This is a genomic window from Bradyrhizobium centrolobii (assembly GCF_001641635.1).
GTDB classification, from domain to species: Bacteria; Pseudomonadota; Alphaproteobacteria; order Rhizobiales; family Xanthobacteraceae; genus Bradyrhizobium; species Bradyrhizobium centrolobii.
This window is the reverse complement of sequence record NZ_LUUB01000078.1, coordinates 1-50,138: the sequence shown is the minus strand read 5'-3', so window position 1 is coordinate 50,138 and position 50,138 is coordinate 1. Positions and strand designations below refer to the sequence as shown.

Sequence of the window (50,138 nt, the reverse complement as noted above, 5' to 3'; positions counted from 1 at the left end):
AGCCTATGGCGAGATCGGCGCGCTCGGCTGCGTCAGCTTCCTGCTGTTGTTGCTGCGGCTGCCGGCCGGCTTGAAGGGCACGCCGGTTGACCTGAAGACCTGGAGCGCGGTCGGCCGCAGCCGGACGATCGTGCTGCTGCTTGCGATCACGATGCTGCAGATGTCCGGGCAGTTCGTGGTGTTCACCTTCATGGGGCCGCTGCTCAAGAAGCTGACCGAGGCAAGCCCGGATGCGATCGGCCTGGTCTTCGCGCTCTATGGCGTCTTTGGTTTCCTCGGCGTCGCCACGGCCACCCGGATCGTCGACACCTGGGGGCCTTATCGCACCTCGCTGTTGTTCACGTGCCTGCTGCTCGCGGGCATCACGGGATGGGCGCTGAGCGCCGGCACCTATGTGATGATGGCCACAGCCGTGGCGATCTGGGGACTGGGCTTTGCATCGACCAATTCGATGCAGCAGGTGCGGCTGGTTGCGGCGGCGCCGACGCTTGCGTCGGCGACCGTCGCGCTCAACACCTCGGTCCTCTATATCGGCCAGGCCGTCGGCTCAGCCGTCGGCGGACTCCTGTTTGCCCGCGGGCTCCTGCGCACGCTAGGTTTCGTGGCGGTCGGCTTCGTGGTCCTGGCCCTGATCCTGGTGGTGCTGACCCGGCCGCGGCCGGCTGCCGCCGCGCCGGCCTAGCCCTTGCGCTTCCGTGTGCGCAAGGCGCTTGGCAAACCGCGCGGGAGGGCGTTAGAAGGCGAGGCATGGGGACCAAAGAGAGATGACTGAGATGAGGATGATTTTGGCGGTTGCCGCGGTGCTCTATTCAGCCTCCGCGTTTGCGCAAACCGACAAGCCACCGATGGTCGGGGACAAGCCGCTGGTACAGGTCCAGTCCAAGGGGACCAAGCCGGCGGCGACCACCGCGGCGGCGGCGCCGAAGGGCAAGCCGCAATCGATTGCGGTGCGGCTCCAGGCCTGCCTCGACATCGACGACGCCACCAAGGACCGCCTCAACTGCTACGATGCGGTGATCCCCCCGGCGCCGAAGCCGAAGCCGCCGAAGGCCAAGGGCGTGGCTGATTGCCGCTTCCTCAAGGAGGAGGACGAACGGCTGGCCTGCTTCAACGGTTTTGCCGAGAGCATTCCGAAGCTGCCCAAGACCTGAAGAAGACCTGAGGAAGAGCCGGAGGAACTGAGCGCCGCGAGCGTCGCGCTCAGTCGCTGATCCGGCTTAGCATCGCCCGGAAGGCAACGCCCGGCAATTGCAGCGCGCTGCCTTCGAATTCGGCCATGCTACCTTCTTCCCGTCCGGTGAGCGTCAGTGTGATCCTGTCGGTCCCGAACAGCGGCCTGAAAGAGGGGTCGTCGTTGTAGCGCTCGGTCGAGATCTTGACCTTGATGCTCTCGCCTTCACCCGTATAGGTGCCGATGAAGGCGAAGGCGGAATTGCCGCCCCGTATCTTTCCGTCGATGACATAGACCACACCACAGCCGGTGCCGCGAACCGTGTGGAAGTCGACCTTGTACAACCCCTGACGCACCTTCGGTCCCGCGAAATTCCAATTTCAACGCGGCCGGCAAATTATGGCTGCCGCAGGCGGAAACAATCCGGTGACTCCCCGGGGAGCTCGATCATTAACATCACATTTTCATCAACGCGTGAGGGAATTGCAGGCAGAGCGGCCAAATACCGGCTCGCGCAATCAAGTCTAGCGGCTGGACGCGGAGGAACTGGTGGCCGCAACACGCGTCAGTGCCAGTGACGGTGTTGCCGACATCTTCACCAGCACGTCCTTGAGCGGATTCCGCGTCCACGCGCGGGTCACATAATCGCGGTGGGTGATGCCGTCGCCGGTTTCGACGAACATCACGCTGCCCGGATGCAACGGTCCATCCATGTCCTCGGAGACGCTGATGCCCTTCTGGCGCAGCATGCTCATCAGCTCGCGGTTGCGCCGGGCGGTATAGTGGGTGTAGGAGCTGACGAAGAAGCCGGAGCGATGGCTCTCGATCCAGGAGGCGAACTTGTCGAGCTCGCCATAGACGGCGTCGAGCAACACGACGCCGCGAACGCGGTCGCTGATGCCGCCGACCTCAAGGCCCCAGGCGGTCGGCAGGAAGCCGCCGCTGTAGCCGACGATGACAATCGGCATGTTGGCGAAGGCGCGTGCGCTGTTGGGATCGCCGGTGAGGCGGGCGAGGTGATCGGCCGATTCCGCCATGAAACGTTTGAGGCCGCCGGGCTGCCAGAACTTGCCGGCGCTGGAGTCGGCCGCATCGACGGCCATCTGCGGTGCGAGGAGCACGGCGTTGGCGCCGGAATCGGTGACCTGCTGTGGCACCAGCTGACGGTCGCGCACGTCGCGTTCCAGCGTCGCGCCATTGCCGTGGAAGAACACGACGATCACGCCCGGCTTGTGCACGTCGAAATGTTCGGGGACGTGCACTAGCACACGGCTGTCGCTGTAGGTCTCGTCCTGCCAGTAGACGCGTCCCGAATAGCTGCGATGGCCGCGGCGGTCGCCCTTGGCGATGTTGAGGAAGGGCGTGTCGGACGCCGGGTTGTTGCCGAAATAGGGGAAGGCCGATGATTTCATGCTGACGAGCGTCGTCAGGTCCTCGCGCTGCGGACGTTGGTAGGGAATCTGCGGCTCGATCGAGGCCACCTTGTAGGGCGCCTGCTCCGGTTGCTGTTGCACGGCGCGCTTGGGCGAGAAGTCCGACACCTGCCGTTGCAGCAGGCTCTCGCTTGCAGACGGGAAGCGATCCCTGAACTGCGGGGCAGGGAAGCGATCCTCGAACGTGTCGCCGCTTGCTACCTGCGGATTGGTCTTCGCGACGACTTGGGTATTGGCCTGCGAGTTCGCCGCGAGCGCTGTCGGGTTGGGCGCCCGGCCGCATTGAACCAGCGTCTGCGAAAATGGCACCAAGGCTGAGATCAGGCCGATCCGGAGCGCGCGAGCGCACGCACCGGACATCGTCCGGTGCGTACGCGTCTCAGCTCTCATTTTCGGAACGGCCCCGACCATCCACCCATGACCCCGATCCAGCGGCAATCTTTAGGCTAACTGAGCCGACTGGCGTTTAGGCGACGTTAAGTGTCCGGAGAAACTTCCCCACATCCGGAAGGCTCAAAGGGACCACGCAATCGTGTCGCGATTGTGGGAGGGGACTGCGGATTTCACGGGCCTGGGCAGGTTATCGGCCCAAAACGGGCGCAAGAGGTGATAAGATACCTCATTCCGCCGCCTCATTTAGCCCTTGTTAACCCTGCTTGAATTGACTGGACAAACTGCATGATGCTCCCCGTGAGGCGCGACGCCTGAGGTTAAGGACCCCGATGACGGCATCAGATGCGGGAACTGCGCCCTGGACTGGCCGGCTGACCGGAAGCGGGTCGGGGGTCTCCGTTCTGGTTGCGACCGCCATCGTGGTTGCCGACATGGTCGGGGTCGGCGTCTTCACGAGCCTCGGCTTCCAGGTCAAAGACATCCCGTCCGGCTTTTCGATCCTGCTGTTGTGGACCGTCGGCGGCATCGTCGCGTTGTGCGGCGTCTTCTCCTACAGCGAGCTCGGGGCGATGTTTCCGCGCTCGAGCGGCGAGTACAATTTCCTCGGCCGCGCCTATCATCCGGCGTTCGGCTTTCTCGCCGGCTGGGTCTCGGCGACGGTCGGGTTTGCAGCGCCGGTCGCGCTCGCTGCGATGGCCTTCGGCGAGTATGCCAAATCGGTCTTCCCCGATCTGCCGCCGATCCCGCTCGCCATCGGCGTGGTGTGGCTGGTCTCGATGGTGCAGCTGACCGGCGTCAGGCATTCTTCGACCTTTCAGCTGATCTCGACCATCCTGAAGGTCGTGCTGATCATCGCGTTCCTGGTCGCCGGCTTTGTCATCGGCACAAGGCAGCCGGTCGCCTTCACGCCGCAAGCGGGCGACCTTGCGCATATCGTCAGCGCGCCCTTCGCGATCGGACTGGTCTTCGTGATGTACTCGTTCTCGGGCTGGAATGCCGCGACCTACATCATCGGCGAGATGCGCACGCCGCAGCAGAGCCTGCCGCGCGCGCTGCTCGCGGGTACGCTGATCGTACTCGTCTTGTACGTTGGGCTCAATGCGGTGTTCCTCTATTCCACGCCGATCGATGCGCTCGCCGGCCAGCTCGACGTCGCGAGCGTCGCCGGCAGCGCCATCTTCGGCGGCATCGGCGGCCGGATCGTCGGCGCGATGATCTGTGTCGGCCTGGTTTCCTCGATCAGCGCGATGATGTGGATCGGCCCGCGCGTCATGATGACGATGGGCGAGGACATCCCGGCCTTGCGCGTCTTCTCGCGCCGGTCGGTAAGCGGCGCGCCGGCCTATGCGATCCTGTTTCAGCTCGCGGTCGCCAACCTCCTCCTGTTCACGCACAGCTTCGAGGCGGTGCTCGACTTCATCCAGTTCGCGTTGCTGTTCTGCTCGTTCTTCACCGTGCTGGGCGTTATCAAGCTGCGTATCACCGATCCCGATCTGCCGCGCCCCTATCGCGCCTGGGGATACCCGTTCACGCCGTTGGTTTTCCTACTCGTGACCGCGTTCATGATGTACTACCTGCTGATGGAGCGGCCGGTGCAGTCGCTCTCGGGGATGCTCGTCATGCTCGCAGGCCTGTTGATTTATGCCGTTTTCCGCAGGCGGCCGGTCGCCGCTGCCACTTCGTCACATCGCGAATAGACATGTTTCGACCTATGAGAATTGCAGCCGTCGCTCTTGCCTTGCTGTTTGCGGTCGCACCCTCCGCGCGCGCCGCCGAGGTGACTTTTGACGACGCCGCGCGCTTCCTCGCCGGCATGCAGCCTTCGGCGGACTCGCCCCTGGTGCCGTTGACCAGGGAGCCCAACTGGCAGCACCACGCAAAATTCTTCGATAGCGCCTTCGCCCAGCTCGAGCAGCGGCAATTGTCGCGGATCCGCAATTGGGCCGACGTCAATCTCGCCGCACCCAGGCCGACCATGTTCTACATGTTCAGCGGCCCGGACTTCCTCTACGCCGACGCCTTCTATTCCAAGGCCAGCACCTACGTGCTCGGCGCGCTCGAGCCGGTCGGCGCGGTGCCCGATTTGACCAGGGCGCCGCGCGGCGCGGTCGGTGCCGCGCTCTACAATGTCGAGCGCTCGCTCGGCTCGATCCTGAGCTTCTCCTTCTTCATCACCAAGCACATGAAAGTCGACCTGCACGCCAACCAGGTCCATGGCACCTTGCCGATCCTCTATGTGTTCCTTGCGCGCTCCGGCAAGACCATCCGCGACGTCGAAATGGTCGCGCTCGACAACAAGGGCGGGATGCACACGGGCAACGACAATCCGGGACCGAACGCCACCCGCGGCGTCCGCATCACCTTCGTTGGCAGCGACGGCGAGGTGCGCACGCTGTATTATTTCTCGACCGATCTCTCCAATCCCAGCGCGCGCGCCACGGGCTTCCTGAAATTCTGCGAGACGCTCGGGCCCGGCAACAGCCTGCTCAAGAGCGCGTCCTATCTTCTGCACAAGGGCGACTTCACGACTGTCCGCGACTGGCTGCTCGCCAACAGCGCGACGATCATCCAGGACGATTCCGGAATCCCGCTTGCGCACTACAATGCTCGGCAATGGCGGTTCTTCCCGTTCGGCCGCTATCTCGGGCCGATCGATGAATTCCCGGGCCGCTACCAGGAGCGCTACGCCGAATTGTTCACGCGCGCCCAGCCGATCGATTTCGGCATCGGCTATCGCTGGCGCACGAATGAATCGAACTTGCTGTTGTCGGTGAAGGTGCCGGGAGGCGAGACCGTTCCGGCGGCGGAGGCCACCTCATCGGCGGAGCCGCCGCCGAGGCCGCCGCGGCCGAAGCGGCTGCGTCCACCTGAGCCGATCCCGCCGCCACCCGGCCGCTTCTTCTGGTTCCGCTGACTACCAGTGCACGCTCTGGCTTGGAACGATGAACGCCGTCGTGCTCGGCGGTGTGGCGAAGCTCGTTGCCAGGTACCAGCCGGAGCCCAGGACGAGAGCCAGGAGTGCGATGATGGCGAGCAGATCGATGGTTCTGGAGTCGTGACCCCGCGGACTAATTCGAAGATGCGAACCAAGGTTGAAGTGCAAATGAGGGCTGATTTTCCAGCGCATTGTTGTTTCCTCCCGTGGGAGTATCAAAACAACGCGAGCGGAAAGTTCCGGTTCCAGTCAGGGCAGCGATGCGCAAAGCACCGCAGCAGGCTAGGACGCGTTGACGCCGCGCCAGCGGCCGTAGCGCCACGGCAGGTACCAGCGCGCGCCTTCAGGTGCTGTCAGCGGCACGCGATCGATGCCTGAGGTGCCGAAGGGATGACAGCGCAGCAGGCGCGCGAGCGTCATCCAGCCGCCGGCCCAAAGTCCGAAACGTTCGATCGCCTCGTCGCCATAGACCGAGCAGGTCGGCAGGTGCCGGCAATTGTAACCGACGAGCGGTGACAGCGTGTGCCGATAGAGCCAGATCAGCGCGCGGCCAAACCTGCGCGGCAGCCGCAGCAGCGAAGCAGCAATGGTAGAACCAAGCTCGGATGCTGAATGCTTCATGTGCGCTCTGGTCCAAACCTATACCTTGAATTGCGCGGTTCCTGCGCACGGAACAGCAGTCTGTTGCGCGCGCGCCATATTTTGCCTGTTTTTAGGGAGCAGTGCAGCAAGTCCATATGGACGGACTGTATTCCCCCGGATACCATTTTTGTGACACCCGTGGGATAGGAACATACGTCTGTATGATCGACTCATCGGGCGCGAAGCGGGGATAACTCGCGCAACATTGGGGCTTGGGGAAGGAACCAGTTTGAGACTCCTGAAGTCGCTTGACCTTCGTGGTTGGTTGCTGGTGGGAACCGCCGCCTGTTGCGTCGCGCTGACGGGCGCGGCCGCGACCTTCACCTCTTCTGCACAGGCCGGCGCTGCGCTCGAAGAGCGCAAGCTGCCGATGAAGTTCAGCTGGATCGGCTGCGAGCCGAACTGCCGCGGCTGGGTCAGCGCGGTCGGCATCATCACCACAGATACGCCCAAGGATTTCGAGGAATTCGTACGCGGGCGCCAGCTTGGCGGCGCGACGGTCGTGCTCGACTCCAGCGGCGGTTCCGTCAACGACGCGATCACGCTCGGCAGGCGCTTCCGCAACCTCGGCCTTTTGACCACGGTCGGGATCACGATGCAGAACCGCGGCGGGCAGGGGGCTCGTCCGGCGGTCGCGCCCGAAGCATATTGCGAATCCATGTGCGTGTTCCTGCTGCTGGCCGGCAAGAAGCGGTATGTGCCGGAGGCTGCGCATGTCCGGGTTCATCAGATCTGGATGGGCGACCGCGCGGATGACGCCAAGGCGGCGAGCTACAGCGCGCAGGACCTGATGATCGTCGAGCGCGACATCGGCCGGCTCGCCAAATACACCTTCGACATGGGCGGCGCCGGAGACTTGCTCTCGCTGGCGCTCAACGTGCCGCCATGGGAAGATTTGCATGAGTTGGATGCGTCCGAACTGAAGCTCACCAACCTCGTGACGACCGCGCTGGTGGCCGACGTACTTCCGAACGTCAACGTCTCGGCGCCGGCGATGGCCGACCTTGCGCCGAAGACGCAGGACAGGTTCGGCGAGGAACCGGAGCAACCGCATCCGGGCAGATCAACGAAGACGGCGGAAGCATCGGTGCCGACCGGCGCGGCGCCGGTGGCCGCGTCGCAGAAGTAGATCTAACAACAGTTCTCGTCATTCCGCGCGCGTCAGCGCGAACCACAATGCGCAATTGCGCATTGGGGAATCTCGCTCCACAACATCTGGATTCCGGGTTCGCCGCTTCGCGGCGCCCTGGAATGGCGGGGTGAAAGCTCAGCCCTGCGCTGCCGCCGGCTGCTTGGCCTTGGCCTCGATCTGGCCGATGGCGTCGACCACGGCGTCGAAGGTCAGCAGCGTCGAAGCGTGGCGCGCCTTGTAGTCGCGGACCGGCTCGAGGAACTTGATCTCAGCCCATTTTCCGTCCGGTGGCGCGCCGTTCTCCTTGAGCATCTTGCGAACGGTTTCACGTAACTCACGGAGTTCGCTGGCAGTCGAGCCGACGACGTGACTTGCCATGATGGATGAAGAGGCCTGGCCGAGTGCGCACGCCTTCACGTCGTGGGCGAAATCGGTGACGGTGTCGCCATCCATCTTGAGGTCGACCTTCACGGTCGAACCGCACAGCTTTGAGTGGGCGGTGGCGGTGGCATCGGGGTCCGAAAGCCGTCCGAGGCGCGGAATATTCCCGGCCAGCTCGATGATCCGCTTGTTATAAATGTCGTTCAGCATGTGATGGAGTCCAGCACTTCCTCACCGGATCGGCCTTGGCGGGCGCCGTCCACGGTCCTATATAGGGGCGGAACTGGCGGAAAAACAGTCCAGCGGTCCTGTGGCCGGTGATCGAGAACCACGCGGCCGGGGTTGGAGCGGAGGATATTTTTTGCGCCGGGATCGGTTGTTCTCTTCAGGCGTCCGGCGGTTCTGCCGCCCCGTCTGCCGGTGACACTCCGGCCGCAAGGCCGTCGAACGGAGTTGACATGGACGCTTTGATCAAATCCATCCGCCCCAACAAGCCTTCCGACAAGCAGCCCGAGAGCCGTCCGGCGGAGCTTGATCCTGCCGAATTTCTCGCGGCCGCCGTCCGCGCCGACCAGCCGCGCCCCGCGCGCGCCGAGGCCGAGCAGGCGGTGAAGACGCTGCTCGCCTATATCGGCGAGAACACCGCGCGCGAGGGGCTCCTGGACACGCCGCGCCGCGTGGTCGAGGCCTTCGACGAGCTCTACCAGGGCTACCACCAGTGCCCGGCCGAGGTGCTCGACCGCACCTTCGGCGAGACCGCGGGCTATGACGACTTCGTGTTGGTGCGCGATATCGAGTTCACCTCGCAGTGCGAGCATCATATGATGCCGTTCTACGGCAAGGCGCACATCGCCTACACGCCGGTGGAGCGCGTTGTCGGCCTGTCGAAGCTCGCGCGCCTCACCGACATCTTCGCCCGCCGGCTCCAGACCCAGGAGCACCTGACGGCGCAGATCGCGGCGGCCATCGACGAGATCCTGAAACCCCGCGGCGTCGCTGTGCTGGTCGAGGCCGAGCATACCTGCATGTCGGTGCGCGGCGTCGCCAAGCATGGCGCGACGACGTTCACCAGCCGCTTCACCGGCATGTTCCGCGACAATCCGGCGGAGCAGGGCCGCTTCCTGTCTCTGGTGCGAGGCACGCAGCGCTGACCTCGCAAAAAACTGGCGAGGGTTCTGTGTCCGCTCACTCCCATGAGATCGAGGAAGGGCTCTCCTTCCAACCCCGGTTCGACGCGGCCGGCCTCGTGACCTGCGTGGCGACGGACGCTGCCACGGGCGACCTGCTGATGGTCGCCCACATGAACGACGAGGCGCTCCGCAAGACGATTGCGACGGGCGAGGCCTGGTACTTCAGCCGCTCGCGTAATGCCTTATGGCGAAAAGGTGAGACGTCGGGTCAGACCCAGCGCGTGGTCGAGATGCGCACCGATTGCGACCAGGACGCGGTCTGGATTCGGGTCGAGCAGGTGGGTGCGGCCTGCCATACCGGTCGCAGGTCCTGCTTCTACCGCAAAGTCGAGGCGGACGGCGGGGGCGCGAAACTCGCCTTCGTCGACGCCGAGCGGCTGTTCGATCCGGGTGCGGTGTACAAGAAATAGCTGTCCGTCATTCCGGGGCGCGTAAAGCGCGAACCCGGAATCCATCGCCAGGCACTACGCGGCTTAATGGATTCCGGGTTCGCACCTTTGGTGCGCCCCGGAATGACCGGGAGAGGCATCTTAACCCCGCATTAACCATACCTGTCCCACGGTGGGACGACAGGGCGCCGAATTGCCGGCGCCGCTCAACGCCGCGCGGGGCGGGCACTCCATCATGTCGGTCGACAACTCCAGTGCCACGCAGACGGCCGCTACGGACCAGTCGCGAGCGCGCGTTGCCGGCGCGATCAAGCAGGCCTCCAATCTCTCCGGCGTCAGCTTCGAATACATGCTGACCACCGCCAAGATGGAATCGGATTTCGATCCGACTGCGGGCGCCACCACGTCGTCTGCGCACGGGCTCTATCAGTTCATCGATCAGACCTGGCTCGGCACGGTGAAGGAGGCGGGGGCCCAGCTCGGCTATGGCAGCTATGCCGACGCCATCACCAAAACCTCGTCCGGCAGCTACACCGTCGAAGATCCCGTCATGAAGCGGTCGATCATGAAGCTGCGCGACGATCCACAGGCCGCGTCCGACATGGCTGCGGCGCTGACGCAGTCGAACAGCTTCAAGCTCACTGGCCTGCTCGGCCGCAGGCCGTCCGACAGCGAACTCTACATGGCGCATTTCATGGGCGTGGGCGGCGCGGCCAAGCTGATCGCCAATGCCGAGGACAATCCGCAAGCCGTCGGGGCGCGCCTGTTTCCCAATGCGGCCGCCTCCAACCGCTCGATTTTCTACGCCCAGGACGGCCGCGCGCGCAGCGTGTCGGAAGTCTATTCGGTGCTGTCGTCGCGCTATGCGGGCGCCGCGAGTTCGAAAGCGACCCGCAGCGCGATGGCGATGTATGGCGACGCGCCGTCGACGACCCAGGTCGCGAGCGCAAACGGCGTGCAGCCGACGCCTCTGATCGACAACGCCGCCTATCTCCAGACCTTCCCGGATACGCGTGCTGTGACGCCGGTCGGCGCGACGTCGGCAACGACCCTCGCCGACAATTCGCCGAGCACACCGGCGTTTCGCTCGATCTATCAGCCGGGCGATGCGACGCAGCCGGTCTCGACGACGGTGCAGAAATTGTGGGGCAACAACGCCTCGCTCACTTCGGCCACGCCTGAAGTTCAGCCGCCGCAGCCGCTCGACCTCTTCAGCGATCGCAGCGGCACGTTCTCGAGCTAACAGCCATTTCTCGTGTCCCGGACGCGCTGCTGCGCAGAGCCGGCACCTAGCATGTACGCGGAGAGGGATGGGGCCTTGGCAGCGCATCACTTCATGCTGCGCTGCACGGGGGCACGCGCGTATGCGGTCTTTGTTCCCTTAACAAAACGTCAATAAAACCAGTCGGTTATGGTGAACGCTTTGTTAAGCGTCGTGGTGTATTTTCGGTTGCAAGTGACAAGCCGTCACCGTTTTCGTTGGGTTGCGTAAGCCGGAAGGACCATGATCGTTCGGCAGTTTATCAGTTGGATCAGGACGGCGCCCGCCGGCGAGCGGGCCGAGGCAACGCGGGCATTGGCGCGCGCCTGGCTGATCTCAGACCTTTCCCATGACGACCGCGTGGCCGCCGAAGGCGCGCTGTTGATGCTGCTCGACGATCCGTCGCCCCTGGTGCGACAGGCGATGGCGGAGGCCTTTGCGTGGAGCGCCGAGGCGCCGGCGGCGATCGTGCGGGCGCTGTCGGCGGACCAGCCCACCGTCGCGCTGCCCGTGCTCGAACATTCCCCGCTTCTGATCGATGCCGATCTCGTCGACATCGTCGCGACCGGCAATGACGAGGTGCAGTGCGCGATCGCGCGCCGCATCGCGCTGGCGACCTCGGTCTGCGCCGCGATCGCCGAAGTCGGCTGTGCCGCCGCAGCCCTCGAATTGATCGAAAATCCCTACGCCGAACTCGCACCGTTCTCATGGGACCGCATCGTCGAGCGCCACGGCCATCTCGCCGCGATCCGCGAGGCGATGCTGGTGCTGGAGGATTTGCCGGCGGCCACGCGCGCGGCCCTGGTTGCGAAACTGTCCGAGACGCTGGCGCAGTTCGTCGTGGCGCGGAATTGGCTGAGCGCCGACCGCGCCGGCCGCATGGCGACCGAGGCGCGCGACCGCTCCACCATGAACATCGCCGCGCGGTCGCGCGGCGATGACATGCAGGGCCTGGTGCGGCACCTGCGCGTCACGGGTCAGCTCACCGCGGGCCTGATCCTGCGCGCGCTGTTGTCGAACAATCTCGAACTGTTCGACGCGGCGCTCGCCGAACTATCCGATCTGCCGCTGGCGCGCGTGTCCGCGCTGCTGCACGATCGTCGCGGCAGCAGCCTGCACGCGCTGCTCCGCCGCGCCGGTCTGCCGGAGGGCACCTTTGCGGCCTTCCAGGTCGCGCTCGAGGCCTGCCACGAGAACGGCTTCGTCGATACCGACGAGGGCGCTGCGCGGTTGCGCCGGCGCATGGTCGAGCGCGTGCTCACCCATTGTGAGACCGATCGCGGCGCCACCGAACCGCTCTTGATCCTGCTGCGCCGTTTCGCGACCGAGTCGGCGCGCGAAGAGGCGCGGCTGTTCTGCGACGAACTGGTCGCGGACGAGGCGATCGTCCCGGTTTACGATGATCTGATCGCGGCCTGATGAAGGGCACCGGACGATGGGCAAAGGCGCCTTAGCGCCGTGCCCACCATCCAACCGCGCAAGCCGAGTGAATCGGTGGGCACGCTTCGCTTTGCCCACCCTACAATTCCCGAGCGCGGCGTAGAACGAAGCAGCAATAGGGCACGGCGGGAAACACAAGCTCCGTCATTGCAAGCGCAGCGAAGCAATCCAGAATCCCTCGGCGGGGACAGTCTGGATTGCTTCGCTGCGCTCGCAACGACGAGAAGAAATAGCCGAGCGCTACTCCCCCGGCACGATGCTCGGCGCCAGGATCGCTTCGAGATGCTCGGGGCGGTCGCGGTTGACGTGGGCGAGATATTCGTCGGCGACCTTGCGTAGACGGCGGCTCAGTTCGCTGGAGACGCTGAGGCTGTCGAGCCTCGTGTTCTCGTGCACGATCGCCGTGATGGCGTTGATGTGGTGCGAGAACAGTTCGGCCGGCACCCTGGCGAGATCGGGCGCATGCTCGATGACCCGGCACAGGCTTTCGGCGATCACAGCCGCTGATGGAAAGCCGAACGTGGCCGCATCGCCCTTGATGTCGTGAGCGGCGCGGAACAGCTCACCGCGCCGTGCGTCGTCGAAGCCATCTTTCTGGATGGCGGCCCAGGCGGCGGACAGCCGGTCGACCTCGGTCGCCATCCAGTCCTTGAACTCGCCGGAGAGGCCGGCAAGCGCCTGCTCGGCGCGTCCGACCGGGTCGTCCATGTCCTTGGCCTCGACCCGGCGCAGCACCTTGCGCAGCGGATTGGGCTGCGTAATCACGTGATGGGTGGCGAAGGCCTTGACCTCGATGTCCCTTGCGCTGTTCTTCGCCATGATGCCTGCCTCGCTTCAGACGTTGCGCTAGATGGACGAGCGGGCCTTGTCGAGCAGCGAGGGCTGCTGGAGCACCTCGTGCTTCTCACCGACGCGGCGCTCGGGGCCCATATAGGCGGAGTTCATGTTGCGGCGTCGGTCGGGCCCGAAATAGGTCTTGGTCTTGATGAAGGGCCGGGGGTTGGCGACCACGTTGAGGATGCGCTGGTAGAGGCCCTTGGCCGAGATCGGCTTGGCCAGGAATTCGGTGACGCCGGCATCGCGCGCGATCGTGACCCTGCGCTTCTCCGAATGTCCCGTCAGCATGATGATCGGCGCGTAGGGGTTGCCCTTGGATTCCGGCTGCCGGATCATCTGCGCGAGTTCGAGCCCGTCGAAGATCGGCATCGCCCAGTCGGTGATGACGATGTCGGGCACGTAGTGGCTGTACATTTCAAGCGCGGTCGCGCCGTCCTCGGCTTCATAGACCTCACGCGCGCCGAAGGAGTGCAGCAGCGTCCGCAGGATGCGGCGCATGTGCGGATTGTCGTCGCAGACGAGGAAGCGCAGCTTGTTGAAGTCGATGCGGAACATGACGCCCGGGCCAAAGCGGTCAACCTTCGTTAACCATATCGTGCCGGGAGTTAACGAAGCGTTGCGACCGGGGCTCCAGTGGGCTGCGAGGCAGCCGGCTCAGTAGCCGAACTGCTCCCGCAAAATGCGCTCTTCCAGGCTGTGACCGGGATCGAACAGCATGCGCATCGAGATGGTCCTGTCGGCGAGCACCTCGACGCGGCGGACGTCGCGCACCTCGTCGTGGTCGGCCACGGCGGCGACGGGACGCTTCTCGCCTTCCAGCACCTCGATCACGACATAGGCCGTGTTGGGCAGGAGGGCCCCGCGCCACCGGCGCGGGCGGAAGGCGCTGATCGGGGTCAGTGCCAGCAGCGCGGCGTTGATCGGCAGGATCGGTCCCTGCGCGGACAGATTGTAGGCGGTCGAGCCGGCCGGGGTCGCCACCATGATGCCGTCGGCGATCAGCTCGGGCATGCGCTCGCGCTCGTCGATTACGATGCGCAAGCGCGCCGCCTGGTAGGTCTGTCGGAACAGGGCGACTTCGTTGATGGCATGATGGAGGTGCACGCGGTCGTGCACGTCGGTTGCGCGCATCAGGAGCGGATTGATCTCGGATTCATGCGCCGCCTCGAGTCGCGTGCGCAAATCGTGGGTCGAGTACTCGTTCATCAGGAAGCCGACCGTGCCGCGGTGCATGCCGTAGATCGGCTTTCCCGTGTGCATGTTCTGGTGCAGCGTCTGGAGCATCAGCCCATCGCCGCCGAGCGCGACTACGACGTCGGCATCCTTCGGATCGCAATTGCCGTAGCGTTCGGTGAGCTGGTTGAAGGCGGACTGTGCCTCGATGCTCGGGCTGGCGACGAAGGCGATCCGGTCGTAGGACTTGGTCATGGGCTTCCGGGCAGGTGCCGCTGGCTCGAGGAGGTTGCGCCGGGGTCGTCTATACGACCTGGGCCTCCATTGTCGAGGATGACCGCCTCTCAAAGCAAGCGGAGGGTGGCCGGGACGGCCGCCCGTCCCGATTCAGGGTAAAGCTGGGTCGATTTGCGCCCGATCAGCACCGGTATGAATATTTCACGACAACTGCCCCGGGGCGTGAAGCGATAGTTCGGGCCGACTTTGGCCTAGAACGCGGGGCGCTGCCGGACCGGTGATCCCCCAAACCGTCGCAATTCCTCGCTAGTTTTTCGACTGTCACCGGCTCGCAACCGACAACGGGCGACCACAGCCGGGCAGGGAGAATGATCATGGTCATGGGTTTGCCGGCACTGCGCCACGCGGGGCTGGTACTGGCTGTGTCCGCTTTCGCGTTCGCAGGATTCGCGCATGCGGACGATCCGCCGCAGCCGCGCCCCGAGGCGACTGCGCCTACGGGGCAGAAGGGTGGACGTGGCGGCAGTTCGCAGACTGCGGCGCAGGCTTCGCCCTCGGCCGCCGAACAGCATGGTCTCCCTGCGGATGCGACGACGAATCAGATGCTCGACCTGCCGGGGCGAACGCTCGCCTTCACCGCGATAGCCGGCTCGATCCGGCTGTTCGACGACAAGCGCGAGCCGCAGGCCGATATCGCCTACACCTCCTATGAGCTCGACGGCACCGACCACGCCACGCGCCCCGTCACCTTCCTGTTCAATGGCGGGCCCGGCGCATCCTCGGCATGGCTCCAGTTCGGCAGTGCCGGGCCGTGGCGGCTGCCTCTCGATGGCGAAGCCCTCTCGCCATCGGCGTCGCCCGAGGTGAAGCCGAACGCGGAGACCTGGCTCGACTTCACCGATCTCGTCTTCATCGATCCCGTCGGCACCGGCTACAGCCGTTTCGTCGCGAGCGGCGAAGACGTGCGCAAGCGGTTCTATTCGATCGATGGCGACGTCAGCTCGATCGCGCTCGTGATCCGCCGCTGGCTCGAGAAGCACGGCCGGCTGCTCTCGCCGAAATATGTCGCCGGCGAGAGCTATGGTGGCATTCGCGGGCCAAAGGTCGTGCGACAGTTGCAGATCCAATACGGCGTCGGCGTCAGAGGATTGATCCTGCTGTCGCCGCTGTTCGACTTCCGCGAGTTCACAGGCACCAGCCTCCTGCAATATGTTGCGACCCTGCCGAGCTATGCGGCGGTCGCGCGCGAAGCGAAGGGGCCGGTGACGCGCGCCGATCTCGCCGACGTCGAGGCCTATGCGCGCGGTGAATTCCTGGCTGATCTCGTCAAGGGCCAAGCCGACAAGGAGGCCACCAATCGTCTCGCCGACAAGGTCGCAGCCCTGACCGGCATCGACCAGGCCGTGAGCCGCAGGCTCGCCGGCCGTTTCGATGTCGGCGAATTCCGTCGCGAGTTCGACCGCAAGAACGGCAAGGTCACCGGCCGATATGACGCTTCCGTGCGAGGCTTCGATCCCTATCCGGATTCGAGCAGCTCCCGTTTCGGCGATCCCTCCGGCGATGCGCTTCAGGCGCCGCTAACCAGCGCTGCGGTCGATGTCCTGACACGCAAGCTCAACTGGCGGCCCGACGGCTCCTATGAAGTGCTGAATGGTGCCGTCGAACGCGCCTGGGATTTCGGCCACGGCATCACCCCGCCGCAGTCGGTGTCGGAGCTGCGCCAGATCCTTGCGACCGATCCGAAGCTCAACGTGCTGGTCGGGCACGGGCTGTTCGATCTTGCCACGCCCTATTTCGGGTCGCAGAGGGTGCTCGACCAGCTGCCGGCCTTCGCGACGCCGCGGATCAAGTTCGTCGTCTATCCCGGCGGCCACATGTTCTATTCGCACGACGGCTCGCGGCAGGCGTTTCGCGGCGAGGTCGAGGCGCTGGTCAAACGGTAGAGCATGATCCGGAAAAATGTGCAGCGGATTTCCGGGAAGATCATGCTCCAGCTAAAAACCTGGAGCGCGATGATGCTTCAGCGTGAAGTCAGTGCGCTCCAGGCCGGCGCTTGCGCGGCGGATATCTGCGCGCGATCTCGCGCGCGACGACGGCCTGCGGCTTGACGTTGGCACCGGCGAGCCAGATGTCGCTGACCTTGCAGCGCTTGTCGCGAACGCGACGCACCGGCTCGCCATGGCTGGAATAGCCGGCGGCGAAGGCGAACCTGCCGGTGTCGCGGCCGGTCACTTCGATCTCGGCGGCATCCATGAACGGGTTGTTGAACTGCGGATTGGCCACGAGTACGCGGTTGCCCATCGGCACCAGATCGGTCGCGCCCCAGATCGTCCACCAGCGGCCGGTCCAGTCGCGCACGCGCCGGTGAGGCGCGCCACGCGTCTGGAAGGCGCGCAGGATCTGCATCGCACCATCCATCCAGATCGGCGCCGCGCCGTCGATGGAATTGCTCAAGATGCTGATCGCGACCTCGCAGCCTGGAATGGAGCAGGTTCGGGAGATATAGCCCTGGAAGCCGCCGCCATGGCCGAACCAGTCCCAGCCGTCGGTTCTGCCGGCGTTGACGCCGAGGCCGTAATAGCCCTCGAGGCTTTGTGGGATGCGCCAATGCTGCCGAGTCATCTCGCGGCGGCTCGCAACTGACAGAACGCTCTTCTTCGCGTTGGGCGCGAGCTGCGCGAAGAAGCGCGCCGTGTCGGCGGCGGTGGCGACAAAGCCCGCGGCAGACGCCAACGCGTCGGCCGGGTTGTCGCCAGGGATCACGCAGCGCTCGCCGAGCGGCAGCTTTCGCGTGTGACCGCGCGCGAACGGCGCGCCTTTGGGAATCGGCGCGTTCGGTTCGGTCTCGCGCAGGCCCGCGGCCTCGATGATCTCTCGCTTGATCCAGACAGGATAGGGCTCCTTCGTCACCGCTTCGATCACGAGCCCGATCAGTCCAAAACCGTGATTGGAATATTTGAAGCGCGTGCCGGCCTCGATCGCAGTCGGCAGCTCCAACTCCGCGCGCAGCTCCTTCTCGTTCAGGTAGGGTCGGCTGTCGATGAACTGGCCGGAGTCGGCGCCATCACGCGTCAGTCCTGCGCTATGCGAGAGAATCTGCGCGAGCGTCGTCTCCGCGACGCGCGGATGCAGGCCGGTGACATATTGGCCGACGGGATCGTCGAGCCGCAACCGTCGCTGCTCGCGCAGCTTCAGGATGCCGGCTGAGGTGAAACTCTTCGAATGCGAGGCGATGCGGAAGCGGTGGCGCGGCGTGAGCTTCTCGCCGGTGTCGAGATCGGCGCAGCCGAAGGCATGCTCGGCGACGACCTCTCCGCGATATGTGATCGCGATCATGACGCCTGGCTGTTGCGATCCGACGAGCTGAAATTCGACCCAGGAGCCGATGTAGTCGATCGCGGATCGTAACCACGTGTCCATTGCGCACCGATTTGCGAGGGGGATGACGGAGCGAAGGCTAGCCGAGAAAGCAGAACCGGCACAACCCCGAGGGTTGTGCCGGTTCGTTTGTCTTCCGAAGTTGGGGATACCTCAGTAGACGAGCGTCGCACCGGTCGGCTTGTCCAGCGCGGCCGCAAGCGAGCGATACTCCGCGCTATCGGTGCCGGCGAGCGAGGCGATCTTGTTCAGATGATACTGCGCCTGTTCGCGGTTGCCCTGCTCGAGCTGCCAGAGCCCATAATACTGCCAGGTGCGGACGTGGTTCGGATCGTCCTTCAACGCCAGCTCGTAATAGGTCTTCGACTGCTGATAGTCGCCGAGCTTGCGGTAGGAATAGCCGATCAGGTTGGCGACATCGGCGACGTCGTCGCGCTCGAGCGACTTCAGCTGGTCGATCGCGCTCGTGTAGTCGTGGCGGTCGTAGATCGTGGTGTAGGCCGTGCGATAGGCGGCGAGGAATTTGGGATCGCTGACAGAGGAGCTCTTCTTCTTCGATTTCTTGCCCGAAGAGTCCGACTTCGGCGGTGACGAGGGCTCGTCGCTGCCCGCGGCATAGGCACTGGTCAGCACCGGCGCGGCCGCTAGCGCCATCGAGACGAGTCCCGGTACCAGAAGCATTGAAAGTCTGCGCATCTCTTTCTCCCGTATGGAACGAGGCGATCCTACACGATTGCCTTCTGACGGGAACACCCGGCGCGCAAAAACATTCCCGGCCGCCCGGCTCATTCCCTACGCCGAGGAGATGACAAACTTGTCATGCAGATGAACGGAAGCTTGCGATGCGCTTCAGGATGGGTTCAGCGCGTTCCACCTAGGCTGTCTCCTACGATCGAAGGGTCGGCGAGAGGGCGCCGCCTCAAGATCCTTCCAAGAGGAGACCACCATGTTGAAGACCATTTCTGCAGCCTTGCTCGCAGCTTCCGTGATCGCAGCTCCGGCCTTCGCCGCCGAAGCAGGCAAGACCACGACCTCCGCACCTGTGATCAAGGCGGATCAGTCCCAGACAAAGGTGTCGAACACCGCCGCGAAGCCCGACGCCGGCGTCAAGGCCGACACGAAAGCCGCCGATGTCAAATCGGACTCCAAGGCGAAGGCGATGAACGCCAACGCCGCGATCTCGCCGGCAGAGCACAAGTCCGTGCGCACGCACCGCCATCATCACAAGCAGGTGTCGGCCAAGAAGTCGCTGAAGACGCAGCCGGACGTCACCAAGCCCGTGAGCACCGAGAAGCGTAGCTAACGGCTGATCCCGCGAGGCGGCATCCCCCGCATTGCCCCGCCGCCTCGCGCGGAGTTCAGGCCGGCCCGTTTCGTCATGGCGTGCACGCGAAAGCGTGAACGTCGGGCGGCGGGCCGGTGTTGCCGTTCTGGCCAGCCGGCAGGCCTTGCGAATTCCCTTGGGGCAACCTTGGCGCTAGAACATCTCCGAGTCGGATTTGGTCGGAGACGTGGTCTGTGGGGCGATTGGCGAAACGTGCGGCGGTTCTCGTGCTGCCGCTGGCGCTTGCGGCGTGTTTTGGCAGCGAAGGTGACCGTCCGTCCCTGATGGATGCGGGGCCGCAGCCGTTTCCCGACAATTTCCGCAGCGACACGCTGGCGCTCATGCGCGCCTATCTGAACAACCCGGTCGGCGTACGCGACGCCAGCATGGCCGAGCCGGTGCTGCGGCAAGTTGGCGGCCGGCCGTTCTATGTGAGTTGCCTGCACTTCACGCCGCGCGAAGCCGACGGCAGCTATAAGACGATGCGCGAGCGGGCCGTCGTCTACGTCAACGGACGGGCGGATCGCGTGATCGAGCGGGCAAACGAGCTTTGCGCCGGTGCGGTTTACGCACCCTTTCCAGAACTGGAAAAGATGGCGCGGTAGCGCAAAGCGAGCCTTCATCGCCCGGTGGTAGACGAGAGCCGCCGGAGCCGATGGATCACATTTTGGCGAGCTTTGAACGAGCGGTTTGACCTTGCGACAAATTGTTACGGCAGTCCGTGCGCGATCGGCAGAATCTGTCGGCGCACAGTCGAGAACGATCACCGTTCCGGCATCGCCGCAAGGCAACCAAATTCGCGCCACGTTGTTTCCTGAGGGTCGAATTTGAAAGAACGGGGATGATCATGAAGACGATTTTGCTCGGCGCGGCGGCTTTGCTTGCGCTGGCAGCGCCAGCCGCGGCAGCCGACATGCCGGCGCGCACCTACACGAAGGCGCCGGTCACGGCGCCGCAGGTGATTTATAACTGGACCGGTTTCTACATTGGTGGCCATGTCGGCGGTGCGTTCGCCGGAGACAACACTTTCCAGTCGAGCGACGCCCGCTTCCTGGGCGGTGTGCAGGGCGGCTTCGACTACCAGTTCGCGCCCAACTGGGTCGTGGGTGCCGAAGCGCAGTATTCCTGGCTGCCGACCAACAACAACGCCGTTGGATTCCCGCTCGGCACACAGGTAACCTCCAACACCGACCAGATCGGCTCTGTGACCGGTCGCATCGGCTACACCTGGGGTCCGACGCTGCTGTATGCCAAGGGTGGCTACGCCTGGCGCAACAACAACCTGACCGTCACCTCCGCCGGCGCGCCGGTCGGCTTTACCACCAGCGGCAACAACAAGAACGGTTATACCGTCGGCGCCGGCCTGGAATACATGTTCGCGCCGAACTGGTCGGCCAAGGCCGAGTACCAGTACTACAATTTCGGCAGCACCACCTTCACCTCCGGCCCGGCCGACATCGCCGGCGTTCGGGGCCGGGACGACGAGCATACCGTCAAGGTCGGTGTGAACTACCGCTTCGGCTGGGGCGGCCCGGCGGCCTCGCGCTACTGATCCGCCTAGGGCGACTACGTCTCACAAAGGCCGGCTTTGCCGGCCTTTGCTTTGAGGGGCGGCCTTTCTGGCCTGCCCCTTGCAGGCGACCCTTCAACCAAAAACCAAAGCGACCTTTCGACGCGCGCCTTCTCACGCGCGTCATGGGGCAGCGGTAAAGCAAAAATAATTTTTGCGACTTACGGAACTCGCGCTCCGGAACGCGTTAATATGAAAATTCCCGGGCTGGTGGGACAACGAACATGCGTATCTTGGCGTCGGTGGTGATCACGTTCCTCGTCGCGCTGCCGTGCTCTGCACAGACGATCCTCAAATCCGAACCTTTGATGCTGGCGCCCTACGAGGTGGCCTTTGTCCGGGATATCTCTTGTCCGTCCGGCAAGGTGCTGAAGGTGACCGGCGCGATCCGCGGGCTGCATCGCAGGAAGGCCTGCGTGGCCCTCTCGGGCGAGCAGGCATCCCTGGCCACCGCGACGCCCTGAGCCGGATCAGTCCGCCGTCGGATCTTACGAATTGAACTGAAGCTCCCGTCGGGATTGTCGCTCGGCGTCTGCCTTGTTCTTGGCCGGGTCTTCCCCCTGGGCAGCCCGGCAAGGCTTGATTTCGTAGTCGTTGTCGAGCACCCGGCGCGGCCCCGGCCGCTCATTGTCGTTGGCAACGTCCACGACCAGCCCGCTCTGCTGCGCGAGCTTCCAGACGTCGGCCTCGGCCGGATAGGCCTTGCTGATTTGGGCATCCTTGCAGAACAGGGCGTAGGGCATGCTTCCCGCTCCCACAAAGCCCCTTAACGGCCGGGCGGGGCGAGGGGTTCCGAAGGGTGGCGTCGATCACGGGGCCGTGAACGAGGACTGCGGGGCCTGAGTCGTAAACGAGTCCTGAATCCCCGGAAAAAGAATCCTTGGGACTCTTCCGCCGGAATCAGCGGATGCTCCGGGCCATGACGACCGGCCTGAAGACCTCCTGTGAGCACATGCTCCTGCCGCTGACCCTGGCGCTGTTGGGCGCCTCTGCGGCCAATCTCTTCCTGGTATGGTCGTGGTTGTGACCGGGCGGTGGCCGGTACGTCTCACTTTCCGGATGGCGGACGGGGCGAGACGTCGCGGATAGCCGCGCGGAGCTTGGTCAGTGTTGCGGTACAATACTCCTCGCGTTCGCGCTCAAACCGCTCCTGATGTCTGCGGAAATTCGCGATACGGTCCTGCATCTCGCTACGGAGGTCGCCGCCCGTCCGCGGCGATGCAACCTGGAAGGGCTGAGGCGGCGGGATGGCCGGCGGCGCCTCGACCTCGGACGCAATCTCGATCGGGCGGACCGAGGTGGTCTCGGCCGAGTCCGGCATAGGCGCGGGGGCGTCCGGTGCGCGGGGATCGCCCGTCCAGCCGGTCACCGATTGGACAAAGGCCAGTGTCTGCGCGATCAGTGCGTCGCGTTCCCTGATCCACTTCATGATCCACCTCGGGCGGCGCCATTCCAGCAAAGCGGCTGCGCCGAATCAAGCTCGTTTGCAAGGGATTGCATATTTTTCCCGATCGCCTGACACTCCCAATATGGATGTCCTGGAAGAGTCGGACGAAGCGCTGGGCTTGAGGCTCGTGCGCGCCTTTCTGTCACTGCCGCCCGCGAAGCGGGCGGAGGTGATCGCGTTCGTCGAGGAGTTGGTGCGCGCTCACGGCCGATCCGACGAGGGCAAGGAGGCGTCTCCAACGTGAGCGCTATCGCTCGCGCGGATTGATGTTCGGTGCGAAGGGCGCGCCGACAACCCGGACGGGCGGCTGAGCCGCCATATCGATCGGCTCGCTCGCAGCGACGCGCTGATCCGGCATCTGGCCCGAGACCGGTTCGAACAGTGCAATCGTCCCTGCCACGACGGCACAGCACAGCGTGACCATCGCCAGCAGAAACATGTTTCGGTCTTCTTCCCTGATCCGCATGGCCCGAGAACGAGCGACGCAAGCGATTGGTTCCGGGTTGGCGATGCCGGGCCAGAGACCTTGCGAAGGTGACCGAAGCTTACGCCAAGCTTACGCGCGGGCCTTGAATGGTTATTTTTCCGTAAGAATACCCGTGTCATTTGGTATCAATTTTTAACGTCCGCCGGTTCCAATGGCGTCGCTGGGACGACTTCCGTCCCGTTGATCGGAAATCATTGGCGGCTGCGATGAGCTTTTTGAATAATTTGAAGATCGTGTGGAAGGTCGCGCTGATCGTGACCGTGATGGGTTGTGCGCTTATCGGCGTCGCGACCTTCGGCGCACGGGAGCTTTCTTCGACTGTCGACGGTTTTGCGGAGCTCTCCGCTGCTCAATCGGCATCGCTCAACCTGACGCGCGCACAGCGCCGGATGGAGACCTATCACGCGGCGCTGTACGCGGTCTTTACCGAGGTGACCGAAGCGGGCAACGCCAATCGCCTGAAGACCGCGAACCAGAACCGCAATGAGATTCGTCAATACCTGGACGCGGCCGCGCAGGATGATCCTTCCCGCGCAAACGAGATCAAGAGCATCAGCGACCAGTTGAAGGCTGTGTTCGCAGGCTGCGATCCGGTGCTGCAGGCCGGCGCCGCCGCAAGCGGCACGGAGGAGAACGCCAAGGCCGCCGAACGTGCGCACAAGGAATGCGACCCGGTGATCGACGCGTCTCTCGCGCGGGTTGCGACATTCACGTCCGATGTGTCCAAAGCGGTCGCCCAGCGCAAGCAAGCTATCGAGCGCGACGCCAGATCCGCGATCTGGACCGTGATCGGCGTCGGTGCCGGCGGTCTGGTGGTGGGCATCGCGATCGCGCTCTTCATCGGCCTCAAGGCGATGTCGCAGCCGATCGCCCGGCTCAAGCTCGCCATGGAGGGCCTGGCCCGCAACGACCTCAAGACCGAGGTGCCGGAGAAGGATCGCAGCGACGAGATCGGCGACATGGCCAAGACGGTCGAGGTGTTCAAGACCAATGCGCTCGAGGTCGAGCGCCTCAAGGCGGCGCAGGCGGAAGCCGAGCGCCAGGCCGGCGAGCAGCGCCGCCGCGACATGTTCAACCTTGCCGACGGTTTTGAACGTGCGGTCGGCGAGATCATCGACACGGTCGGCTCTGCGTCGACCGAACTCGAAGCATCGTCCTCGACGCTGGCGACCACCGCGCAGCGTGCGCAGGAACTGACCTCGGTCGTAGCTGTCGTTTCGGGCGAAGCCACCGGCAACGTCCAGTCGGTCGCGACCGCCACGGAAGAGCTGTCCTCCTCGGTCAACGAGATCAGCCGCCAGGTGCAGGAATCCGCCCGGATGGCAAGCGAAGCCGTCAATCAGGCTCGCACCACGACCGAGCGCGTCAGCGAGCTCTCGGTTGCGGCGACGCGGATCGGCGATGTCGTCGAGCTGATCAACACCATTGCCGGCCAGACCAACCTGCTGGCGCTCAACGCCACGATCGAGGCGGCACGCGCAGGCGAAGCCGGCCGCGGTTTCGCGGTTGTTGCTTCCGAGGTGAAGACGCTGGCCGAGCAGACCGCGAAAGCGACCGGCGAGATCAGCCAGCAGATCTCGGGCATCCAGAACGCGACGCAGGAATCCGTCACCGCAATCCGGGATATCTCCGCGACGATCGAGCGGCTGTCGGAAGTGTCCTCGACCATCGCCGCGGCGGTCGAAGAGCAGGGCGCTGCGACCCAGGAGATCGCCCGCAACGTGCAGCAGGCGGCCCACGGCACCCAGCAGGTCTCCACCAACATCACCGACGTGCAGCGCGGTGCGGCCGAGACCGGCTCGGCCTCCTCGCAGGTGCTCTCGACCGCCAAGATGCTGGCGACCGACAGCAACCGGCTGAAGCTCGAAGTCGGAAAATTCCTCTCGACGGTGCGCGCCGCCTAGGTTCGCGCGGCGGCGCTCCTCCGCCGCGCGCTCGCGGCCTATCGCGCCAGTAGGAAGCCGAGCGCGAGTGTGAACAGCGCGGCCGTCATGACGACGGCCGCAACCGCGCCGGCGGCGATCCTGGCTCTCTCTCGGAAGGTAGCAGGGCGCATGGAACGCGCACGTTAGCTTATGTTGAACTTCGATCCAACATGTGGTTAATGGCTGTCCCCGCGATGCAAGCGCCTAAGATCCGGCATATCGATCAGGCTGAGATAGCTGACGACCAGATCGAAGGACGTATCGACATCCATCGTCTCGGCGCGGCCAAGCCGATAATCGCCTTGCGGGTGCATCTCTCTGGCGCGCGCGAGCAGCGCCTCGGTGGGATCGATGCCGGTGGTGCGGATGCCGGCGCGCTGCATGATGCGGCCAGCGATCGCGAAGATGGTGGCGGCGCTGCGGCCAGGCGGCACGCTCCTGATCGCCAACCTGACGAGCTTCAAATCGCCCGCCATCGCCGCGTGCCCTATTTCCACATGATGGAGTGGCAGAAGCCGGTTTGAGGCGAACCCGGTCAGGCTGCGAGCCTTGCCTGGAAGAAGCGGGTGACGCGGCCGATCGCGTCCGACGTCATCGGGTCGGTGTCGGAGAAATCAAAGCCGTGCGACCTGTCCGGATACGGCACGAACTCGGCCTCTGCGCCGACGGACCTCGCAAGCTCGATCAGTTTCTTGCCGTTCGCGATCGGTACGTTCCGGTCGGCTTCGCCGTGCAGCGCGATCATCGGCGGCATGTGCTTGACCTTGCCGGCCATCGCTTCGTGCATGCCGGCATAGAGCACGGCGAGCGCCGCAATGCGCTCGTCGCGGGCGGCAGTATTGGCGGCGATGAAGCCGCCGAGCGAAAAGCCCAGCAGGCCGACGCGCCCAGAGCTGTCGAGGCGGTCGAGAATGGTCGTGACGGTGGCGGAGACCGTGTCCGACCAGCCGTCGAAGCGCCCGGTGTCATAGGCCTCGCGGCTCTCTTGCGTGCTTGTCTTCGGATTGAGCGCCGCCGTGTCGCTGTCGGTCATGTAGCGGAGAAGATAGGCATCGATGCCCTTGGCCGACAGCGCGTCAGCATATCGCCCATAGGCGCGTGGCTTCAGCTCGATGCCGCGCGAGCCGTGCAGCAGGATCACGGCGGGCCGCTTTCCGGTCATGCCTGCCGCGTAGCGCGACACGGACAGGCTGTCGCTCCCGCAGGTGATGCTGAATTCTTCGCCTGGCGGCCATGCGCGACGGACGGCAAGAGCAGAGCAGCCAATCCGGACAGAGCTTTTCGGCGGGTGATCATCGGCGGGCTCATTTGATGGAGATTCCGGACGCGACGCGTTGGCTGTATAGTGCATCTGCGACGGAATTTTGTCTCGTGCCATCGTCCGAAGGTCTCCAAACGTCCACTCTGTGTGACAGGCGCGGGCGCGGCGTCCGTTGCTTGGTCCATTGCCCTCGCGCTACACTTGGGGTTGTGTGAAGCGATCTCGACGGTCACGATGTCGGAGCACGTCATGAGACTGAGCGCTGTCGTGGCTGCACTGCTGCTTTGGTGTTGCGCTTCGGCGAGCGCGCAACAGGACGGTGCGGCGCTCTACGCAAAGCATTGTGCGCAATGTCACGACGCCACTGACGCCCAAAGCCGTGTGCCGGCCCGCAGCGCCATGCAGGCGATGTCGTTCGAACACGTGCTGGCGACGCTTTCGACCGGCAGCATGGCGGGAATCGCGAAGGAGCGCAGCGACGATGAGCGCCGCGCCATTGCCGCCTTCGTCACCGGCAAGGCCGCGACCAGTAGCGCCGCAGCTGATGCGCAGGGCCGCTGCACGCAGCAGGCTGCCGGCTTCCCGCAACCGCTCGATGGTCCGCGCTGGAACGGCTGGGGCGTCGACGTCAGCAACAGCCGCTTCCAGCCGGCCGACATGGCGGGCCTCTCCGCCGACGAGGTGCCGCGTCTGCGGCTGAAATGGGCCTATGCATTCCCCGGTGCGTCGGTGTCCTTTGCCCCGCCGACGGTCGTGGGCGGTCTGTTGTTCATCGGCGGCACCGATCGCAAGGTGCATGCGCTCGACGCGAAGAGCGGCTGCACGCTGTGGACCTTCGCAACCGATGCCGCGGTCCGCGCCGCGATCAGCTTCGCACCGCTTGCAGGCACCGATCAGTTCGCGATCTTCTTCGGCGACCTCAAGGCCAATGCCTACGCGGTGAACGCCCTGACCGGCGCCCTGATCTGGAAGGTGAAGGTCGAGGAGCATCCGGCGGCGCGGATCACCGGCGCGCCGACGCTCCATTCCGGCGTGCTCTATGTGCCGGTGTCCTCGCTTGAGGAGGCCGCCGGATCGCAGCCGAGTTACGAGTGCTGTACCTTCCGCGGCAGCGTGGTGGCGCTGGACGCTGCGACCGGCAAGACGGTCTGGCAGGCCTATACGATCCCCGAGGTGCCGCATCCGACCGAAAAGAATACAAAAGGCACGCAGCTCTTCGGTCCGTCCGGCGCCGCGATCTGGTCGGCACCGACGATCGATCCGAAGCGGAATGCCGTCTATGTCGCGACCAGCAATTCCTATTCGAACCCGCCGGCCGCAACCGCCGATGCGATCCTCGCCTTCGAACTCACGACGGGAAAGTTGCTCTGGAAGCAACAGGCGACGCCGAAGGATGCCTTCATCGTGGCCTGCTATGGCGCGGACAAGACCAACTGTCCCGAAGATCACGGGCCCGATCATGATTTCGGCCAGTCGCCGATTCTGGTGACGTTGCATGATGGCAAGCGCGTGCTCGTCATCGCGCAGAAATCCGGTGTCGTGCACGCGCTCGACCCTGATGATGGCGGCAAGATCCTGTGGCAGACGCGGATCGGGAAGGGCGGTGCGCTCGGTGGCAGCGAATGGGGCTCGGCCGCGGACCAGGACCGCATCTATGTCGCCAATTCCGACGTGCGCTTCCTGCGCGACGGCACGCGGCGTCTCGACTCCATGCAAGGCGGCGGCCTGTTCGGGCTCGATCTCGACAGTGGCAAAATCGCGATGGAGGTGCCGCCGGTGCCCTGCGGCGATCGCCCGCAATGCAGCCCCGCGCTCTCGGCCGCGGTCAGCCTGATCCCCGGCGTGGTGTTCTCCGGTGGGGTCAGCGGCTTCTTGCGCGCCTACGCAACCGGTGACGGCAAACTCTTGTGGGAGTTCGACACAGCACAAGACTACTCCGCCGTGAACGGCATCCCCGCCCATGGCGGCGCGATCGACGGCCCAGGTCCGGTCATCGCTGATGGCATGCTCTACACCAATTCCGGCTACGGCCAGTGGAGCGGCGTCCCCGGCAACGTGCTGCTGGCGTTCGAGGTGGGGAAGGAGTGACGCTCGTTCCCGCGGTCGTGCGAGCAGGGCAAGCTTGACATTTCGCGTGTTTTTGCGCCACGGTAAGTTGCTATGGGGGCAAGATGGCAGGCTTGGGATGGGGCTACGAGACGTCTGGCGTGGCCGGTCGTCATCGCTCTTGCATTCGTTAGCTTTCTCGTATTTCAGCACAATGTTGAGCGCTATCCTTACTATGCGCTCGACGATATGGATCAATTGACGGCGCTGGATGTTTTGCTGTTTCGGGGCGGGATGCTTCCGGATCATATCACGCATCCGACAGCCGGAATGTACCTGCTGTTTAGCCTTACCCATCGGATTGGGTATGTCCTCGGCCTGCTGCACCTGCGTGACTTCAACGGAATCGAAACCTGGGCCAACCCGCTGCTTGGCACAGCCGAGCTGATCGAGTTCATTCGAGGGCATCTGCCCTTCCTTGCGGTTGCGAGTTCCTTGCTGCTGGCCGTCGCCGTGGTCTGGGCGGTCGATGGAAGCGTGTGGATGATTGCGGCGGTCTTCCTGTCCTTGGCGTCTTCCCGCGCGCTTGCCTTTCACACCCTCATCTTCAGGACCGACAGCTTCGCGCTGTTCTACGCAGCTGCGGCCGTCGCGCTCGCGGTGGCGGCGATGAAGCAGCACGGACGTGTCGCAATTGCGTTCGCAATCGGGTCTGGCGTTCTCTGCGGGCTGGCGATGACCTCGAAGGTGCAGATCATCTCAACCATCGCCCTGGCGCCCGCATTGGTGCTGTTGATGATGGCGAGGAACAACGCAGAGGCGTTTCCAGATATCTCCTCGCGGCGAAATTTGCACGTCTCGCTCGCTGCGATCGGGACCTACTTGTTCTTGATCGGCATCTCGACGCTGCCGATGCCATCGACCTTCGTCCACACGCGAAGTTCGTTTTCCAACTTCGCGCTGTGCCTGGCCGGGTTCGCGGCGATTGCGGCGCCAGGACTTATGACGCGGATCGTTCCGCAACGTGGCGTCCTATATCGCTTCCTTTCGTTCGCCAATCTGATGGCGCTGGGTTTCGCCGCATCGTTCCTCTTGCTGTGGTTCGTGATGATGAGCCCACGGAGCGGCGTTCAATTCGTTGCGGCCCTTGCGAAGGTTTCCTTTCTCGGAACGATCGACCCGGCCCTTGTACCTGGACATCAAAGCTTCCGGGATCAGGTGCTCAGTTCCCCGATATTGCTGTTGATGCCGGCCCTGCTACTGGCATTCCTCGCCTTGTGGCGCCCGCGGCTGGCCAGCAACGCCGAGCTCGTCGTGCTTGCGGTGATCGGCGGTTTGGTCGTGGCTTCGGTTCTTTGGTTCGATCGCAGCGTCATGAACGCGGACGCGATCTTTACGGAGCCCCTGACGTTGTCCTTTGCCTGCATCATGCTCGCCATGGCTTGGCAGGGTGGTGGCCGCGCTGTTCGCGCCGTTGTGGCAATCTGTATGGCACTGCTGGTGTTTCGCGCCGTTCCCCAGACTAAAATCTGGGCGCTGACCGATACGGGATATGCGGGATATTTTCGCGAGAGCCGGCAAATCCTGACGCCCTATCAACTGGGCAATCAGCAAAACATCGAAAATTCGTTCCGGCGGTTGTTCGTGCTCGACGACAGTACGAAACATTCCGTCTCCGAGCGCGCCCGTTCATTGGTGTTCAAGCAAGCCGCGGACTACGGCTTCATCACCAAGCAGGTCGCCTTCGCCATTCCGAACCGGGGCGCGATCGACTGGAGTCGAATCGGTGTGCTTGGCGAGGGGCTGAGACCGTTCGGGCTCGTCCGGGCCGATCTCTGGTTCACGACCGTGCCGGCCGAGTTGGAGGGGGCAACCGTCTACGTTCCGCCGATGTCCGCGCCTGTTCCGGGAGCGGCATGGCTTGCGCGTGCGCTGATATCTTGCGGCCTCTATGACTTCGAGGTCAACGCGTGGCTGCGTCTCGACGCCGATAGGATAAGATCGCGCTCGGACATGGAGGTGTTTGCCTTCGTGCCCGCCGAGCGGCGGCAGCAGTTCGATGTTCCGGAAAATGCCCCGGTCGTGGCGATCGCCGATCGCAGCTATGTCGGCGTTCCTGTGCCGACGAATGCCGACGGTTCTCTGTTTGCTCGGCTTGGATCGGTGGAAGACCGTTTTATCGTGATCAAGCGCAGATATTCCTAGGATAAGGCACCGCGGTCTCTCGCGTGCCGCCTTGATCAATTCGGGGCCTTGTGCGGCTCGCAGCGTACGTGCAGGGCGGACAAATGGTGCCGGCTGAGGGGATTGAACCCCCGACCTTCGGTTTACAAAACCGCTGCTCTACCGCTGAGCTAAGCCGGCCGCTCCAGGGGAACTGGACAGTCGCCGCCGTGGCGCCGGCGCTTTCGACTGTGCGCGGTGGCAATATCAGACTTGTTCCGAAAGTACCAGAACACGATGGCGCCAGAGCGGAAAGAAACAGGCGGCCCTTGCGGGGCCGCCTGACATGCCAGGTCTCGAAACGGGGCGGTTACTGGCGGAGGTGCTGACGGCCGTCCTCACCCTTGTAAAGGGTGCCGGGCCGGCAAACGATGCCGTTGCGGGCCGCGTAAGTATCCCAGTTGCCGTACCAACCGGTTTCGCTGCGGCCGCCGTAGTAGCCGTTGGAATTGTCATAGGCGTACGAGTTGTCCCAACTGCGGAACGGCGCTGAGGCAACGGCTGCCGCGGTACCGACGGCGGCGCCAGCAACAGCGCCCGCGTTATCCACCGGCCAGAAGCCGCTATTTGGCCTGTTCAAGTCATTGTAACGGTTCGGCTGGCGATAAGCCGTTCGCCGATATTGTCGATCTTGACGGCTGGTGGCGTAGGGGCTGCCGCGGCCCATGTTCTGGCAATTGGCGCTCGGGAACATGGATTGGCAGTTGTCGGGATTGGAGAAGGACGCTTGGCCCAGTGCAGGGCTCGCCACTGCGGACGCAGCGATCGCAACCGCGCCGATCAGTTTCAGGCTCGTCATGGCATTTACTCCATGTGGTTGGACCGTTGCTAAGCGCAACCGTTACGGAGTCGTTCCGTAGTTTCGTGCGAGCGGGGTCACATGGCCGCGACCCGCAAAGGATGTACAGTTTATGCCATGCAACCCGGATGGTTTTTGCATCCTTGTCGTGCGGCAGCCGGCTGCGTGGCATTAACGCTTTGATAGCGCACTTGCCGGCATTTGAGGCCTTCTCAAGCGTTACGCATTAGGCTTACCGGAATTAATGCAGCCGGCCTTAACCCTCTGCCTGTTGCGATCGGATAGGTTGCGGGCCGGATAAACCGGGGCCTCTTCATGCGCGTTTTCGCGCTCGCAACCCTTTTGATCGGACTGCCCGCGACGGCGTTTGCCGACGGCGGCTTCGATATCGTCATTCCCGGCCGTCCCGGCGTGCCCATCATCATCAACGGCATCGATGCGTCCTATGCGGTCGTCGAGGGGACCTGGGGCCTGGGCAAGAACGTCCAGGTGCAGCCCACGATCTATGGCGGACGCTACATCGGCGAGCGGCAGCCTTCCGACGTCGGCCATTATTATCCGACCCTCGGCTTGCAGCCCGGCTACGGCCGTCTCGAGGTCGAGCCGCCCGCAAACCGCAAACTGCCGCAGCCGGCCGAGAGCTATTACCGGAGCTGGGGCGCGCAGTCCGCGCCGTTGCCGCCGCAGATGGATATTCCCACCGATCCGCCGCCGGTGATTCTCGCACCGGAGATCAACGTCAATCCGCCGCGTCGTCGGCTGCCGCCTCACGCGGAAGGGCCCGCTAGGCCGCCCAAGTGACGACCGAAACAAACAAAGCAAGTCAAATCCAACGAACGAAAATCGACAGGAGAGAGTAATGCGTCAAATGATTTCGGGACTGGTCGCGGCGGCTGCCGTGATGTTCGTGGGCGCCGCGCCCGCCATGGCCTGCGGCTTTTCGCCGTGCGCGCCGGTTGTCCCGGTCTATACCGGCTGCAACACCGGTTGCGGTAGCTGGGGTTATGGCCCGGGTTATGGCGGTTGGGGCTTTGAGCACCTCGCCGAGCCGGCCACGCAGTATTACTACGTCAACCAGGGCCCGACCTACACCGGCCCCGGCGCCTTCGCGCCGTATCCGACCTATCGAGAGGACGCGGTCGTCGCGCCCGCCAATTACGGTTACGGCTATGGCTATCGCGCCGCTGCCTATCCCTATCACCGTCCGTACTACCGTCCGTATCGCTACGGCTACGGACCGCGTTACGGCTATCTGCCGCGCGTGCACTACGGCAACGGCCCGCGCTATGGCTATCGCTACGCGCCGTACTATTACCGCGGCCACCGCGTGCTGCGCCGCTATTACTGATCGCCGGATCGGTTGAGTTAGAGAAGCGCCCGTTCGCGTGATGCGGACGGGCGTTTTGTTTTCCGTCTAGCCACGCAAAAGGCGCTCCCTCTCCCGCTTGCGGGGGAGGGCTGGGGTGGGGGTGCTTCCGCAATGAACACTCCTCAAGAGTAGAGAGCCCCCACCCGCCGCGCTTCGCGCGTCGACCTCCCCCGCAAGCGGGAGAGGTAAAGAGAGATCGCCTACCCCTTCATCAACCCCAGCCGACTCGCGCCGACATAGAGCGAGAGCACGGCGGCGTTCGACACGTTGAGGCTCTTGATCTCGCCGGGCATGTCGAGCCGCGCCACGACGCTGCAGGTCTCGCGCGTCAATTGCCGAAGACCCTTGCCTTCGGCGCCGAGCACGAGCGCGAGCGGCTCGCGCAGCACGACCTCGCTGAGGTCCTCGCTGCCCTGGCTGTCGAGGCCGACGGTCTGGAAGCCGCGCTCGTTCAGCGCGGTGAGCGCGCGGGCGAGATTTTGCACGGTGACAACAGGCACGAGCTCAAGCGCGCCGGAGGCAGCCTTGGCCAGCACGCCGGTCGCTTCCGGACTGTGCCGCGCGGTGGTGACGATCGCCTTCACCGCGAAGGCGGCGGCAGAGCGCAGTATCGCGCCGACATTGTGGGGATCCGTGATCTGGTCGAGTACCAGCACCATGCCCTCTTGCTTCAAGGTCTCGATCGCGGGCGAGGGCAGGGGATCGGCCTCCGCGAGCAGGCCCTGGTGCACGGCGTCCGGCGAGAGCAGGCGGTCGATCTCCTGGGGCCGGACGATCTCGGGCTCGACGCGGGTCTCGATGTTTTCCTCCGCGAGCCGCCGGGCGGCGTTCTCGGTCAGCGTCAGCTTGCGGATCCGCCGCTGGGGATTGGCAAGCGCCATGGTGACGGTGTGCCAGCCATAGAGGATGACGGGCCCGTCTGACGCCGAATCACGGTCGCGCCAGGCTGGTCGACCGGGCGATTTCCCCGGTCTGTTAAAGGGCTTAGCCCCGCCGCGGGGGCCTCTGGGGGCGAATTTTCGATCCTTCATGCGCTCGCTTGTGTCACGGGTTCCGGAATATGGCAATTTGACCGTCCAAAGGGGCTATTTTAGCTGTTCGCCTCGGTTGACTTTGCCCCATCCCTTCGATCATAAACGCGCCCGGCCGCTGCCCCATATCCCGGGCTGTTGCGGTCTTCACGTCTCCATGGCCGTTTTCGGTCCGCCGGCAAGGTCCGGCCCGAAAGTGCTGCCGTCGAGCGGGGGAGTGTCCCGAGTGGCAAAGGGAGCTGACTGTAAATCAGCCGCCTCATGGCTTCGCAGGTTCGAGTCCTGCCTCCCCCACCATCCTGCTTCGCGCTGACGCGCTTCGCAGGATTGCCGCCTGTTTCTGCGCGAAGCAGGGTGCCCTCCGAAGCCTTGGCGAAGGAGGGCGGCGTCCATGTACTATGTCTATCTTCTGGAAAGCGAAGCTTTCGGTGACCAGCGCTATATCGGCCTGACGACCGATCTCAAGCAGCGCCTAGCGCATCATAACGCCGGTAAATCTCCGCACACTTCCAAATATAAGCCCTGGCGGCTGGTGACGTATGTGGCCTTCTCCGACATCGGGAAGGCGCGAGCCTTCGAACGCTATTTGAAGTCCGGTTCGGGACACGCCTTCGCGAAGAAGAGACTCTGGTGAGCGAAAGCGAAGCCGGGCTTCCGTCTCACCCCATCATCTCCCTGACCATCGGCACCACCTTGCGCCCATAGAGTTCGATGCTCCGCATCAGCTTCTCGTGCGGCAGGGGACCGGCCGAATACTTCAACTGGAAGCGCGTGATGCCGAGTGCCTTTGCGGTCGCGGCGATTTTTCGTGCGACGGTTTCGGGCGAGCCGACATAGAGCGAGCCGTGCTCGGCCTCGTTGACAAACTCGTCGCGACCCATCGGCGGCCAGCCGCGCTCCTTGCCGATGCGGTCGCGCATGGCTTTGTAGTCACCCCACAGCTCCTCGCGCGCCTGTGCATCGGTCTCGGCGACGTAGCCGGGCGAGTGCACGCCGATCGGTTTTACCGGGCGGCCGAATTCCTTGAAGGCGCGGTGATAGAGCTCGACGTAGGGCGCAAAGCGCGTGGGGTCGCCGCCGATGATCGCGAGCATCAGGGGCAGGTCGTAATGCGCGGCGCGCACCACCGATTGCGGGCTGCCGCCGACGCCGATCCACGTCTTCAGTGTGCCGTTCTCGACCGGCGGATAGACCAGCTGATCCCTGAGCGGCGGACGCAGCTTGCCTTCCCAGGTCACCGGCTTCTGGGACAACAGCGCAGCGAACAGGTCGAGCTTCTCCTCGAACAGCTCTTCGTAGCGGTGAAGGTCGAAGCCGAACAAGGGAAAGGATTCGGTGAAGGAGCCGCGCCCGAGGATTACCTCGGCGCGTCCGTTGGAGAGCGCATCGAGCGTCGCAAAGCGCTGGAAGACGCGAATGGGATCGTCCGAGCTCAAGACCGTCACGGCCGAGCCGAGATGGATGCGCTTGGTGCGCGCTGCGATGGCGGCAAGCACGGTCTCGGGAGAAGAGATCGCGAAATCGGCGCGGTGGTGCTCGCCGAGGCCGATGAAATCGAGACCGAGTTCGTCGGCCAGCACCGCCTCGTCGACGACGTTGCGGATCACCTGCGCATGCGCAAGCATGGCGCCGGAGGCGTCCTTGGTGACGTCGCCAAAGGTATCCAGTCCGAATTGAAGCGGTGCGGTCATCGATCAGGTCTCTGTGGGGAGGATTGTCGAGACTTAATGGACGGCTGCTGTGCCACAAGGTGGCTTTTGGAAATGCTCGGTTTCCGCTCTTTCGACCCGGCCTACCGCCACATTCCCCGCATCCGCGCGCCAATGTCGATCTTCGGGCCCTGCGTGGCGGTGCGCGCCGCGCCGGCGGCTGCGCGCGGCCACGCCGTGCGCTCGAACAGGTAGACCAGCGATTCCGGGATGAAGCGGGTGCGCGAGGCGTAGACGTGGCGGTCGCCCTTGGCGGCCTGACCGTGGGTGAAGAAGCGCTGCGGCACGACGAGGTGCAGATCGTCCTTGGCGCGCGTCATCGCGACATAGAGCAGGCGGCGCTCCTCCTCGAGCTCGGCGCTGGTGCCGGCGCCGAGATCGGAGGGCATGCAGCCGTCGACGACGTTGAGCACGAACACCGACTTCCATTCCTGGCCCTTGGCGGAGTGGATGGTGGACAGGATCAGATAGTCCTCGTCGCGCAGGGGCGGGCCGGCCTGGTCGGAGGTCGCATCCGGCGGATCGAGCGTGAGCTCGGTCAGGAATTTCTCGCGCGAGACGTAGCCGCTGGCGATCTGCTCGAGCTGCATGAGATCGGCGCGGCGGGTCTCGGAATCCTCGTGGATGCGATCGAGATGCGGCTCGTACCAGAGCCGCACGCGCTCCAGATCAGCCGGCCATTCCGAATAGCGCAGGTTTTCGACCGTGCGGACGAAGTCGATCCAGTCGGCGCCGGTGCGCGGCGGGCTCGGGAGCTGGCTGAGTGCATGTAGCGGGTCGGTACTCTGGGCCATTTGGTCGAGCACGCGCTGCGCGGTTGCGGGGCCGATACCCGGCAAGAGATGCAGGATGCGGAAGCCCGCGACGCGGTCGCGCGGATTTTCGGCGAAGCGCAAGAGCGCCAGCACGTCCTTGACGTGCGCAGCATCGAGGAATTTCAGCCCGCCGAACTTGACGAAGGGGATGTTGCGGCGGGTCAGCTCGATCTCGAGTGGACCGGAATGCGAGGAGGTGCGGAACAGCACCGCCTGGTGCTTGAGCAGCGCACCTTGCTCGCGGTTCGCCAGCACCTCCTCGACGACATAGCGGGCCTGGTCGGCCTCGTCGTGCACAGTGACGAGCTGCGGCTTCTGTGCGGAGGTGCGGTCGGTCCAGAGATTCTTGGTGAAGCGTTCGCGGGCAAGACCAATGACGCCGTTGGCCGCCGACAGCACCGCCTGCGTCGAGCGGTAGTTGCGGTCGAGCGTGATCATCTCGGCGCGGGGCGAGAAACTCTGCGGGAATTCCAGGATATTGCGCACGGTGGCGGCGCGGAACGAATAGATCGACTGGGCGTCGTCGCCGACGACGGTGAGCCCGCGGCCATCGGGCTTCAGCGCCAAGAGGATCGAGGATTGCAGGCGGTTGGTGTCCTGATATTCGTCGACCAGCACGTGATCGAAGCGGCCGCCGATCTCCTCGGCAATCAGCGCATCGCTCATCATCTGCGACCAGTAGAGCAGCAGGTCGTCATAATCGAGTACGTGCTGGGCCTGCTTGGCTTCGACGTAAGCCGCGAACAGGCCTTTCAGCTCGGCAGCCCACCCCGAGCACCAGGGATAGTGCTGGCCGAGCACCTTCTCGATCTCCATCTCGGCATTGACGCAGCGGGAGTAGATCGACAGGCAGGTGCCCTTGGCCGGAAAGCGGCTCTCGGTCTTCGACAGCCCGCGCTCGTGCCGGACCAGATTCATCAGGTCGGCGGAATCCTCGCGGTCGTGGATGGTGAAGGCGGGATCGACGCCGATGCGCTCGGCATATTCGCGCAAGAGACGCGCGCCGATGCCGTGGAAGGTGCCGGCCCAGGTGAGGGCGTCGCGCATGATCGCGGCGTTGTTTTCGCCCAGCACTTTTCGCGCGATGCGCTCGACCCGGCCGGCCATCTCGGCCGCCGCGCGGCGGGAAAACGTCATAAGCAAAATGCGGCGGGGATCGGCGCCGGCGACGATCAGATGCGCGACGCGGTGCGCGAGCGTATTGGTCTTGCCGGAGCCCGCACCGGCGATGACGAGCAGGGGGCCGCCCACGGTCGCGCCATCGGCCACGCCATGCTCGACGGCGCGGCGCTGCTCCGCATTGAGCGTGTCCAGATATGTCGCCACGAATCGCCCCGGTGAAAGCGCCAGACTCGGCGATCTGCCTGCGAATCGCAATGCGGCTGGACGGAACCGGGATTAGGACCTAGGGAAAAAGCAGGCAAAAGTTCCAGCCCGCAGAGCGCGCCCAGGGATGACCGAGTTCAAGCCCGACCAGTTCGAGATGAGGCGGCTGGAATCGCTCAGCAACACCATTTTCGGCGTCGCCATGACGCTATTGGCCTACGACCTGCCCAAGGCCGCGGTTTTCACCAGCGCCCCCGACTGGAGCGATCTTGCCCACGTCTATTCCGGCAAGCTGGCCGGCTTTGCGCTCAGCTTCATCATCGCCGGCGTGTTCTGGATCAGCCACCACCGGCGGCTCGCGCGCCAGCCCGTCGGCAGCCGCGGCATGGTGATCCTCAATCTGTTCTTCCTGCTCTCGATCGTGCTGCTGCCGGTGACCAACGGCCTCTACACCAATTACGGCATGAGCAGTGCGGTCGCCGTGCTGTACGGCCTGCACCTGACCGCGATCGCCGGCCTCAACGCCTGGCTGTGGTGGACGATTTTGGGCGGCTGGCGCCATGAAATCATGGCCTCGCTGTTTCCGCTGCTCGTGTTTGTGCCGGGCACGATCGTTGCGGCGGTCGCGCCGCGTGCCGCGCCCTTCATCTGGTTCATCGCCTTCGGCGGGCTGCTGATCCAGCGCTTCTACACCGCGCCGACGAAGCCGGATCCGTAAGCCGTCGGATCACCCTGGCGTTGCGCCAAACCCATCGGCCGGCAGGAAAAGCTTGATCGGGCGGATCTCATAGACTGCGCCCGGATTGGCCTTGCGCAGCTCGCGCGCCGCGGCGATCGCGCCGTCGTCGCTGTCGAACTCCATGATGTAGAAGCCGAGAAGCTGCTCCTTGGTCTCGGCGAAGGGCCCATCCAGCACCATGCCCGCGCCGGGCCCGCGCAGCGTGCGGGCCTTCCGGGTCTCATCGAGCCGGGCGGCCGGCCCGAAATGGCCCTTGGCCCGCAGCGGCTCATGGGCGGCGCTCAAATTGGTCATGACGGTCGCGTCCTCTTCCGCTGTCCAGGACAGGACCTCGTCTTCCACGTGATAAGCCAGGATGGCGTAGAGCATCGTCACCTCGTCTGTTTTGGCTGCGAACGTTCGAAGGACGTATCACCTCGGCCGCTGCCGACAATGCCGGAAGGCAAAATATTGCGTCGTGGAGGTTGCGACGAAACCGCCCCGAAACCCGATTACCGCTCTGAGAGGTGAACGTCGCCCGCAACGACCGCGACTGATGGCCACGAAGAACACTGCAAGCAATGTCGGAGGCGGCAATGTCGGGTCAGACCATCAGGATCATCTGTGACGCGTGGCGGGCGGCAAAGCCCGATACCGCGGATTTGCATGATCAGGCCGGCCATCACCGCTATTACGGCAGCTCCGCAGAGAACGGCGGCGAGCGGATCATCGAAAGCCCTCGCGGAAAGCGTCCGTGCGCACTCGATGTCCGCGGCTTCTAGCGCTCTCGCGACGAGACGAAGCGCCCGATGACCGTCTCGCAGGTATCGATCGCAACCTGCCGTTCCTGCTCTCGCTCGTGAGCCCGACGACCAGGGCGATGGCGCCCTGTCTTCTGGCGAGCGTCCTCGCCGTGCTGCTGAGCGGCGAGCCTCACCGGGCGGCGACGGCTTGGTGCGTCGGCATGCTGATCGCCGCCGTCGCCGTGCGTGCGCGCCTTCGCACGATCTGAGCCGGAGCCCCGGCCACAGCTCATCCCAAAAGACAGGTCATCCCAAAAGAAAAGGCGCGGCGGGGACCGCCCGTCGCGCCGGATTTCTTGTCTCGCTGGTCCAGGGCTGAGACCGCCCCGAGGCCGAGCCTTCAGTCAGAGCTCAGCGGGCGATCCCAGCGAGGTGACAGCGCTTGAGATAAGACACTGGATCACCTCCTTTCGTTGGTTTCGGGAGAGTTTGATATAGGCCGCGAAGCCGCCGCTGTTAAGGGGAGGCGGGCCGGGGCGGAACCAGGCCTGTTCGCAAGCCGAAAAGCCGTCCCCGGAGCAGTTGAGACCGCTGCCTAGCCGTGTTAGGGAGCCCGTAACGCGGGTGTAGCTCAATGGTAGAGCAGCAGCCTTCCAAGCTGAATACGAGGGTTCGATTCCCTTCACCCGCTCCATTCTGCGATTTTTCACGCCTCCCTACGATTTTCTGCGATCGCTTTCGCCGGATGGTCGCGCTCAGGCTCCCAGGGACGAAGCTTTGCGTTAGCCCGCCAACTGGGTGTAGGTCGGGTTTGTCTCCGAGAGCTGACCTTCTCAAGGCAATTATGGTCTTCGGCTCGGGGCCAACTCCGGAAATTCTGAGCGCGCAGTCGTCGCCTCCAGACACGACGCCGATCGGATCGTGGGGCTGATCGGACCGCGCGGCCGGTCAGTCTATATTGGTTGGCGGAGGGAAGCTGGTGACACCGGATCAGGTCTCCAGCCTTCAGGCTCTAGCCAATTTAACCTATTGTGCACTTTCGATGCTGTTCCTCAAGGGCGTCAGGTCGCATATAATGGAGCTGCCCTTGAAACGGGATAGCCGAAATCGCCGTCCGGGGCGCATGAGCAGTACTGATGCCATCGGCAGGCACGCTCTCTGAAGAGACCGACGCTTTTTTCGGTTCGCACCACATTCACCTTCCACGAAATCGCGCGCCGCTTCTGCGGGGCTCGTTCCGTGACGTTAGGAGAACAGCGATGAACAGGATCGATCGAAGGTCAGCATTGGGAATCGGGTTAGCAGCGGCCTCGGCGGCCATGGTGAAGCCAGCCGCCGCTCAAACCACGGGCTACAAGGATGAGACGCCCTGGCCAGGTGTCGTGGTACGCGCTTACGATGGCGAGACATCATCCATCATCCCAGGTTTTAAGAGCGTCTCGATGCGCGATATCATCATGCAACCGGGATCGAAGACAATGGGTCCCCCGATGATGAATGCCATGGTCTGCCATATCACGGAAGGGGAGCTACGGGTTGAGCAGGAAGGAAAGACCTTCACGGCGAAGAAGAACTTTGTCTGGACCTGCAACAAGGACACAAAAGAGCAAGCGTACAACGATGGGAACGTGGTCGCGATCATGCGGATCACGGACCTGAAGGTATAAGGCTTGCTTTTCAGGTGGGTTGCCGCTCGTCGGCTCGGGCGGCGCACCGGTTGCGGCCGATGAGGCTAAGGAGCCATCCTCGACGGATGGCGGCACGAGTTTATGTGGGGGCCGAGTCAGGGCGATCCGTTCGACCTGAGTGACCACACTGGCACCCGCCGCACGGGCGCCGATGAAACCAGTAGGGAGGATTCTCATGAGCCAGTATGCTGATCCCGAAGTGCTAGTTGACACTGGCTGGGTGGCGGCGCACCGGGGCGATCCGAACGTGCGTCTCGTCGAAGTCGACGTCGACACGGGTGGGTACGACCAGGGGCACATTCCGGGTGCGATCGCGTGGAATTGGACAACACAGCTCTGCGACACGCTGCAGCGTGATATCATCCCGCCTGATGAGTTCAGACGCCTGATGGAGGAGGCAGGGATTGCGAACGACACGACCGTGATCCTATACGGCGACAACAACAACTGGTTCGCCGCCTGGGCACTGTGGCAGATGAAGATCTACGGTCACTCCGACATTCGCCTGATGAACGGCGGGCGCCGCAAATGGCTCGAGGAAGGGCGCGAGCTGACGACAGACGTGCCGCAAATCGCCCGCGCCAGCTATACGCTGCCCGACGAGCCCGATTTCTCGATTCGGGCTTATCTTGGCGACGCGCAGGCGGCTGCGGCGCAAAAAAGCGCCGTGCTGGTGGACGTGCGCAGCCCCGACGAGTTCACAGGGCGGATCCTGGCGCCGCCCGGCCTTCCCGAGACATGCCAGCGTGGCGGGCACGTCCCGGGCGCGCGGAACATCCCCTGGGCCAAGGTCTGCAACGAGGACGGTACCTTCAAGTCGGCAGACGAACTTCGTGCTCTCTACGAGGGTGAGGGAGTGTCGCCGGATCGTCCGACAATCGCCTATTGCCGTATCGGCGAGCGCTCGAGCCACACCTGGTTCGTGCTCAAGTACCTTCTCGGCTACCCCGACGTGAAGAATTATGACGGTTCCTGGACCGAGTGGGGCAATCTTGTCCGCGCGCCAATCGAGCGTGCCGCCGCGTGATTGTTCGAAGGAGGAGCGCCATGCCAAGCGAAACGGTGCTGCGCGCCGAGGGCTATCGGCGCCGGCGAGATCGCCTCGAAGGCTGGGAGGTTGGCATCGCCTCGTATAAGCTCGGTGGCCGGTACTGCTGCGAGGTAGAAAATGTCAGCGTGGGAGCCCGACTGGCGCGAGGCGAAGGGACCACCCGCGAGGAGGCGGAAGCCGAGGCGCTCAAGAGGGCAAGAGAGTTGTTGGTGAGAACGCGGGTGTACCCGTCGCGCTGACAATTTGCGCAAGAAGTCCGCATTCGGCCGCGTTCAATTCAGGCGCGGCTTTTCCTTTCCCGGCGGCGGCACCCCGGTCAGCCTTACTGCAGATCGTGAGCCCAATCGGCCCCCCGCGGCGCCAGCGATTTGATTTCACGTTTGGCAGGGCGAGGCAGAGCAAGGCCGCTGGTGCAGGGCGAGCTCGTTGTGCTAGACTTTACACAACGCGGCTGGCCGGGTCAGGGAGCGGCGCATGGAATGTCCGAGCTGCCGGGCCGACATTCCGGAGGACAGCAAGTTTTGCGACGAGTGCGGCGCGGCTCTTCCAGGCCGGTGCCCATCTTGTGGTGCGGCCACTCGGTCAGGTGCAAAGTTCTGTCCCGCTTGCGGCAAAAGGCTGACAGCGAACAACCGCGATCCCACCGTTGTGGCGCCAGCGGCTACGACTCCGGATACCGTGTCGGCCGGAGCATCCGCCGAGCGCCGGCAGATCACGGTCATGTTCTGCGATCTCGTCAACTCAACGGCGCTCTCGGCCAGGCTTGACCCCGAAGACATGCGTGACGTGATGCGTGTCTACCACGATGGCTGCGCCAGCGTTGTCAAAAGATTCGAGGGCTTCGTCGCCAAATACATGGGCGACGGCGTGCTTGTATACTTTGGTTACCCGCATGCTCACGAGGACGACGCAGAGCGCGCGGTCCGCGCTGGCCTGGCTCTGGTTGAGACCATCGGCGCAACCGCGCTTCCGCTCGCCGGCGAGCCGAAGCTGCAAGTGCGCGTCGGCATTGCCACGGGCCTGGTGGTGGTCGGCGATCTCATCGGAAGCGGCGCGGCTCAGGAGGAAGCGGTGGTCGGCGAAACGCCGAACTTGGCTGCGCGGCTGCAGGGTTTGGCGGCCCCGAACACCGTCGTGATTGCTGCCGACACCCGGCGCCTAACGGGCGGGCTGTTTGAATATCGCGACCTCGGCGCCGCGACGCTAAAGGGCTTCGCCGATCCGGTGCGGGCATGGCAGGTGGTCGGCCCGAGCGCGATCGAGAGCCGTTTCGAGGCGCTTCGTGCCGCCAGCTCCGGCACACCGCTCATCGGCCGCGATGAAGAGCTGGATATTCTGATGCGCCGTTGGCAGCAGGCGAGCGAGGGCGATGGCCGGGTCGTGCTGCTGTGTGGTGAGCCGGGCATCGGCAAGTCGCGTCTGACCGAGGCGATCGAAGAACGGCTGAATGGCGAGCCGCACACGCGGCTGCGGTTTTTCTGCTCACCTCATCATGGAGACACCGCTCTTCACCCCGTCGTCAGCCAATTGGAGCACGCCGCGGCATTTGAACGGGACGACAACGCCGAGCGCCGGCTCGGCAAGCTCGAGGCGATCCTCGCCCCGTCAACAAAGGACATGAAGCATGCCACCGCCCTGTTGGCGGATCTGCTATCGATCGGCGGCGATCGCTCCCCGGCGCTGCAGCTCAATCCGCACAGGCGCAAGGAGGAAACCCTTGAGGCACTCTTCGCACAGCTCGCCGGGCTAGCCGCGCATCGACCGGTGCTGATGGTATTCGAGGACGTGCACTGGATCGATCCGATTTCGCTCGAACTGCTTGAGCTGACGGTGGAGCGGATTCAGTCCTTGCGGATATTGCTCGTCATCACCTTCCGGCCAGAATTCCCGTCGCCGTGGACCGGCGACGCGCACGTGACGACATTGGCGCTCAGCCGTCTGGGCCGCCGACACGGCGCCGAATTGGTGAACCGCCTCACCGGCAACAAGGAGTTGCCCTCGGCAATCCGTGATCAGATCACCGCTCACGCCGACGGCGTCCCGCTCTTCGTCGAGGAACTGACTAAGGCGGTATTGGAAAGCGGTCTGTTGAAGGACGCGGGTGGCCAATACGTTTTGACTGGTCCGGTGCCGCCGCTGGCGATTCCAACGACGCTGCATGCCTCGTTGATGGCACGGCTCGATCGGTTGGCGCCGATCCGAGAGGTCGCGCAAATCGGCGCGGCGATAGGGCGTGAGTTTTCATACGAGTTGTTGGCCGCCCTGGTCCCCCTATCGGAAAGCACCTTGCAAGAGGCCGTGGAGCGCCTCGTCCACTCCGAATTAATCTTCTGTCGCGGCACGCCGCCCGGCGCCACCTATACGTTCAAACATGCCCTGATCCGGGATGCAGCGTATGCGACCTTGCTGCGCAGCCGACGTCAGCAGTTGCACGCACGGATTGCGAAAATGCTGGAAGATCGGTTTCCGGAGACGGTGGAAACGCATCCTGAGATCCTCGCTCACCATTGGTCGCAAGCGGGCCTGGTCGAGAAAGCGGCCTTTTATGCAGGAAGGACTTGGCTGCATGCCGACGGCTATCAGCGACGGAAGCAGCGCCTCGGTGGTTGGGAGATCGGGGTGGTTTCATACAAGCTGGGCAACCGATATCGCTGCGAGGTGGACAATGTCAGCCCCGGAACACGCCTCGCACGCGGTGAGGGCCCCACTCGGGCGGAGGCGGAAGCACAGGCTCTGAACGAGGCGCTCAAGATGTTGGCCGGAACGCGGGTGCGCTCCTAGCTAACCTGAAGATTACGGCTCCGCCGTCTCCACGATGAAAGTGCGCAACTGGCTGAGCCATTATGGGCGAACCCGATCTGCACAACTCGGGCTGGAGGCAAAAGTCGTGCAGCATGGAAGTCCAAGGCATCGTCTCGAGTTCGGCCGTCGCCAAAAAACCAAAAGCTGTGCGATGAGATGTCCAGTAGCATCTCGTGACTCTCTCTCTCCTCACTCGAGCGTCTGGAAAGGGGCACTCGGGTCGATTTGGCCGCGTTTCGGCTACGTCCGGTTTACCTTTCACAACTGACGTGCAGACAACTGGTTGGGGATCGTCACTTCGGGCCACACGCGGACGCGGACGGCGCGGTGCTGATGCTCAACCTGCTGCAGCGTTGCAGTGCGAAATGCAAAGATCGCTCTACGTTTTGCCTGTGTCGCCGGTGTAGCGAACTCGTGACTCGCCCAAACGAGTAGCGCAAGCACCAGCATTGAGCGGCAAAGGAACATCTAATGAAACGTCCAACAAAACGTCCAACAAAAAATAGGCGACACATTTAAGAGTTTGATGTGTCTAGGAAAAATCGAGCGAAAATTTTGAGTCGGAGCGCTTCACCCGCTCAATCCTACCATTTTCTACCCCGCCCTACGTCTTTCTGCGATCTGGCTCGCTTTTGAACGCTGCGCTCACCAGCTGACCTCCTTGAGACACAGACCGATCTCGACGACTGGCTTGTTGTTCTCATCTTCCGGAGCAGAGCTGCCGATCTAGCGCCAACGCGCCGAACGCCCTTGTGCGAGGCCTTCCGGGGCGTAACGCCACCCGACTTCACGGTGGACTATCAATGCCGACCCGCCGCGTCTGGCGTAGGCATCGCTCCAAGGATCTGACATTCAGAAGAAGGCATCGTCCACGATTTCGATGATTCTGACTCCTCTGTCAGAAACTAACTTCATTCGCAATCGCGGACATTGCACGTTATTCCGCGAGAAATAGGAACCGCGGCAGATCGGCTGCATTCAAGCGTTCGGCGCTGTCAACGAACTTGGCGCCTTGGCAAACGCAAACGCAGAGGAGTTGCCGATGAGAAAACTCGCTATCATTGTGGTAGGCGTATCCTTGGTTACGGGCACTTCCCCGATCCAGGCATCCGACCATCTATTCACGGCTGTAGGTGCCGGTGGCCTGACGACGTCCAGCAACCCGTTCGTCAAAACCAATGGACGGCCAGCCGACCTGGTGCCAGGGCAGGGTAGCCCGCTGTCCGGTGCAGATCACACAACTCCAGCGGTCGAAATGGGGTCGTTGCTTACGCACCATTTCACAGAACCCAACACGAATGCGAACCCCGGCAACGGCACTCTGAAGACACATAAACCGGTCACGGAGGGAAAGACGGCGCCCTCAAGCAACAGTCCGCATACCGCAGTCTTCATACCCTGATCCAGTCGACGGCGATCGCTTCGAATCTCGACTGTGGCGGCGCGCGCACATCTCAGGCTCCCTGAGCCTTGTCGCGCCGCCTGCGGCATCGGAAGGAAAGGCAGCTACGCCTGTTCTCAGCATGGAGCACCGCATCAGCGCGGCGAGATCACTATTCGTACCGACAATCAACTGAACTTTCCTCGAAGCCTTCTAGTGCGTGCAGGGCTGGGAGTTCTTGCGATTGCCGTCACCTTTCCGTTGTGGGCGCCGAATAGTCCAGTCTCCGCAATCGGGGACGACCATGATGATCTGCGCTATGTCAGTATCGCCCGGGACAACGTCGTTCAGAATGTCGTCGCGTCCGGAACGCTCGATGCCGTTGACACGGTCGAGGTCAGCTCACAGCTCTCGGGTCAAGTCGCCAAATTGATGGCCGACTACAATTCCCGAGTCCGGGCCGATGAGCCGCTTGCTACGCTCGACAGCGCGGTCTTTGAAGTCCAGGTCAAGGAAGCGGAGGCCGCGCTTGCGGTCGCGTTGGCGCAACACGAGGAGGCCAAGGCAGCCGTCGAGGGTGCACAGGCGCGCCACGATGATGCCCTACGCGATCTTCAGGTCAAGAGCGCGCTCAGCAGAAGCGGCAGTGTCTCCCAGCGCGACGCCGAGCGCGCGCAGATGGCGGATCGGGCGCTCGCCTCTGAATTGTCCGCGGCCAAGTCACGCGAGCAGATACGGGCCGCCGGAGTCATGGCTGCGCGCGCTTCCCTCGATCGAGCCCGACTCGATCTCGAACGAAGCACCATCAAGTCGCCGATCGATGGGGTCGTCATTCGACGTAGCGTCGAGCTTGGCCAGACGGTGGCGGCGAGCCTGCAGGCGCCGACGCTGTTCACGATCGCGCGCGATCTTTCGGATATGCGCGTTGATGCATCCGTCAGCGAGGCCGATATCGGCGCGGTGCGAACCGGGCAGCGCGCGCTGTTCAGCGTCGATTCTTATCCGGGCCGCACGTTCGAAGGTCGCGTGCTTGAGATCCGAAAAGCGGCGCGGATGGTGCAAAACGTGGTGACGTATGCCGTGATGATTTCGGCGCCCAATCCCGATGATTTGCTGCTTCCGGGGATGACTGCTGACGTCCGTATCGTGGTTCAGGAGCAACAAGACGCGATGGTCGTTCCCAACGCCGCACTGAGTTTTCGGCCAACCCGTGACCGCGCAGATAACCCTGCCCCCGGGAAGGGCGTGGTCTGGGTCCGCACGAAATCTGGCCAACTGGAGCCTGCCACCGTGTCACTGGGCGCGACCGGCGATTCGCTGACCCAGATCCTGTCGCCAGATCTCAAAATGGGCGAACAGGTCGCCATTGGTTATCGAAGTAAACCTTAGTGGAGCCGCCCTGCTGGTTAGCACATGAGTTCGCTCGTCACCCTCGATCATATTCACAAACAGCACCGGCTCGGTAACCAAACCGTTCACGCGCTTTCGGATGTCTGTCTGGAGATCGATCGCGGAGAATTCGTCGCCGTCGTGGGCCCATCGGGATCGGGAAAATCGACTTTGCTTTCGATCCTGGGCTGTCTCGATCAGCCCTCATGCGGGCATTACCATCTCCACGGCGAAAATGTATTTGCGCAATCGAAGATTCGCTTGAGTGAGCTGCGAAATCGGCACATCGGCATTGTCTTTCAAAACTTCAACTTGTTGCCGCGCCTGACCGCGCTCGAGAATGTCGCTTTGCCGCTGTTCTATCGACGCGAGCCAATGCGGAATCCGACCGCGCGGGCACGCGCTGTCCTTGAAGAGGTCGGTCTCGGCGGTCGGATGCGACATATGCCTGCACAGCTCTCGGGGGGTGAGCAGCAGCGCGTTGCAATCGCGCGGGCGATCGTCAACGATCCCGACCTTCTCCTGGCCGACGAGCCAACCGGGGCATTGGATACGAGCACGCGCGATGCCATTCTCGCGCTTCTTGACAAACTGCAGCGCGCCGCACTCACCGTCGTGCTTGTGACCCACGACCCCGAGGTCGCGAGCTATGCGCGGCGTACGATAAAGCTTCGGGACGGCGCCATTATTGGCGACACGGGATGTCACGGCATTGCATGAACTTTGACCGGCGTAGGGCTAAATGCGATCGCTCAGCTATGTTCATCTGGCGTTTCGGTCGGTACGTGCGCACATATTGCGCTCCATTCTCGCCGTGACCGGCATTGTCATCGGCATTGCTGCTGTCGTCATCGTGGTGGCGGTGGCAGAAGGCGCGCGTGCCGAGATCTCGAGGCAGATAAACTCGCTCGGATCAAATCTGTTGCTTGTGCAACCCGGCGCGCAGATCGCGGGGGGCGTGCGACAACAGGCGGGCACCATCCTCTCGCTTACGACAGCCGATGCGTTGGCGATCGCCCGCGAAGTCCCCGACATTGTGATTGCGGCACCGTTCGTCGGTGAGCAAAAGACGACAATATCCGGAGACTTGAACTGGTCGACTCTTGTTGCCGGAGTGACGCCGAAATTCTTTGAAGCGCGGGGCTGGAGACTCGCGGACGGTCAACTCCTAAACGACGACCATGTTGCATCGGCCGCAAAAGTCGCAGTTATCGGCCGCACTGTAGCCCGTGAACTGTTCAGGGGCAGCGACCCGCTTGGCCGTTTCGTCCGCATTGAACGCTCGTCCTATCTCGTCATCGGAGTGCTTGCCGAGAAGGGCCAGGATTTCACTGGTCGAGACCAGGACGACGTCATGTTTATTCCGTTGTCGTCCGCGAAAATCTTCACAATTGGACGCAGTCAGGCCAACCCGGATGCCGTGCATACGATTCTCGTGAAGACGGAGTCCGCTCAGTCGATGCAAGCAGCGGAAACGGCAATTGCCCGCGTCCTGCGGCTGCGCCACAAGATTGTGGGGCGCAAGGCTGACGATTTTCGGATTCAAAACCTCATCCAGGTTGCCCAGACGCGCGACCGCGCCTATCGCCAGTTCACCTCGCTGGTGTCCGCGCTTGCGGGAATCTCTCTGCTGGTCGGCGGCATTGGCGTGATGAACATCATGCTCGTATCGGTCACTGAACGGGTCAACGAGATAGGAGTCCGACTGGCGTTCGGTGCCCGCCCACAAGACATCCGCAAGCAGTTTCTATTGGAAGCCGTGCTCCTGTGCACCATCGGCGGCCTGCTGGGACTCATTGTTGGCTACGTATGCGCACGCGCGGTCCCCTCCGCGTTAGGTTGGCCTATCGAGTTCAACGGACAGATGGCGCTGATCGCGATCGCCTGCTCCAGTCTCGTCGGTATTGTCTTCGGTCTTCTGCCCGCTGAGCGGGCTGCGCGTTTGGATCCGGCTGCGCTACTAAGGTCCGGGTAGTAGTGACAAGACCACGCGCTAGCCAGCGTAAGCCGCGTTCGCCGAACACCGTCCAGAGCGTTTGTCGTCTGGAATTGGCGGCCCCAACGGCGTCCCATGAAACGTCCAACAAAGCGTCCAACACAAGAATTTGCCGTTCTCCTAAGTTGCTGATATGGTGATGAAAATCCGCCGGAAGAAGGCGAATAGGCGCGCTTCACCCGCTCCAATCTTTTCAATCACTTACTAGGGTCCAGACTCAATTGATCCAATAGGCGACGATGGCTGCGATGTGGACGGCAGCCAAGAAGTTTCTGGCGAGTTTATCGTAACGAGTTGCGACACGCCTGAAATCCTTGAGCCGGCAGAAGCAACGCTCGATAACATTGCGCCCTTTATAGATGCGCTTGCTGAAGTTGTGGAAGGTCACCCTGTTGGATTTGTTTGGAATGACGGGCTTGGCGCCACGATTGACGATTTCGGCGCGAAAGCCGTCGCCGTCGTAGCCTTTGTCCCCAATGAGGGCAGACATGGGCGGCGCGAGTTCCAAAAGGGCCGGCGCTGCGGCAATATCTGCGTCCTGGCCCGGAGTGAGATGAAATGCGCAGGGTTTGCAATCAGGGTCGCTCAGCGCGTGGATTTTCGTGGTCCGCCCGCCGCGCGAGCGGCCGATCGCCTGTTCATGTTCCCCCCTTTTCCGCCGCTCGCCGAGCGATGCGCCTTGATCGAGGTGGAGTCGATGGACAAAGTCACGCCATCCTTGCCGCAGCGGGCGAGCGCTTCAAAGATCGCCTGCCAATGTCCGCGCTTGGCCCAGCGATTGAACCGATTGTAGATCGTCGTGTAAGGACCAAAGTCGGGCGGGCAATCGCGCCAGCGCGCGCCACACTGAAGCATGTGGATGATACCGCTGATGATGCGTCGATCATCTTCGCGCTCCGGTCCGGTCTGGTTCGTTGGCAGATGCGGCTTTATCTGAGCCCACTGCTTGTCGTTGAGCCAGAACAGCCCCTTGCGCATCAAAGCCCCCGTGCCGAATCAGTTCGGGTGCAAGAGAATCAGAGCGCGCTAATTAGGTACAGACCCTA

51 protein-coding genes, 3 tRNA genes and 2 pseudogenes are annotated in these 50,138 nt (G+C 63.6%); 34 read left to right on the top strand and 22 right to left on the bottom strand.

The genetic code is table 11. The features are described from left to right. Nucleotides 1-682 (top strand): MFS transporter (locus tag AYJ54_RS52705; protein WP_245329121.1); only part of this gene is annotated, 682 nt, incomplete at its 5' end. A gap of 91 nt (nt 683-773) precedes the next feature. Next, entirely contained in the window at nt 774-1,151 is a 378-nt protein-coding gene (locus AYJ54_RS24975) for a hypothetical protein (protein WP_063702954.1), read from the top strand. A gap of 49 nt (nt 1,152-1,200) precedes the next feature. On the opposite strand, the gene AYJ54_RS24970 is transcribed toward AYJ54_RS24975, so the two are convergent. Both AYJ54_RS24970 and AYJ54_RS24965 read right to left on the bottom strand, forming a co-directional pair. Continuing rightward, the gene (locus AYJ54_RS24970; RefSeq protein ID WP_063702953.1) at nt 1,201-1,527 is read right to left on the bottom strand and encodes a GrlR family regulatory protein; all 327 of its coding nucleotides are present in this window, start codon (nt 1,525-1,527) and stop codon (nt 1,201-1,203) included. Between the two features lie 168 nt (nt 1,528-1,695). Continuing rightward, complete coding sequence (locus AYJ54_RS24965; RefSeq protein ID WP_063702951.1) at nt 1,696-3,015, bottom strand: alpha/beta hydrolase; 1,320 nt, start codon at nt 3,013-3,015, stop codon at nt 1,696-1,698. 311 nt (nt 3,016-3,326) lie between these two features. Here AYJ54_RS24965 and AYJ54_RS24960 point away from each other — a divergent pair, with 311 nt between their 5' ends. Both AYJ54_RS24960 and AYJ54_RS24955 read left to right on the top strand, forming a co-directional pair. Further along, the gene (locus AYJ54_RS24960) at nt 3,327-4,694 is read left to right on the top strand and encodes an APC family permease (RefSeq protein WP_063702949.1); all 1,368 of its coding nucleotides are present in this window, start codon (nt 3,327-3,329) and stop codon (nt 4,692-4,694) included. Between the two features lie 2 nt (nt 4,695-4,696). Next, a complete protein-coding gene (locus AYJ54_RS24955) occupies nt 4,697-5,911 on the top strand; it encodes a hypothetical protein (RefSeq protein ID WP_136623915.1) in 1,215 nt (404 codons plus the stop codon). Here the strand turns inward: AYJ54_RS24955 and AYJ54_RS24950 are convergent, their stop codons facing one another. Together AYJ54_RS24950 and yidD are read right to left on the bottom strand one after the other, a co-directional pair. After that, the gene (locus AYJ54_RS24950; RefSeq protein WP_063702945.1) at nt 5,912-6,124 is read right to left on the bottom strand and encodes a hypothetical protein; all 213 of its coding nucleotides are present in this window, start codon (nt 6,122-6,124) and stop codon (nt 5,912-5,914) included. Nucleotides 6,125-6,214: 90 nt separating this feature from the next. Next, entirely contained in the window at nt 6,215-6,553 is a 339-nt protein-coding gene (gene yidD, locus AYJ54_RS24945) for a membrane protein insertion efficiency factor YidD (protein WP_063702943.1), read from the bottom strand. A 250-nt stretch (nt 6,554-6,803) separates the two neighbouring features. Between yidD and AYJ54_RS24940 the strand changes: the two genes are divergently transcribed. Continuing rightward, entirely contained in the window at nt 6,804-7,703 is a 900-nt protein-coding gene (locus AYJ54_RS24940; protein ID WP_063702941.1) for a COG3904 family protein, read from the top strand. Between the two features lie 138 nt (nt 7,704-7,841). Here AYJ54_RS24940 and AYJ54_RS24935 read toward each other — a convergent pair whose 3' ends face one another. Further along, nucleotides 7,842-8,297 carry an iron-sulfur cluster assembly scaffold protein gene (locus tag AYJ54_RS24935; protein WP_063702939.1) on the bottom strand — a complete coding sequence of 152 codons (456 nt, stop codon included), beginning with the start codon at nt 8,295-8,297 and terminating at the stop codon, nt 7,842-7,844. A 248-nt stretch (nt 8,298-8,545) separates the two neighbouring features. On the opposite strand from AYJ54_RS24935, the gene folE reads away from it, so the two are divergent. From folE to AYJ54_RS24915, 4 genes are all read left to right on the top strand, one after another. Then, nucleotides 8,546-9,238, top strand: a complete 693-nt coding sequence (gene folE, locus AYJ54_RS24930; RefSeq protein ID WP_063702938.1) for a GTP cyclohydrolase I FolE — start codon at nt 8,546-8,548, stop codon at nt 9,236-9,238. A gap of 26 nt (nt 9,239-9,264) precedes the next feature. Beyond that, the gene (gene hisI / locus AYJ54_RS24925) at nt 9,265-9,687 is read left to right on the top strand and encodes a phosphoribosyl-AMP cyclohydrolase (RefSeq protein WP_063702936.1); all 423 of its coding nucleotides are present in this window, start codon (nt 9,265-9,267) and stop codon (nt 9,685-9,687) included. A 172-nt stretch (nt 9,688-9,859) separates the two neighbouring features. Continuing rightward, the gene (locus AYJ54_RS24920) at nt 9,860-10,909 is read left to right on the top strand and encodes a hypothetical protein (RefSeq protein WP_063703362.1); all 1,050 of its coding nucleotides are present in this window, start codon (nt 9,860-9,862) and stop codon (nt 10,907-10,909) included. 261 nt (nt 10,910-11,170) lie between these two features. Then, nucleotides 11,171-12,346, top strand: a complete 1,176-nt coding sequence (locus tag AYJ54_RS24915; protein ID WP_063702934.1) for a DUF2336 domain-containing protein — start codon at nt 11,171-11,173, stop codon at nt 12,344-12,346. 261 nt (nt 12,347-12,607) lie between these two features. Here the strand turns inward: AYJ54_RS24915 and AYJ54_RS24910 are convergent, their stop codons facing one another. From AYJ54_RS24910 to AYJ54_RS24900, 3 genes are all read right to left on the bottom strand, one after another. Next, nucleotides 12,608-13,186 carry an Hpt domain-containing protein gene (locus tag AYJ54_RS24910; RefSeq protein ID WP_063702932.1) on the bottom strand — a complete coding sequence of 193 codons (579 nt, stop codon included), beginning with the start codon at nt 13,184-13,186 and terminating at the stop codon, nt 12,608-12,610. Nucleotides 13,187-13,213: 27 nt separating this feature from the next. Then, nucleotides 13,214-13,759, bottom strand: coding sequence for a response regulator (locus tag AYJ54_RS24905; protein ID WP_063702930.1), 546 nt, complete (start codon nt 13,757-13,759; stop codon nt 13,214-13,216). A gap of 99 nt (nt 13,760-13,858) precedes the next feature. Then, nucleotides 13,859-14,632 carry an NAD kinase gene (locus AYJ54_RS24900; RefSeq protein WP_063702928.1) on the bottom strand — a complete coding sequence of 258 codons (774 nt, stop codon included), beginning with the start codon at nt 14,630-14,632 and terminating at the stop codon, nt 13,859-13,861. 356 nt (nt 14,633-14,988) lie between these two features. On the opposite strand from AYJ54_RS24900, the gene AYJ54_RS24895 reads away from it, so the two are divergent. Beyond that, on the top strand, nt 14,989-16,557 hold the full coding sequence (locus tag AYJ54_RS24895; protein WP_063702926.1) for a S10 family peptidase: 1,569 nt from the start codon (nt 14,989-14,991) through the stop codon (nt 16,555-16,557). An 88-nt stretch (nt 16,558-16,645) separates the two neighbouring features. Here AYJ54_RS24895 and AYJ54_RS24890 read toward each other — a convergent pair whose 3' ends face one another. Together AYJ54_RS24890 and AYJ54_RS24885 are read right to left on the bottom strand one after the other, a co-directional pair. Beyond that, a complete protein-coding gene (locus AYJ54_RS24890; RefSeq protein ID WP_063702924.1) occupies nt 16,646-18,034 on the bottom strand; it encodes a serine hydrolase domain-containing protein in 1,389 nt (462 codons plus the stop codon). Between the two features lie 111 nt (nt 18,035-18,145). Further along, a complete protein-coding gene (locus AYJ54_RS24885) occupies nt 18,146-18,688 on the bottom strand; it encodes a tetratricopeptide repeat protein (protein ID WP_063702923.1) in 543 nt (180 codons plus the stop codon). A 250-nt stretch (nt 18,689-18,938) separates the two neighbouring features. Here AYJ54_RS24885 and AYJ54_RS24880 point away from each other — a divergent pair, with 250 nt between their 5' ends. From AYJ54_RS24880 to AYJ54_RS24865, 4 genes are all read left to right on the top strand, one after another. Next, complete coding sequence (locus AYJ54_RS24880) at nt 18,939-19,295, top strand: His-rich protein BRANT (RefSeq protein WP_063702921.1); 357 nt, start codon at nt 18,939-18,941, stop codon at nt 19,293-19,295. Nucleotides 19,296-19,510: 215 nt separating this feature from the next. Continuing rightward, complete coding sequence (locus AYJ54_RS24875) at nt 19,511-19,921, top strand: hypothetical protein (protein WP_063702919.1); 411 nt, start codon at nt 19,511-19,513, stop codon at nt 19,919-19,921. Between the two features lie 242 nt (nt 19,922-20,163). Continuing rightward, entirely contained in the window at nt 20,164-20,868 is a 705-nt protein-coding gene (locus tag AYJ54_RS24870; RefSeq protein WP_063703360.1) for an outer membrane protein, read from the top strand. 242 nt (nt 20,869-21,110) lie between these two features. Then, complete coding sequence (locus AYJ54_RS24865) at nt 21,111-21,350, top strand: DUF6719 family protein (RefSeq protein ID WP_063702918.1); 240 nt, start codon at nt 21,111-21,113, stop codon at nt 21,348-21,350. A gap of 24 nt (nt 21,351-21,374) precedes the next feature. Here AYJ54_RS24865 and AYJ54_RS24860 read toward each other — a convergent pair whose 3' ends face one another. Together AYJ54_RS24860 and AYJ54_RS24855 are read right to left on the bottom strand one after the other, a co-directional pair. Continuing rightward, nucleotides 21,375-21,629, bottom strand: coding sequence for a hypothetical protein (locus tag AYJ54_RS24860; RefSeq protein WP_063702916.1), 255 nt, complete (start codon nt 21,627-21,629; stop codon nt 21,375-21,377). A gap of 305 nt (nt 21,630-21,934) precedes the next feature. Continuing rightward, nucleotides 21,935-22,315, bottom strand: a complete 381-nt coding sequence (locus AYJ54_RS24855; protein ID WP_063702914.1) for a hypothetical protein — start codon at nt 22,313-22,315, stop codon at nt 21,935-21,937. On the opposite strand from AYJ54_RS24855, the gene AYJ54_RS49705 reads away from it, so the two are divergent. Next, complete coding sequence (locus AYJ54_RS49705; RefSeq protein WP_136623911.1) at nt 22,314-22,577, top strand: hypothetical protein; 264 nt, start codon at nt 22,314-22,316, stop codon at nt 22,575-22,577. The two genes, AYJ54_RS24855 and AYJ54_RS49705, sit on opposite strands and share 2 nt — an antisense overlap. A 3-nt stretch (nt 22,578-22,580) precedes the next feature. Here AYJ54_RS49705 and AYJ54_RS24850 read toward each other — a convergent pair whose 3' ends face one another. Then, nucleotides 22,581-22,772 carry a hypothetical protein gene (locus tag AYJ54_RS24850; protein WP_201724253.1) on the bottom strand — a complete coding sequence of 64 codons (192 nt, stop codon included), beginning with the start codon at nt 22,770-22,772 and terminating at the stop codon, nt 22,581-22,583. Between the two features lie 254 nt (nt 22,773-23,026). Here AYJ54_RS24850 and AYJ54_RS24845 point away from each other — a divergent pair, with 254 nt between their 5' ends. After that, nucleotides 23,027-24,724 (top strand): methyl-accepting chemotaxis protein, encoded by a 1,698-nt coding sequence (locus AYJ54_RS24845; protein ID WP_063702910.1) that lies wholly within the window; start codon nt 23,027-23,029, stop codon nt 24,722-24,724. A gap of 197 nt (nt 24,725-24,921) precedes the next feature. Here the strand turns inward: AYJ54_RS24845 and AYJ54_RS24840 are convergent, their stop codons facing one another. Next, nucleotides 24,922-25,221 carry a class I SAM-dependent methyltransferase gene (locus AYJ54_RS24840; protein WP_063702909.1) on the bottom strand — a complete coding sequence of 100 codons (300 nt, stop codon included), beginning with the start codon at nt 25,219-25,221 and terminating at the stop codon, nt 24,922-24,924. Between the two features lie 59 nt (nt 25,222-25,280). Further along, a complete protein-coding gene (locus tag AYJ54_RS24835; RefSeq protein ID WP_161491900.1) occupies nt 25,281-25,907 on the bottom strand; it encodes a dienelactone hydrolase family protein in 627 nt (208 codons plus the stop codon). A 348-nt stretch (nt 25,908-26,255) separates the two neighbouring features. Between AYJ54_RS24835 and AYJ54_RS24830 the strand changes: the two genes are divergently transcribed. Both AYJ54_RS24830 and AYJ54_RS24825 read left to right on the top strand, forming a co-directional pair. Further along, nucleotides 26,256-28,094, top strand: a complete 1,839-nt coding sequence (locus tag AYJ54_RS24830) for an outer membrane protein assembly factor BamB family protein (protein WP_063703356.1) — start codon at nt 26,256-26,258, stop codon at nt 28,092-28,094. A 288-nt stretch (nt 28,095-28,382) separates the two neighbouring features. Next, nucleotides 28,383-30,257, top strand: a complete 1,875-nt coding sequence (locus tag AYJ54_RS24825; protein ID WP_136623909.1) for a hypothetical protein — start codon at nt 28,383-28,385, stop codon at nt 30,255-30,257. Between the two features lie 84 nt (nt 30,258-30,341). On the opposite strand, the gene AYJ54_RS24820 is transcribed toward AYJ54_RS24825, so the two are convergent. Continuing rightward, nucleotides 30,342-30,416 (bottom strand) — tRNA-Thr (locus tag AYJ54_RS24820). 169 nt (nt 30,417-30,585) lie between these two features. Next, complete coding sequence (locus AYJ54_RS24815) at nt 30,586-31,074, bottom strand: hypothetical protein (protein ID WP_063702905.1); 489 nt, start codon at nt 31,072-31,074, stop codon at nt 30,586-30,588. Nucleotides 31,075-31,389: 315 nt separating this feature from the next. On the opposite strand from AYJ54_RS24815, the gene AYJ54_RS24810 reads away from it, so the two are divergent. Continuing rightward, complete coding sequence (locus AYJ54_RS24810) at nt 31,390-31,875, top strand: hypothetical protein (RefSeq protein ID WP_063702903.1); 486 nt, start codon at nt 31,390-31,392, stop codon at nt 31,873-31,875. Between the two features lie 58 nt (nt 31,876-31,933). Next, a complete protein-coding gene (locus AYJ54_RS24805; RefSeq protein ID WP_063702901.1) occupies nt 31,934-32,422 on the top strand; it encodes a hypothetical protein in 489 nt (162 codons plus the stop codon). A 221-nt stretch (nt 32,423-32,643) separates the two neighbouring features. Here AYJ54_RS24805 and rlmB read toward each other — a convergent pair whose 3' ends face one another. After that, the gene (rlmB, locus tag AYJ54_RS24800) at nt 32,644-33,474 is read right to left on the bottom strand and encodes a 23S rRNA (guanosine(2251)-2'-O)-methyltransferase RlmB (protein WP_063702899.1); all 831 of its coding nucleotides are present in this window, start codon (nt 33,472-33,474) and stop codon (nt 32,644-32,646) included. A gap of 211 nt (nt 33,475-33,685) precedes the next feature. Between rlmB and AYJ54_RS24795 the strand changes: the two genes are divergently transcribed. Continuing rightward, nucleotides 33,686-33,771, top strand: a tRNA-Tyr gene (locus AYJ54_RS24795). Nucleotides 33,772-33,865: 94 nt separating this feature from the next. Next, on the top strand, nt 33,866-34,108 hold the full coding sequence (locus AYJ54_RS24790) for a GIY-YIG nuclease family protein (protein WP_063702897.1): 243 nt from the start codon (nt 33,866-33,868) through the stop codon (nt 34,106-34,108). 25 nt (nt 34,109-34,133) lie between these two features. Here the strand turns inward: AYJ54_RS24790 and AYJ54_RS24785 are convergent, their stop codons facing one another. Next, entirely contained in the window at nt 34,134-35,165 is a 1,032-nt protein-coding gene (locus tag AYJ54_RS24785; protein ID WP_063702895.1) for an LLM class flavin-dependent oxidoreductase, read from the bottom strand. Between the two features lie 101 nt (nt 35,166-35,266). After that, the gene (locus AYJ54_RS24780; protein ID WP_063702894.1) at nt 35,267-37,324 is read right to left on the bottom strand and encodes an ATP-dependent helicase; all 2,058 of its coding nucleotides are present in this window, start codon (nt 37,322-37,324) and stop codon (nt 35,267-35,269) included. 127 nt (nt 37,325-37,451) lie between these two features. On the opposite strand from AYJ54_RS24780, the gene AYJ54_RS24775 reads away from it, so the two are divergent. Continuing rightward, a complete protein-coding gene (locus AYJ54_RS24775; protein ID WP_063702892.1) occupies nt 37,452-38,042 on the top strand; it encodes a TMEM175 family protein in 591 nt (196 codons plus the stop codon). Between the two features lie 9 nt (nt 38,043-38,051). On the opposite strand, the gene AYJ54_RS24770 is transcribed toward AYJ54_RS24775, so the two are convergent. Further along, the gene (locus tag AYJ54_RS24770) at nt 38,052-38,432 is read right to left on the bottom strand and encodes a YciI family protein (protein ID WP_063702890.1); all 381 of its coding nucleotides are present in this window, start codon (nt 38,430-38,432) and stop codon (nt 38,052-38,054) included. A 206-nt stretch (nt 38,433-38,638) separates the two neighbouring features. Here AYJ54_RS24770 and AYJ54_RS24765 point away from each other — a divergent pair, with 206 nt between their 5' ends. The 11 genes and pseudogenes from AYJ54_RS24765 to AYJ54_RS24715 all read left to right on the top strand — a co-directional run bounded on the left by AYJ54_RS24765 (nt 38,639) and on the right by AYJ54_RS24715 (nt 49,071). Beyond that, the gene (locus tag AYJ54_RS24765; RefSeq protein ID WP_063703354.1) at nt 38,639-38,824 is read left to right on the top strand and encodes a hypothetical protein; all 186 of its coding nucleotides are present in this window, start codon (nt 38,639-38,641) and stop codon (nt 38,822-38,824) included. After that, on the top strand, nt 38,797-39,054 hold the full coding sequence (locus tag AYJ54_RS24760; RefSeq protein WP_347337229.1) for a hypothetical protein: 258 nt from the start codon (nt 38,797-38,799) through the stop codon (nt 39,052-39,054). Before AYJ54_RS24765 ends, AYJ54_RS24760 begins: the two co-directional genes overlap by 28 nt. Nucleotides 39,055-39,405: 351 nt before the next feature. Continuing rightward, a tRNA-Gly gene (locus AYJ54_RS24755) sits at nt 39,406-39,479 on the top strand. A 565-nt stretch (nt 39,480-40,044) separates the two neighbouring features. Next, a complete protein-coding gene (locus tag AYJ54_RS24750) occupies nt 40,045-40,452 on the top strand; it encodes a hypothetical protein (protein ID WP_063702888.1) in 408 nt (135 codons plus the stop codon). Between the two features lie 196 nt (nt 40,453-40,648). Further along, the gene (locus AYJ54_RS24745) at nt 40,649-41,500 is read left to right on the top strand and encodes a sulfurtransferase (protein WP_063702886.1); all 852 of its coding nucleotides are present in this window, start codon (nt 40,649-40,651) and stop codon (nt 41,498-41,500) included. 20 nt (nt 41,501-41,520) lie between these two features. Continuing rightward, nucleotides 41,521-41,763 (top strand): hypothetical protein, encoded by a 243-nt coding sequence (locus tag AYJ54_RS24740; RefSeq protein WP_201724252.1) that lies wholly within the window; start codon nt 41,521-41,523, stop codon nt 41,761-41,763. Between the two features lie 235 nt (nt 41,764-41,998). Beyond that, nucleotides 41,999-42,139, top strand: a pseudogene (locus AYJ54_RS54080) (double zinc ribbon domain-containing protein); the annotation flags it as partial. 63 nt (nt 42,140-42,202) lie between these two features. Further along, entirely contained in the window at nt 42,203-44,305 is a 2,103-nt protein-coding gene (locus AYJ54_RS24735) for an AAA family ATPase (RefSeq protein ID WP_063702885.1), read from the top strand. Nucleotides 44,306-45,923: 1,618 nt separating this feature from the next. Continuing rightward, a complete protein-coding gene (locus AYJ54_RS24725; RefSeq protein ID WP_136623907.1) occupies nt 45,924-47,096 on the top strand; it encodes an efflux RND transporter periplasmic adaptor subunit in 1,173 nt (390 codons plus the stop codon). Nucleotides 47,097-47,120: 24 nt separating this feature from the next. After that, a complete protein-coding gene (locus tag AYJ54_RS24720; protein ID WP_063702880.1) occupies nt 47,121-47,816 on the top strand; it encodes an ABC transporter ATP-binding protein in 696 nt (231 codons plus the stop codon). Between the two features lie 22 nt (nt 47,817-47,838). Continuing rightward, nucleotides 47,839-49,071 (top strand): ABC transporter permease, encoded by a 1,233-nt coding sequence (locus AYJ54_RS24715; protein WP_063702879.1) that lies wholly within the window; start codon nt 47,839-47,841, stop codon nt 49,069-49,071. A gap of 238 nt (nt 49,072-49,309) precedes the next feature. Here the strand turns inward: AYJ54_RS24715 and AYJ54_RS47770 are convergent. Beyond that, nucleotides 49,310-50,070, bottom strand: a pseudogene (locus tag AYJ54_RS47770) (IS5 family transposase). Nucleotides 50,071-50,138: the final 68 nt, after the last annotated feature.

Excerpts from the sequence above, each read along its gene's own strand:
- AYJ54_RS24975 (WP_063702954.1), top strand. The coding sequence starts at position 774 with ATGAGGATGATTTTGGCGGTTGCCGCGGTGCTCTATTCAGCCTCCGCG.
- AYJ54_RS24965 (WP_063702951.1), bottom strand. The coding sequence starts at position 3,015 with ATGGTCGGGGCCGTTCCGAAAATGAGAGCTGAGACGCGTACGCACCGG.
- AYJ54_RS24960 (WP_063702949.1), top strand. The coding sequence starts at position 3,327 with ATGACGGCATCAGATGCGGGAACTGCGCCCTGGACTGGCCGGCTGACC.
- AYJ54_RS24955 (WP_136623915.1), top strand. The coding sequence starts at position 4,697 with ATGTTTCGACCTATGAGAATTGCAGCCGTCGCTCTTGCCTTGCTGTTT.
- AYJ54_RS24950 (WP_063702945.1), bottom strand. The coding sequence starts at position 6,124 with ATGCGCTGGAAAATCAGCCCTCATTTGCACTTCAACCTTGGTTCGCAT.
- yidD (WP_063702943.1), bottom strand. The coding sequence starts at position 6,553 with ATGAAGCATTCAGCATCCGAGCTTGGTTCTACCATTGCTGCTTCGCTG.
- AYJ54_RS24935 (WP_063702939.1), bottom strand. The coding sequence starts at position 8,297 with ATGCTGAACGACATTTATAACAAGCGGATCATCGAGCTGGCCGGGAAT.
- folE (WP_063702938.1), top strand. The coding sequence starts at position 8,546 with ATGGACGCTTTGATCAAATCCATCCGCCCCAACAAGCCTTCCGACAAG.
- AYJ54_RS24915 (WP_063702934.1), top strand. The coding sequence starts at position 11,171 with ATGATCGTTCGGCAGTTTATCAGTTGGATCAGGACGGCGCCCGCCGGC.
- AYJ54_RS24910 (WP_063702932.1), bottom strand. The coding sequence starts at position 13,186 with ATGGCGAAGAACAGCGCAAGGGACATCGAGGTCAAGGCCTTCGCCACC.
- AYJ54_RS24905 (WP_063702930.1), bottom strand. The coding sequence starts at position 13,759 with ATGTTCCGCATCGACTTCAACAAGCTGCGCTTCCTCGTCTGCGACGAC.
- AYJ54_RS24900 (WP_063702928.1), bottom strand. The coding sequence starts at position 14,632 with ATGACCAAGTCCTACGACCGGATCGCCTTCGTCGCCAGCCCGAGCATC.
- AYJ54_RS24895 (WP_063702926.1), top strand. The coding sequence starts at position 14,989 with ATGGTCATGGGTTTGCCGGCACTGCGCCACGCGGGGCTGGTACTGGCT.
- AYJ54_RS24890 (WP_063702924.1), bottom strand. The coding sequence starts at position 18,034 with ATGGACACGTGGTTACGATCCGCGATCGACTACATCGGCTCCTGGGTC.
- AYJ54_RS24885 (WP_063702923.1), bottom strand. The coding sequence starts at position 18,688 with ATGCGCAGACTTTCAATGCTTCTGGTACCGGGACTCGTCTCGATGGCG.
- AYJ54_RS24880 (WP_063702921.1), top strand. The coding sequence starts at position 18,939 with ATGTTGAAGACCATTTCTGCAGCCTTGCTCGCAGCTTCCGTGATCGCA.
- AYJ54_RS24870 (WP_063703360.1), top strand. The coding sequence starts at position 20,164 with ATGAAGACGATTTTGCTCGGCGCGGCGGCTTTGCTTGCGCTGGCAGCG.
- AYJ54_RS24865 (WP_063702918.1), top strand. The coding sequence starts at position 21,111 with ATGCGTATCTTGGCGTCGGTGGTGATCACGTTCCTCGTCGCGCTGCCG.
- AYJ54_RS24860 (WP_063702916.1), bottom strand. The coding sequence starts at position 21,629 with ATGCCCTACGCCCTGTTCTGCAAGGATGCCCAAATCAGCAAGGCCTAT.
- AYJ54_RS49705 (WP_136623911.1), top strand. The coding sequence starts at position 22,314 with ATGATCCACCTCGGGCGGCGCCATTCCAGCAAAGCGGCTGCGCCGAAT.
- AYJ54_RS24855 (WP_063702914.1), bottom strand. The coding sequence starts at position 22,315 with ATGAAGTGGATCAGGGAACGCGACGCACTGATCGCGCAGACACTGGCC.
- AYJ54_RS24850 (WP_201724253.1), bottom strand. The coding sequence starts at position 22,772 with ATGTTTCTGCTGGCGATGGTCACGCTGTGCTGTGCCGTCGTGGCAGGG.
- AYJ54_RS24845 (WP_063702910.1), top strand. The coding sequence starts at position 23,027 with ATGAGCTTTTTGAATAATTTGAAGATCGTGTGGAAGGTCGCGCTGATC.
- AYJ54_RS24840 (WP_063702909.1), bottom strand. The coding sequence starts at position 25,221 with ATGGCGGGCGATTTGAAGCTCGTCAGGTTGGCGATCAGGAGCGTGCCG.
- AYJ54_RS24835 (WP_161491900.1), bottom strand. The coding sequence starts at position 25,907 with ATGACCGGAAAGCGGCCCGCCGTGATCCTGCTGCACGGCTCGCGCGGC.
- AYJ54_RS24830 (WP_063703356.1), top strand. The coding sequence starts at position 26,256 with ATGAGACTGAGCGCTGTCGTGGCTGCACTGCTGCTTTGGTGTTGCGCT.
- AYJ54_RS24825 (WP_136623909.1), top strand. The coding sequence starts at position 28,383 with ATGTACCTGCTGTTTAGCCTTACCCATCGGATTGGGTATGTCCTCGGC.
- AYJ54_RS24815 (WP_063702905.1), bottom strand. The coding sequence starts at position 31,074 with ATGACGAGCCTGAAACTGATCGGCGCGGTTGCGATCGCTGCGTCCGCA.
- AYJ54_RS24810 (WP_063702903.1), top strand. The coding sequence starts at position 31,390 with ATGCGCGTTTTCGCGCTCGCAACCCTTTTGATCGGACTGCCCGCGACG.
- AYJ54_RS24805 (WP_063702901.1), top strand. The coding sequence starts at position 31,934 with ATGCGTCAAATGATTTCGGGACTGGTCGCGGCGGCTGCCGTGATGTTC.
- rlmB (WP_063702899.1), bottom strand. The coding sequence starts at position 33,474 with ATGAAGGATCGAAAATTCGCCCCCAGAGGCCCCCGCGGCGGGGCTAAG.
- AYJ54_RS24790 (WP_063702897.1), top strand. The coding sequence starts at position 33,866 with ATGTACTATGTCTATCTTCTGGAAAGCGAAGCTTTCGGTGACCAGCGC.
- AYJ54_RS24785 (WP_063702895.1), bottom strand. The coding sequence starts at position 35,165 with ATGACCGCACCGCTTCAATTCGGACTGGATACCTTTGGCGACGTCACC.
- AYJ54_RS24775 (WP_063702892.1), top strand. The coding sequence starts at position 37,452 with ATGACCGAGTTCAAGCCCGACCAGTTCGAGATGAGGCGGCTGGAATCG.
- AYJ54_RS24770 (WP_063702890.1), bottom strand. The coding sequence starts at position 38,432 with ATGCTCTACGCCATCCTGGCTTATCACGTGGAAGACGAGGTCCTGTCC.
- AYJ54_RS24765 (WP_063703354.1), top strand. The coding sequence starts at position 38,639 with ATGTCGGGTCAGACCATCAGGATCATCTGTGACGCGTGGCGGGCGGCA.
- AYJ54_RS24750 (WP_063702888.1), top strand. The coding sequence starts at position 40,045 with ATGAACAGGATCGATCGAAGGTCAGCATTGGGAATCGGGTTAGCAGCG.
- AYJ54_RS24745 (WP_063702886.1), top strand. The coding sequence starts at position 40,649 with ATGAGCCAGTATGCTGATCCCGAAGTGCTAGTTGACACTGGCTGGGTG.
- AYJ54_RS24740 (WP_201724252.1), top strand. The coding sequence starts at position 41,521 with ATGCCAAGCGAAACGGTGCTGCGCGCCGAGGGCTATCGGCGCCGGCGA.
- AYJ54_RS24720 (WP_063702880.1), top strand. The coding sequence starts at position 47,121 with ATGAGTTCGCTCGTCACCCTCGATCATATTCACAAACAGCACCGGCTC.
- AYJ54_RS24715 (WP_063702879.1), top strand. The coding sequence starts at position 47,839 with ATGCGATCGCTCAGCTATGTTCATCTGGCGTTTCGGTCGGTACGTGCG.